This is a genomic window from Paenibacillus ginsengarvi (genome assembly GCF_003626695.1).
In the GTDB taxonomy this organism is placed as follows: domain Bacteria; phylum Bacillota; class Bacilli; order Paenibacillales; family NBRC-103111; genus Paenibacillus_AB; species Paenibacillus_AB ginsengarvi.
Window position 1 is genome coordinate 57,399 of record NZ_RBAH01000023.1, and the last position, 53,672, is coordinate 111,070.

Below are 53,672 nucleotides of genomic sequence, written 5' to 3' on the forward strand. Positions count from 1 at the left end.
ACATCTGAAACACGTCCAGAGCCCATGCCAAAGCATCCACAGCGCACGCAATCTCGCCCGGGTCCAATGGCCGCCATACCGGGAACGCTTCGCATTTTTCGCCCACATTTACAACCCTGCCGGTTTCGGACGAATAGACCACCAAAGCATCGCCGGTATAGTTTGTTTTGAGGTAGATGGTGGCCTCGCTGTTACCATAATTAACATCTGTGTGATCAATCTCGTACTCTGTCCCCACAACAGGCGCCGCCGGCGACCAGGTATATTCGAGCGTTGCGTCCGTAGCGCGCACCGAGTATATTCGGAATACTTTCTCGTAAGTAACAGTCGCCACACCGTTAACAAAAGTCGCTACGCCATCGACAGCGTACTCCCTAGATATAAACGGAGCAGTTACGTTTACCAACCAGTGGGGGACCCAACTCCCATCCGGCTCGCTCGGAATAACCGGGGTTGGATAGTAGTAGTTTAATAAGGCGTCCATTAGAAACCTCGCCTTATTGAGCCATTTTGCCTCTTTGGATGCCATATAGTTTCGTAGCAGCCCTCTAATGACCAGCAGCTGCGCTTCGGATGTCCCGGTAGTTGGTGGGGTATACGATGTTATCGGGCTATCTATAACAAAAGAGCCGCCGACAAGCCCGAGAGTGTTGATGGCCATATTGCCTACATCTTTTGTGTTGTACTCCAAATAGGCGTAGTAATCATCCGCCCATTTTTTAAATGTCGATTTCGCCTTGAACATATAACCAGCTCCTACGAAACATTGACAACGATGTTCGCCACGTTGCCGCGTGTCACTTCGTTGTATGCAATAGCGATATCAATCGTGCCCAGGGGTTGACCATGCCGTGCCGCGGTGACGCCGGTAATCGAAAAAGTCGGCTTATTGGGTACGCTGTTGGCCGACAGAGCTGCCCCCCAAAGACTCGAGAGAGTGAGGCTGTCGCCTATCGTCAGGCTATTAATGAAAGCGACGATTGCGCTTTTGATGTCGGTTGTCGTCTGCGTCGTGTAGCCGGAAAGCTGCTTCAGATTGATCGTTACATCAATATCAACGTAGGCCGGCCGGGAGAAGCGGATCACCGCGGCAACCCCGTACAGGTCCGTGATCTGCACGGGTACATTCCCGTTTGTATAGCAACCCAGTCCTTTTTTGTTGTAAATGGCCTGGGCGATGGCATCGTCGCTCCCGCCCTCAACGACTGCAGATATAGAGTGAGGCGGCAATCCATTTGCATCGGTCACATTCTTGTCGTTTTCGTAGACCACGGACCGCTGAACACCGCTAACGGCTGCAATCGCTCCTTTGACACCCTCCAGCACCGTCTGACTGGACTGCGCGGTAGAAATCGCTTGCCTTGACCGCAGCTGCGCGTCGGTCTCCGCGTATGCCCCCGTTACTGCCGTCCCAGGATTGGTCACCGCCGTCCAGCCAAATGTCGGAGTAGTGATTTTGTTAATCTCGCCAACATTTGCTGTTATCGGCCCCGGCGACTTACACGTAGCGAGCGCCGTCGCTTGCCCGCTGCTGCCGATCGATATTGGGGTCGTCAATGTCCACTCGTAGCCGTTAATATCCGCGACCACGCCGCCCGTAATAATCGTGCCCACCGATCCCGTCAGCGTTACGTAGCATGTCGAGTAGGCGGCGGGCAGGCGCTTAATGCCGTTAATTTTGACAATGATGTCCAAGGCGCTCCCAATGGCGGTAGACGGGCCGCGCGCGTTATAAACGGCCTGACTCGTTAAAAATGAGTCGTATACGATGTTTGCCACGACGGATATCCATTGATAATCCTGGCTGTCGCTCTCGAGATAGATGTCTTGCCCGAAGATCGATCGGGCATCGGAGAGTAACTGATCTCGCACATCGGTATACGATGGGATGTGCAGGCCGCTGGCGTCTATATATGGAGCAAAATACATCAGATAATCACCTCTTGTGGAATCACCTTCTCTTGCAGCGATAAAGCTCCGTAAACCGTGTCGACCTCGCATGCAAACTGATAAGCCCTGTTTTTGTACGAGCTTTGCAAATTTTTAATACGGATCACGCCTGTTGTTTGCAACATAACGTCCTGAACCAACAGGTCAGCTGCCCGCACGCTATCCGGCACTCCTGGCTGTCCGAGAATGCGCTGAAAGAGAGGCAAACCCTTTTCCGTGTCCTCCCACCACTCCCCTTGCAATAACAGCAGATTGGTCCGGATCGCCTGAGCGACGGCGTCGATGTCCGACACAAAATTTTGCTCGCGGCGCCCAAAAGTATAATCGCCATTGGTCAATTTCCGGTACCGCATGCGACGCCATCCTCCTTCATGGATTAATCACTTGCCCATTGATGCGTACAGTCGGAGCGTTGATATCGATCGCCACCGGGCCTAAGCTAATGGATACACTCCCGTCCTCGCTACGCAATTGAGCCGCCGTTGTCGAGTAATTCGCAACGACTCTCGGCTGACTCCATGCTCCCATGATCGCTAATCCGTCGGACAAGTCATGCCGGCGCCGCTCGATCTGGTTTTGCACTCCGCCGCTGGAAAACCATGCGTCAATGCACATATCCGCAAATACGACGAGGCACTCATCACCCGGACGTACCGGCATGGTCAGCACAAATCCGCCGGCGCGCGGCAGAACAACAGGAACATCGAGCAGCAGGGGGATGTCCACCCAATGCTGCTGCAGCTCGCCGTCGATGATGCGCTCACGGATCGCGACCTGAACACTCGCCGTTTGTGATAAAGGATTAAAGTCATGAATAATGCCCGGGACAGCCACGCGCATGCCCGATGCGAAGCTGTTCAGCATCCGCTGGTACATCTCATCCGACGTGCTTGAGTCGGCCAGACGCTGACTAATCGGTATCGCCACTGGCGCCCCTCCTCAATATGGGTTTTGTCCGGCAGAGGTCATCATGCTTGGTATAATGCCGGCTTGTGTCACGGCCTCGCACTCGCAGTACCAGTTGTCGCCGCGCGTATCGCCACTGTACGTTACCTTGATGACTCGGTATATGCCCGATTCGTCCAACGCGCGGAAGGGCTGCCCGGTCTGCACCGCCTGCGCTCGAATCAGGCTGTTGTCGATACGTACGAGAGTGTTAATCTTGATGCGCGGATTGATCAGACATTTAAACGTCAGGCCCTGATCGTTTTGCGCCGGGTTACCGATGAGCCCCGATTCCGGCGACAGTTCCGTGATCTCGCCTTCCGGCAGGTCGGTCATTCGGACGATGTTAACTTTCCCGTCCTCGACGTAAAATGACGCTTCCTGCGACTGCGCGAGCTGCCGAAGGTAATCTTTTGCCAAACCAAATATGACCTTTCCTCGGGACAACTCCTGTGAGGTAAACCCCTCCGAGATGCTGCCGAGTTGGGCCGGTATTTTAGCCTGATTGACGACATTATCGACGATCTGCCGGGCCGATTGGCCTTTAAGGACGGAAAAACCGACAAAACCCTGATTCAAAAAACGGTCCCCGTCCATACTGAACAACGTAAGACGGTAAGTGACGCCATCCTCTTTATCTCGGACCGCGAGGACGACATCGCCGTCAAAGATAAGTCCGTACTGATCGCCCTCATAGCCGGCTTCCACAACGATCCGGTTGCCCTCCTGTATAATCGAGTTTTCGGTGTCGGGCGCCAGATTGTACAGGACGATCTCCGAAAAATTTGGCTGCTGAAGGATTGTCTTCTGGATCTGGAATGTGCAGCGCAGCTGTGATACATCCAGTGCAACCCCGTCAGGCCTGCTGACGATGATCCGATATCGCCGTCCATAGAGGACATCGCCCCTCTGTTGCGAGCCTTCGACAACTCCGTAGTTGGTTGTGGGTATATTTACATTCGCATATTGCGCATTCCATGCAGCGGTTGTCGTGTCTAACCCCGGAGTCGTTACCGTAGGCGGTAAACTTGTTGCCTCTACGGATTTACCCGCATACTTAAGCCAAATGTTATATCGCCTTTGATAATCGCTGTCTGGTATAGCCGGACCGACATACTGGAGCGAAAATTGCCGGAAATCCTGATTCGCGGACCGCCAAACCTTTTTGATGACGAATACGGCGACCGCCATCGAAAATCCGTCATTTCCTAGCACCAGCTGCTGCTTTCCCTCCAGTGTCGCCGGGACATCGACGCGAAACTTTTGCGCAGCGTATGCAAAAGCGTCAGCGTGCCATCTTGGCCATACTTGGCCGTACCCCATTGCGTTGCCGTTGTCGCCCAGAATATTGCGGCCGCTCGTTTCCGCATCGATTGTTGCCATCGCGATCCTGATATCTGCCCCTTGACTACGTGCCTCTGTAGTCGCCAGCGCTTGCCAATTGCTAGACATTACTCCATCACCTCACTGTATCGGTCCAGACGAGGACGAAGTCCGTCCCAAGGTTATCTATCGTCGGGATACCCTCGACAGTGACACTCACGGGCACAACGGCCGCGCTGCCGATGCCAAGATACGTGTACTGTCCGAGGATATCCGCTGCGGGATACTTCCCCGTCACAAGCGGCACAGCATCGATCAGTAGCTGTTTGGATCGGGTATCCGTGACCGATATGAACCAATATTGCCCCTGGCCGTTCCATGTAAAGGTAAATCCCAACGTGATATTTCTGTCATCTACCGGCAGAGTACACATGAAGATTTGATTTTTGCCAGGTATGATTGGAATTATTTTGGTTGCCAATGATGTCGCCCCTCCTAACGTCCAAACATTTCCTTCAGTATGGTTTGATTTGGCGTTGTAGGCTCAGGCGATCCGCGCTGTGATGTGTCCGTAACGATCGGCCGCGCACTTATCTTTACAGTTGTTACTTGAGCAACGATAAGTTCTCGGAAAGTGACAGTGCATTGGAGTCCGTTTAGCGTCTTGTAATCGTCCGGAGCGGTAAGGACCTCCACCAGCATGTTTGGATATAACCCTAGCCTGGTATGCACCTGTATAGGCACCCGTAGGCGCTGCAACTCCTTAAGTACGTTAAAAGCCTGTACTGATCGGGAGTACGTCCCCCCAAACTGTCCAGGCACCATGCTCGTATTCACATTGCTCATCGCCACGTCCATAGAGAGCTCGCGCGGCTGCAAAAAGGCGTGATCAGATACGGCCGCGCCGGTTTGTACCGGGTGCTCCGTAATCGTCAGACGGCTGGTGTGGTCCATCCGGATGTAGGCATCAAAAAACCATCCACCAATATTGGTTTTTGTATAAACCAGTTGGCTGATATCAGGATCATTGAGATCGAGAATCGGGTCCATTTACTGGATCACCCCACTCCTATTCCGACTGTTATACAGTGCGTTGAATTTACTATCTACCGCCTCCGCAGTGGCTTTTGGATCAGTCCCGTAAAAGTGATTGGTCTGATTGAGTTCAACGTTCTGTGTTGTCGTGTTTTGCGTTGTTGGGTTTACGTAAGATGGAGTACCGAACAGCCTTCCTGCGGTGATTTTACCGTAATCTGCGAAAGTTGTATCACCAGTGAAGTACCCCGTAAACATGCTTTTAAATGCAGTGCCTAACTTTCCCCAGACACTCTTTCCCTGGTTCTTTGGCTCAAGCCTTTCCGCCGCATCTTTCCCTTCTGCCTGAAGCTTCTCTCCCAAAGTTCCTCCAAACATGGCCGATATGTGGTCAATGTATCCTGAAATCGCCTCCAGTAAGTCAGATATCACTCGTAAGGAGACGATGATCACATCTTGAAGGAAGGTGCCGATCCCCCCTAAAATAGTTCTTACAGACTCCAGTTCCAATGCGTTCTTAATAAACCCTGTCATATTTTTGTCCAATTCGGAGACCGACGTTATAACGTCGGTTACGCTTTTTCGCAAGCCCTCAATGACGCCTTTGTCTTCCATTTTGTCGTAGAGTTCATTTAGCCAACGTTTCGTACCACTGAACGCCTCTGATAATATGTCGCCAACATTAGACATTGTTTCCTTATAGTTATCAATAGCCCCTTTGTCGACTAAATCCTTATAGAACTGCTTTACGCCCTCTTTTGCTTTATCGATCCCTACCGATAGTCCTTCCATTGCTCCCTTGAAGCGCTCCTTGATCGATTCGGTTATACCTTCACCGTTGAGCATTTGGAAGAAATCAATGAGTTTTTGCCACACTGGGCCGAGTGCGGCATCTTTACCATCGATGTACCCATAAAAATCATCAAGCAACAGCAGCACTCCAATAAGTGCTGCTACGAAAATCCCTATTGGTCCGGTCGAAAGAATGACAGCAAGCCCAGCCACAGCCGCTCCAATGATCTTTACGTTATCCGGTATCGCTTTCCCCAATTGAGCAAATAGCCGGATCACGTCTTTGATTGTGCGAAATGCCGCAACCCCCATCCGACTGAACCAACTCATAACCTGAGCAATGACCTTTGTCCATGATGGCATTTCTTTAAAAATTACGTCGTTCATCTCAGATAAGGTCGCCTTAATGCTTCGGATCGGAGTCTCCATGTACTTGATGAAATAGTATCCGATCCATTGTAGGGCATAAGTGGCGCCGAGTTTCATCCGCGCAAACTCGAACTGGACCGATCGGATGAGCTTCATCTGCTCTCCAAACTCTTCAGGCACTTGCAAGCTTTGAGCCTCCCGGTTGAGCTGCTGGAAGTTGCGCATCAGTTCCGGGCTCAGATACAGATCGTCGAGTGTAGCACCAAGCGCCTTAAGCGAATTATTAAACGCTGCCGCGTTATCCTTCGATGTCCACATTTGCCGAGCAAGCTTTTCGTTTTCCAAATCTGCTTTTGCTAACTCGCCGATAAACTTTGCGATGCCAACATTCGCAGCGACAACAAAACTAGCAATGGCCGCCGCAGCTGAAGCGAAATGTTTAATAGTCCTCCCTGCGAACCCAGCAATAGTTTTCCCTGTATCCCCGATAGCTTTGGTTGCATTCTGGTATGAGGACTTATCCACCGCGAACCCTAGAGATACGAGGTAGCTTTTAATTGTCTCAATCATGCCGAGGGATCTCCCCTTTCAAAACAAAAAAACCACCCGTTTCGGTGGCCCTGAGACGATCTATTCTTTTTGTTTATTATTCATCATACCGTGGTTTTCCGACTTTCGGCGCTTATCTTTTTTCATTACCTCAGCAATAACTGCCCAAATTATAAGGACCACAATCAAGGCTTTTGCTCCGGGGATAAAAGCCAGAGCAAATGTCATCCCGATGACTCCGCCAAGAATTTGTGGAAAAAGAATGATAAGTAATAGGATCGCTCCAGCGCCAGCCAAATACTTCATATCAATCCCCCCCAACAACTTTATACCACATTTTGGGATAGGTTGCATTCAGTTCTTTCTTCGGGAAGCTTCGAACGCTCTCTCTTCATTTTCCCTTCTTACTTGCAGGATCTCGTGTGCATCGAGCAGATCATCAAGATCAAATACGCCTTCGACCAAATCCCGATGCAACCAAAACCCTGCAACAACCGGCGCGTAGACAAAAGCGTTGACGTTGACTAGCTCTGCAGGGATGTACCCTTCAGCCCCCCGAGGAACGATGCCAAGGGGCTTCCTTGAAAAAAACCTTTGAGGTTAAAGATCAGTGTATGGGCAGTCAGTGCAAGGACAGTGATCGTGTCGTCCTCCAGATCCATGACCCCGAACGCACCTTGTTTATTCAGCACCTGCGCCGGTCCGGCCGGAAGCAACTCTTCGCATACCTGCAAACATTTTTCCTGCACATAAGAAAAGTCCTTTTCGGACAACTCGCCGAGCCCTGACAGCATGCTGGATATATTAACGGTTTTAAGGAAGCTGGCAGCGCTGGCTTCATCCGTAAGTTTGGTCAAATCGACTCCGCCAAAAAGCGGAGCCAGCAATCCTGTTACCTTGAATAGCATAAACGATCCAGTCATAGCGTCGAATTTTTTGACTCGGAATTTGCGACCGTTTATTTCGACATCCTGATGTTTAATTTTGGGCTGCATCGCGCAATCCTCCTTCGATTCTTTGATTACACCACATTCTGCTGTATGTCGGCAGCCATGAGGGTCCAAGTGACTTGTTGCCCTTGAGCCTGATACTGCCGATCAGGTAGCTTTTGAAAGCTCACGCCCGTGAGGGCGATGTGATCCTGCATACGGGGTGCCCGGATGAGGATGCTGGTACTGGCCCATTGGCTCGTAGGAGCTGTCTCGAGGTAGTTATACAGCCGGATGAGCCATTGGTTGAGATCGGATGTTTGCTGCGCAGCGATGGATGTGTTCCCGTTTCTTCCCGGGATCTTACTTACCATAACCGAACCATCAGCAGATACATCATGAGCGGTACGATCTGTGGTCATGGCTATTGAAATGCTGCCGATACCCGTACCGCTTGCAACGAACTGCCCTACGGCCGGATTGCTGATGGTCATGGTTACATCTTCGAAGCTGTAAGTTGTGTAACTCAAACTAATCCCTCCTTATCGGTTGACGACCACGCCAATAACAACGTGCTCGATCGCTCCGGCCATTTTGATTGGCACATAAATAGGCGGCGACTTGCGCGCGTCTCGGTCCGTTTGAGATTGCGAGGCAATGGTCTCTGCAAGCACCAGGTACCCGGTTGAGAGAGCATCGCCTGTCCTCAAGTTCAGGATCGGCGGTGCGTTCCAAATCCCTGGAGCAATAACGCCACGGTTACGGGCATTTTCGCAAGGTGCCGTGATCGCGCTGACCAGCAGGCTGACGCCGTCTTCCGTTTGCGGTATTTTTGGTCCTTGACGCAGTGCATTGATGACTGCCGTCTGGATCTCATTTGTCAAGATGTCCAGATTGAGCACCTCGTCGAAGCTAACACCATCCGCCATCGTCCCCTGCACAAGGAGGTTATACGTGGCACCGTATGTGGTGTAGACATTACCGGCGTAACCCAAAATCGTATTGACCTGCGTCGTCGTCAAGTCTTCCGGTTGTACCCCGGACAGCGTTTTGTATGCCATCGTAAACGCCGAATTGGCTAAGCCTGTATTGGCTCCCATCGCGTAGCCCATTGCCGCAGCTGCGGCGTTCGTTGTTGAGCTGAAGATACCGAATGTGCGATGCCGCTTGGCTCCCTGCAGCGTCTGCATAACGTTACCAGCCGTCCCAGCTGTCACGTCCGTATCTTTGGTGTCGTAGAAATATGTCGCCAATGGGGTCGCCGTCTCAATGTACGCTGCGTTTGCCACAATATCGGTTTTTACAGCCCCGCACACATAGGAAGGGAACCAATCTCCGTTTTTGACTCGGCACGCCGCGAGCGCCTGAGCAGACGTTTCGGAGCCCGTTGCATCCCATCGGCCGATCGCCACCCGGCGAGGGCGCGAAGATTGGCTGAAATACATTTGTGCAGCCAGATACTCTGGCTCTGTACCGGCCCATCCGTCGGAAGTCATGTCATCCGTGCTGTTGTACAATTTGAGTCTTACCGTCGGCGTAATGACCGTGGATTTGCCTACGATAAGGCCGATGTTAAACCCGCTATTTGCGACCGACTGCGGTGCCACGGTCACCGTTACATTGACGATATCATTAAGCGATTGCGTCACCTAGTTCACCTACCCTTTGATAATGTTGACATCCGCGCTCTGCAAATAAGGCACGTCCGCCTGGCGCGTAACTTGCTCGTTAAAGCGAGCGTAAAAGGAAGTCCGCTCCCACCATTGTCCACCAAACAGCTCCGGCGATCGCGTCGGCATGCCGAGGTCCGTAATCAACGCCATATTGGCCCCTGCAAGCTGCTCCGTCATCCACGGAGACAACAGGCCGATGCGGATAACGTCGGCATCATCAAAGCTGCTCGGGCCGTAACAAATCCAGTTGACCCGCAGCACCCGGGTATAGCTGACTGACCGGCGGGCATTGTCCGGATCGATTTCGTTATACACGACATTGATCTGCCGCGTATAGAGGTCATCGAGGTACTCGACCATCAAAAACGCGACGTCCTCCTCTCGCTTCCACGCCGGCGCACCTTTCGCTGGCCAGTTGATACGGACCCGCTTTTGATTTTGCGGGGCTGCTGGGTCGAGGTTAAGCAGCCGCAGCGTTGAGTGCTGAAAGAAGTCTTCGATTTGTTTAATAGGTAATACAATATCGGCCACGCTCAATCACCTGCCATTCGTTCGCCAAATGCCTTGTAATAGCCAAAATCTATCCACGGCAGCACGGCCTTAACCCGGTACCGTTCACCACGCCACTCGATTTCGTCTGACACCCCCGGGCTCTCCTCCCCGTCAGCGCGCGTCACATAAATCGGCTGCGGGGAATAGGAGCATATCATACCGGATACTCGATCGCCTTCAGGGATTTGCTCCAGATCGTCGGCATTCGCAACCGTCACCGTGCCCTGGAGCGTCAACTGCTTTTCGGGGTCAAGGACGAATCGACCGTTTGCCCATGCCCCTGTTGTCCGGTAAACCTTAAACCCTTTGGGCTGCGCAAAATTGCGGCTCAGTACGACGCGACCCACGTTAATCATCGGCTACCATCCTTATCTACCACGTATGTTATGGACTTGCGCATCTCGGCCGTGTCGATGAGCGGTTTGTCCGATCCCTTGTTTTCGACTGTCAATGGACTGTTTGGCGCCCACCCGTTGGACGGATCAGTAAACCATCCCCGGGCGATGTTCTGGCCAAGCATGCCGGCTTTTTCGAGCTCCCCGGATGCATCGTGACCGTCGAGCGCGGTCGATACCGCCTTTTGCAGTTGCTTGGCAATCGCATCGCGGTTTTTCTCGATGGCCGGCTCCAGCACCGGCCGCGGCGGCGAATGCCAGAGGGGGGAGCCGTGCGACTGGATGTAGAGTTGATAGGCCTGGCTGTACGTCCGCTCGCCGCTCTCGATTGCCGGATTCATTTCCTCGCGCATTTCCTTCTGCCGGACGCCATGCGTATGGATGTACAACAACTCCGCATTGGTGATGTCGCCGCCTTCGCCGTCCTTCGGCCGTTCGTTGCCGCTGCCGTCAGGTATGCCGACATACACCTGCATTTTGGCGATGTCCCGTAGGCTCCGCTGGATATCCGCCGTTTTATCCACGCCCGCTGTCACCGCGACAAATCCTTTAATCATCCGTCGCACCCCCTAATACACGTACATGCCGCCTTTACCGACAAGCTTGCCTATTGTGGCGAGCTGCTGGCCGTAGATCGTCAGCTTCCACGCCGCCCAGCCTTCGAGGTCTTGAGTGATCGTGTTGTAATCCATGCTGACCGATACGTCGCCGACCGACTCGGACGTATTCAATCCCTTGGCTTGCCCGGCCGCGATCACCGCCGCAGCGCCGCCTTCCGGGTCCGCTACGGATTGCGCATGCAGAGCGCAAAAGTGAGCGATGAATAAGCACATGGCAACTTTCCAGTACGAATGCCATCGAGCTTCCTTGATGCTGGTACTAGCGAAATCGAGGTACATCTGCATTACGATCACCGGTACCGCGTAAACGCCGTTCCCATCCGGACCAAATTGTGGGTACACAGCGTAAAGGTCTGTTAGCACAAACGGAGGGTTTGTCCCGGAACGTATGTTACTAGCGTCGGCGATCAAGCCGGCTGCATCGCTACCGGGATAAGGCCCGTAGCTCACGACTCGCCACCGGCGCCGCCATCACCTTCGGGGTCGCCAGCATTCCCCGGATCCCCTGCGCCACCTTCAGGAGCTTCCGAGTTGTCTTCTTTTGTTTTCCCGTTTTTCTCCGGTTTTTGTTTTCCGCCCGCCTTCTCCGCCTTGGACTCGTCCTTTTTGTTTTCGATCTCCGTCACAGTCCCATCTTTAGACGCGAGAATAAACATACCGGATTTTTTTACCCAATCCGGCACATCCGCAAAGACTCCGACTCTTGCCACTACAGACGGCTCGGCGCCAGTCGGGTGATCAAACTGCAAGGTTGCTTTCGAATAAATACGCATATTGTTTTCTCCCTTCTTTAGTGGCAAAGAGACCGGAAACAGGAGCCGGTCTCTTTGGTTGATCTATTAAATGCCGTCAAGGTAGCGGATACAGGTGTTATAAAGCACCTTGACCTGACCCAATTGAGCCGCAAAAGCCGTCAAATATGCCAACTCCGTCACGGAAGGCTGCGTCATAACGCGGCTCAACGGAACAGGCAGGTCGAAATTGATTCGATTTTCACGGTTCACATAGGCGACCATACGATCAGTCGGGCCGGTCCCGGCCCCCACGCACCAGCGAGACGGAGCGATGACCAAATCGACGCCCTGATTCCGACCAATATTGTTCTTGAGCAAATACTCCAAGATGGAGCTATTGCCGGCCGAGCTGACGACCCGCGTTACCAGGTCGCCATACTGGATAGGGGGAATCAAGATGTGATTCGCCATGCCGGTCAGGTCATACTCCGATGCCGCCCAGGTCGCATTGATGATGGTATTGACATCTTTCAGGATTTCGTCCGGCGTTTTGTCCTTCCAATTCCGGCTCGTGCCGGCGGCATTGTTTGGCGCGAGGGAAGACGTAACATCCGGATTATTCACCAATCCATATACTGCGGCCGATGGAAAGCCCTTGTATACGACGTTGTCGATCGACTTGTTGTAATTCGCACGAATACCGTCGTCCAAGATGTCATCCAAGCTGCGGCCGATATTCTGGAGCTTTTGTTGATCGACAAATGGCACCTTGAGGATGTTCGCAAAGCTGAACACCTTGTACACATCTTTGTTCATGTTCGCCTGCATGATTGGGATATCGTTGGTCGTGCCACCGATAATGCCGCTCTCATTGCCACCAGTCGTGGCATAATCGACGAACATGTTAGACGTAAAATCAACCCAGCCGCCGCCAGTCTTGGCGACGATGTCGCGCTGCCATGTGACCGATTGGAGAGGTTCCAGCAGTCGGGGATCGCGTTTTTCAAGTTCCCCGACCAAGAATGCCATGCCCGAACCGATCGCGGCATCATTCGTGATAGATGCTTGCAAGCCTGGTACAGTAAATACTTTTGTCATCGATGATTACGCCCCTCTCAATTAAGGCTGATTGCGCGTCAGCAGCGTGATTTCGGCTACCTTGTTCGCGTCAATCTTACCTGTTTTCCATTTCGCGTTCGTCAGTTTGATGGTGTTCGTGCTGTCGGCAGCAGCTTCGAAACCGCCGACAACCCCATCCGGAATGGAACCGTTCGCCGTCACACGGACGTAAACGTCCCCGCCAGCCGTCGGCGTGCCGACGGTGCAGACGACCGTTACCGACCCGCGTTCGATCACATCGCAGGGTTCGTTCGGCTTATACGCCGATCCTGTCGCTTGAGACAGATAACTCGTCGATTGCTTGACTTCGCGGGCAGCTACGCCGGCAAACGCCGCGGCAGTACCGCTCGCACCGAATTTCGAATATGTGTTATCGCTGTTGAGGATCACCGGATCGCCGAACGCAATGTCTGCCGAATTCGATTTGACCAGACGATTGACAATAACAGCATCCTGACTGCGGGAAACATTGCCCGCGTAGCCAAGGTTAAAGCTTGTACCAATAGTTGCTCCTGGCATCAAATATCACCCTTTCGTCGGCTTAAGCCTGTTTTTTGTAATGCGGATTGTATTTCTCGGCGATTTGCCGGCCGAGGTCAGAATGATCAACCGCCTGCGTTTTATCCGCCTGCTTGTCGGCCGCCTGAGTCTTCTTGCGGCTCTTGTTCATTTCCGCGTAGGTATTCTTCGCCGGCGGGCGGCCCTTCAAGCTGGCGAGAGCTGCGTCGGCGGCCTTTTTGCGTTCCGCTGGGTCGGCAATAGCGGCGATGATCGGTTTGATCGCGCGAAGCGCTGCAACCTTGTAGGCCGAGTCCAAGCTCGACTTCGGACGCTCATCCGGATCGGATACCGGACCCGGTTCCGAGTCGTCGATCATTTCGTCAGCTGGAATCGTAACCGATGCCTCCGGGTCAACTTCGTCGCCCTCCAGCCTATTAATTTCAGCTTCGATCGAATCGAGCGGGTCGGCTTCCTTCTTCGCGCCAGCGACCATCGCTGTAACCAGTTCGGTGAGTTTGTTCACCTGCTCGGATAGCGCTTGGATCGCCGGATCTGTATCGGCCGCCGGTGTATCCTTCTTCTCAGCCTCCGGCGGAAATTCATCCGCCGCACCCTTCCGTTCTTCCGCAAGGGTTTCGACAGCATCCATAATTTCCTCCGGTTCAGCGTCGGCGGCGAATTGTTTCAATCCAACTGCGGCCAGCATATCCGTAAACCTCGATTTCTTGCGCGGCAATGCAATTTTGGGCATTTTACTTGCTCCCTTCTCCTCTTTGGGTTTTGAATCTTTTATTGCAACGCGATCGCCAGCTCTGCCAGCGGCCACGACAGCAACGTGATTTCCGCGAATATCCTTTTGACAGTACGTCCCATCGCCATTGTCGACATAATTGCACGTATAGCCCGCCGATACTTCGCGTTTGCCGGACTGAACCTCGTCAATTAAACGTTTATCGTAGATCACAAGGTCCGCGACCAGCAGGTCGTTGTCTTCCCCCTTGCCCTGGCGCACGTTTTGAACGGTTCCCTTCGCGATACGCGAAGCATTTTCCGATGTCACGGCATCATAAGGGTGATCATCACTGACCGGCTTGCCCTCAAACGAAGCGATCGCAGCAGGATGGAGGACTTCGTCCGGGCTGCGATACACGCGGACGACATCGTCGCCCCCCGCCCCTATCTCGCTTGCCAAGTAGTCATACCACCCAGTTCGGGCGATCGGTACGTTCAGCGCAATGAGAAAGCCCTCCGGTGTGAATGTGAGATTCTTCGAAAACTGCGACCCGTAGTATTGGCGGGCATCCATGATCATGTTTGGCATTGTTCGTTTCACCCCCCTTCGCGCAAAATAAAAAGCCCAACCATCAGCCTATTTAGGCGATTGGTAGGCTTTTAATGTCGTGCTTCCATGTCCCGTCCATTGCGTTGCCTTCCGGAGTGCATCCATGTCAATTTCTTGACTCGGTCCCTCTGCCACAAGGAAATCAGGGTTTAGAGCTTTTTTAAGAGAAACAATTTCCTCAACGGTACTCCCTTCATAGCTCAACTCGATATCCCCAATTCGCTCAGTAAATTTGAGCACGCTTTTCACATCCTCTCCGGGTATAAAAAAGAAGCCCGCATACACTGTGGCCTCTGCTCGGGGTTATTTTTTACTGTCCTGAACCTGTTGTTCGTTCTCGACCTCATCCTCATTGACGACTTCCGTATACTCGTCAAGCATACTCGACACATTAATCACCTCACGCTATTCTCTCAAACTGCCTCCGCGTCATGCGCCGAAGCGACCCGCCGTGATACACGAGCGCAGGCCATTGGATCAAATCCAAATCGATGACCGGCTCCGGATAGCAGCGGCAATTGAAAATACACCCGGCATGGTAGTTTCCATAGGTTCGATCGGCACCTTCCAGCTTTTCGGGACTTGGAGGCGCAGCCCACTTGATCAGCACGCCGTCCATGAGCTTGTGCGAGTCCCTGACGCGCGAATCTTTGCTCGTACGCCATATATACCAGTCCAGCCCAAGCAACTCGCTGCGGGCTTGCGTAAGGGCCGTCTGCGTCTTGCTCGTTTCAGTCCGAGCGATCAGGCCGGCCTTCGCTTTGGTCACGTCGGGAAAAAATGCTTTGATCTGCTCGGCGATCACGGAAGCTCGCAAGCCGGCCAGAGTCCCCTGGAGGACGTGTGCATTAACCTGCTCCGAGATACTGAGTGGCAAAGTCCGGATGATTTCTGCATTGCTGCGGATTTGCGCCAGGACAATCGAACCCATTGGGCCTTTCATTTGCGTTTGCAGCAGCTCGTACAATTGCCTGCCGCGGCTGTTCTTCCGGGCCGCTTGCCGCCATGTTCGCCCGGCATCGGAAAACAGATGAGTGACCATTCTCTCCGCTGCGGCCTCGGATAGACGAAGGAATGCTTTGCTGCCCGCGTATCGCTTAATCGCCCAAACGATGTCGAAGGGATCGTCTAATCCAACGAGTAAGCCCTTTAAATCCTCCATCGTTCGTATGACGGATCGGCGATAGGCCTGTTCGATCCTGCGGCGCGGCGCCCATAAATCGGCCATAGTTATAAGCATCCTCCTCGTGCGGCATGAGGTCGCCCGGGTTCACGTCGTCGTCGGCTTTCTCGATGTCTTCGTCGGTGATATTGCTATACATGCCGGTCGATTCGCCGAGCTGCTTCAGCTCCTTTAGGGCCGTTTTCCGGCCGATCAACCCAGCATTGTACACCTCGACAATCGAGGTCGTCTTTTTCTCGGAGAGCTCCGCGACTTCCTTATCGCTCGGCGTCCGCACCGGGTTAAACACGTAATCGAAGTCGTCAGGGACACCGCCGAGCTCCGAGACAAACATGATCGGCAGCAACTTGTCCAAAATCGGAGCGAGTTCCGACTCCTGCGCCTGCTGAATGATCTCGTAGTAGTTTTCCATATCCGACTCGCCCGTCGCATTCATGCCCGCCGGAGAGCGCCCAAACAGCTTCGTAACTGGAATTTGGCACGCCCCGGAAACGTCCATCATAAAACTCTCGTAAATCTCGTTGAGCCCTGAGAACGTATATTGATGCGTCTGAAACTCGTCGTCTTTGTTCATCACGTACAGGCCTAAATTTGACATTAGCCAGTTTTGCGCCTGGAGGACGTTGTACAGATCGGATTGTACTTTCTCGTCAGCGATGGCCAGGTCTTCACCGAGGCCGCCCATCTTCAAAACTCGCAAGTTCGCCAGAAAGATCAACGAAGCAATGTTATAGCTGGTATTGTCGCGCTTTTTCAACTCGTCATAGACGATCTCGACTTCGGACGCTCCCCAATGTACCTCCGCGAGCTTTTCCCAGTAAGGGAGTTCGCGGCCGGTGAAACGGATCACCCGTGAATGATGGACCTGCCATACCCCGTCATCTGTCGTGACCTGATACGACTTCGGGAAACCAAAATCAGGATCATTGATATCGTCCACTAGCTCCGCGTTTGGGGAAATGCCACTCCATCGGTCAAATATCAATAACCCCTTGAATGTCCCGGGCATTACCATGTCCAGATCAAGGGGCCGATCGAGTATATCCTCATGGCCTTCGATAATGATGACCCCGCCGGCGCCGCCGTACAGCCTTCCCCACTTCAAGCCTTCCAAGATGCGCGATTTCAGCTTTCGCGTTCGCCATAACCGATCTACCTTACGGATATCGTCGGGCGGCAACTGCGTCTGCAGGTTGATCCAGTTCCGAGTCATGTCCTCCGGGATGGTATCGATGATACGGCGAATGATCCAGTTCGACCGGTACAGCGAATTCATGAGTTGGTACTGCTGCGTCAGCCTGGTCAAAGGATATGACGTGCCCTCAAGCAAATTCGCCGTTCCCGCACCCAAGCGGGCCATGACATTCTGAAATGCATCCATTGTCAAGCCTCGAGGCAATTTGGGGCTTGGTTGGCTTTGGCCCTTTGGCGGCGGCTGCCGCGCATCGGCTGTTTGCCTGTTACGTCCCTTTTTACTCAAGCGGCGTACCTCCTTTCGTTTTCATTAACCTACCAATCGGCGCGGATTGACAATCGTCTTCACAAAGTAGCGCCCCGCATCCATGCAGTGGTCGTCTTTCTTTACCGGCTGCTCTACCCCACGAAGCGCGGCCTTTCCATCCCAGATGTACCCATTGATTTCCTTTTGAAAATTGGGACAGCGGGTCTTGTGTACCCTGAATCTGCGTTTCGCGATCATGGTGGCCGTCATCTGTATGCCGCTTGCAACATCGTTGTCGGCATCTTTGATTCGGAATCCGCGGCGGCGCATAGTGATTTTGAGAGCTGCTGCGGAAGGATCGACTATTACGTACAGAGGCTGCTCATCCTCATCGCTCCCCACAAACTTCACCAGGTCATCGACGTATTCAGAATTTTCCTTCTGCTTGCCTTCCTTGCGTCCGTCATAGTAGTACTCATCCAATACCCATACCGTTACGCCGTCATCCCAGCAATCCAAAAACACCGTGGCGTTCTGCGTACCATAGTCGACGGCAATGTACCGGCGGGCAAGTCGCTTGAAGCCCGGGGGGAGGTCTCCGTCCGTGAACGTATTTTCCTCGGTCCACATATCGTAGATCGCTCCCTGAGCCAGAACCCAAAGACCGAGAATCATCCGTTTGTACCAGAGCCCTGTGTAAGCTGCCTTGATATTGATCTTGTACAGCTCATCTAGCGAAAGATTGTCGTCTAACTCGAAATGCCAAACCTTGTATCCTTTTTCGTCCGCCTTATCGATAAAATTGACCTTGATGTGATGAAACGGCGAATCCGGGTTTGTAGTCCAGATTGCGCGAGCCCCGGAGAGCGACATCCGGTTCAGCGCCTGAGTGACGACTGATTCTGGATAAAGCGTAACCTCGTCAGCATACCACCCTCCGACAGTCATACCGCGAATGCGGCCTTCCGCCCGGTCGTCGTGAGCCCCGACGCAATAGCATATTTTCTGAATAAACTTCCGCTTTGACTTTTTCGGGTAATCCGGATTCGGAAAAGTCAAGTTCAGGCGGGCGCCGCCCTTAGCGCTCTTAACGTACTTGGCCCGTTTCAAACCGAGTATCCGTTCGATATCCTCGATAACGTTCCGGTATAACGTATCGCTCGTGCTACCGGTCATAAGGAATACACGATGCTTGGAATCTTTAACAAAGTTTATCCATGCAATGATCGATGCGATCGTCTTGCCTGACCGGACCGATCCCTCAAGGATATTTATAAAAGCGTTGGCGTTGCAGATGACATCGAGCTGCTTGAAACTGAAGGGGGTGAATTCGAACATTACGAATCCCTCCTCGACTGCAACAGCTTCATGCTATCTTCGATCGCTTTAGTCAGAGAATCAAGGCTGTCTCCTTCCGTCTCGTCGTCCGTATCGTTTCCACGATTCAGGAGTTCGATTTCAGCTCGCAACTTTTCGATTCGTGCAGCCTTTTCTTCGTCCACCAATCGATTCTTCAATTCGATCGCTTTCAGCTTCTGGCCCTGCACTCGCGTCAGCGCATCCTCGATCCGAAGGATATCCTCCAGCACTCGGAAAGTCGTCGTTTCGATCCTTGCGACAACCATCTTTTCGACCTCGGTAACCACTGTTGTTTGTTTGTTCGTCTTGGGATCAGTAACCGGCTTTGCTTCCTTCACGGTTCGAAGCTCGCGGAGAATGTTACGCTGCTTTTCGGTTAATCCCGATTTCAATTGCTGGATGCGCTTGAGCATCCGGCGTTCCCGAAGGGCCAGCAGCGCGATCGTCTCATCCGCCTGTGAAACCGGGTCGGTGTCGATGGCTTCGAGCAACTCCTGCTCGTCCTCGTCCAGCGCATCCAGCCAGATCGTTTCAAACTCTCCGGTGCGAACCGCCTTTTTGTTCCCGGGCGGGCCGCCGTGGCCGCCTTTGTTTCCGACTGCTCGTTTGTTCCCCGGCGGAGCGCCGCCCTTATTGCCGACTGCGTTTTTGTTCCCCTTCGGCGCACCGATCTTTTTCCGTTGTACAACATCCGTTTCGGGTTGTTGTACAACGTTTTCAGCATCCTGTTGTACAACATTCCATTTGTCACGCTGCTTCCAGACGGCGACCTTCTTTTCGTTGACTTCGAGCAGTTCGGCAATACGGCGGTTTGTGATCTTGCCTTGGTGCTCGTGCCATATTTCCTTGGCTTTGTCCCTGTTTGGATCTCGTGCCACTACATGCCACCACCTCCAAAAAAAATAAAATAAACCGATATATTCTTTACACAATATATTTTGAGGAGATGCTACTGTGGACCCTTTATTACTCTTGAAAATTGTGAGTTCTATTTTTTATGCTTGTCCTTTAATCTTTATATTTCTTATTTTTCTTGATTTTTTCGCATTAAACAAACTTAAGAAGAAGTGCTTCTCAGCCTTTCATAGACGGTCGCTAAAGCGTAACGAAAAGAAGCAACTGCAAAAAGACACATATTATCTTTTTGAAGCATTGAACTCCCTCTCCCCCGAGCAGCTAAGACGTTTGAAAATGATAATTCGAAGAGAACCAGAAGACACTTTTTCTCCAACAACATTTAATATCATCATAGCCGTTACTACCATCTTTGCTGCATTCCTTACACTGCTTCTAACACATTACTCACTTTCAAGCGATACTTTCTTTAAAGATTATTTTTTTAACGCTACTATGGATATTTTTTCGCGACTTCCTATAATAACTATTGTCATATTCAGTTATAGCGCTCGCTTAATATTCAGTTCTCTAATTGATACAAGGAAACGACAACTTACAAAACATTTTTTAAGTGCGATAGACGAAAGCGAGTCCTTTCTCCCTCTCAATAATCGTCTTTCTGGAGGTTGATATCCAATTCGATCAGCTTACGCAGATCGTCAACCGTAGTTATTTCGATCCGGTTTTCCTGAAAATCTTTCACCCAGCGGGCAATCGCCGCTTTGATGATCCGGCGATACTGCTCCTTGCTCTCCATAATGCCCTGCATGACTTCGAGTTCGTGCTGCAGTAACAAGTCTTCGCTGTTTTGCTCCGTCATATTGTGGCTCCCTCGGCTTTCCTGTAAAATGGAAAACGAGATAGCGGCTTTCGGAAATCCACGCGCGTGGTCTCCGCTATCTCAGCCGGGGGATACCCTGGGTCAAGGGGAGGACGTTCGAGCGTCCTCTTTTATTAATTTGTGGCAAACCATTGCTGATTGATCTGCTCCGCGATCCGATGCATCATCAGCGGCGGTACGCTCATTCCGCACACATACGAAACGTCTGTATCCATAAAATCGTAATCCGCCGGGAACGTCTGGATGCGGATAGAATCCAAATCGCTTATACGGCACGGTTCATCCGAGCGAAGAAACCAAGACGAGCTGGCCAACGTGTTCGAAACTTTTTGGTCTTTCAGAATAATCGTGTTGAAATCGCTCGCTCTGCCCTTTTCCCGCTCCGTAATATCGCCCATGCTCAGATCGCATGGCCGCTTCCGCATCCATCTCCGATACGTTTCCCTTTCCGGATTAAGCGGCTTGCCTTCGCCGGATCGAACCTCGCCATAACACACTAGCGGCTCGTTAATATCGAGTTTCAGAGGTAAAAACTCTTCATCCGACCGTGCGGCTACAAAGAAAAGACGTTCCCGTTTTTGAGGAACGCCCATCGTGGCCGAATTGAGTAAGAACAGCTGCGGCTTATACCCGATCTCGCGGAGCCGAGATAGGACCATACTGACGAAGCCTCGTGCCTTCCCGATAATCATTCCCTTGACGTTTTCGGCCACTATAACCCGCGGTCGAAGCTTTTCGGCAACATCCAAGAAGTCAAAAAACAGATCGTCAAGCCGCTGTACGGCCTGCCCCTCACGGAAAGCAAACTCCCCACCCCACTTGTCCTCCCGGTCTCCTGCCATCGAGAAAACGCTGCATGGTGGTGAGCCGTCCAGGATATCCAAATTGAACAATTCGTCCGGCAGCTCCGCATCCGGCAACCGTTTGAAATCCTGAATCGGCATGAGGAACGAGAAGCGCGGGTTATGGTTCTGCCGGTAGATTTGCATCATTTGCGGATCGATCTCCACATTTCCGAGAACTTGATACCCAGCCAGCTTGTACCCCATCGTCGAACCTCCGCCGCACGAAAAGCAACTGAAGACGGTTCGGCCATTCTTACGAACAGCAGCCAAGTCGGTAAGCTTCCAATCCCATGACGGTTTCATATGGAATCATCCTTGTTAAATGGAAATCCGCATCGCGGACACTTGCACTCGAAACGCGACTCATCAAAATCCCCTGTGTCCAGCTCACGGTTTTGAAAATCTCCGATTTGATCTGCTGGCGGCTCTGCAAAGTCCTCGAGCAGCCTGTCGATTTCCTCCGAGTTGAATCCGGATAGATCGAGATCCGCGCCGCTATCTTGCAGCTCCTCCAGCAGCTTCGCTAGCGCTTCATCATCCCAACGGCCGTCCACCTTATTCAGCGCCAGATTAAGCAGCCGCTCCTGCTGGTCGTCCAGATCGACGACCGAAACCTCGAGCTCCGTTCGCCCAAGCTCGTGAACCAATATCTTGTAGCGCTGATGGCCGCCGACCATGTTCCCAGTGCGCTCGTTCCACACGATCGGCTGGACATAGCCGAAGCTTTCGATGCTCCGGCGCAGCTTTTCGTATTCTGGATCATCCGACTGAAGGTCAACTCGAGGGTTATACGCCGCTGCGTTTATCCGATCGATCGGCAAGGTTTTTATGATCATGGGGCAGTCCTCCTTATGCTGAGTCGGTTTTTGGACAAAAGAAAAAGCACCGGTTAGGGTGCTCATCAGTCTCGATATATAGTCCTTGTGCCATCTTTCCCAATTATATTTTCAATTCCGGTACATTCCACAAAACTATCCTTGTTATCATCTGGTACCAGACGATCGGATAAAAACTCAATAAATTCCCTTGGATTATGTGTTCTTTTCCCCCTACTTGCCTCATAATCTTTTTCATATTTTTTTAAAGATCTCAAAAATTTGATCGTAAATTTAATACGGTCAAACATAAATTTGTGCTCTAGCACTCGAATCGCACCATCTACTCCTAATACTTTTACAAGCATATGCCAAATAGAGAAATAAATCATATGCATTTCTAGTTCAATTTTATCCCGTTTGTCTAGTATCTTTATTTTCTTGTTGATAGAATAGAAGTCCTCGAGAAATGTATAGAATAAAATTAACTCTGAACGATACTCTAGTGATCCCTCACCGTCGAATGTATATTTTGCCCGAAATACTTTAGTATAAGCTTGCCGTAAACCTGGTGAAGCAAATTTTAAATTTTCACTGATGTGCTTTAAAAATTTATTCTTGTACTCTTTCTCACTGAACCCTTCATTCAGGTCATGGGCCTTTCGAAACATAGTAGACATATCGAAGTATGCATATACATCGATAATAATTGGAGCAATTAGCTGAAAATAAGTGTCGCGATAATTTTTAATAGCTTCGCGACGAATTGTTAATCGATGTGAAAAATACTGAGCTACACAAGCCCCTATAAAAGCGCCTACTAATGTTGCAAATGACGTAATAAATGCGGGCCGAACAGAATCGGGCAACGAATCCAAAAATCCCATGTCTTCACCTCGATTTCAGATTTCGACATCCTGCAGGGATTTCCTCCCATATGCAGAATACTTCTTTTGGAGGTGCCCCATGATCGAAAAATATTCGCTCGCCAATGAGCCCGGGAAGACAATGTTCGTTTTCCCGGCGCTGGCCGGCAAGGTGTATGGCCATATCGTTAAAAACCGGACAGCGAAAGATCCTGCTAAGCTCGTGTTTGAAACGCCCAAGTACGATAACGTTGAAGCGTTGAAAGCCGACTACCCGGAGGCGGAGGAATAATGCTCGCTTCCGGTTTTGTCTTAAGCTCCGACCATCATTTTCGAGTTGCCATGCATAACGGCCTGCCTGTTGAGGTATGGCTGCACGGCGAGCTGCTTGACTACGGCGGACCGATCGAGGCGATCAATGAGCATTTTGCCACGATCCAGGGCTCCAAATACCCGCGTTCGTCCTGCGTGTTCAAAATCCGATAAACAAAAAAGTTCCCGTTTTGGGAACCTCTCTCTTTATATGTACTTAGTTACAAAGGCGGTGTTTTAAAACCTCGCCGCTGCTGTTTTAATGATTGATGATTAGAATATCGCTTTCGCTCATTCTCTTTAAAAGCCTAGCACTTAGTTACTAGATACGTAATAAGGGCATTATACTGATTTGGCCGATTTGAGGTCAATCGCCCCAAAGCCTCATTTTAATAATACCGCCCCCGGGGAGGCGGCTGAAGATGTGGGGCATGTATTTCTTACTTGGCACAATACAAGAATACCATGCCCCGGTGCAAATGCTCTGCGTTTTTTCTTCGATTTTTCCGCGATTTTCCTTTAATTTCTCTTCACGTTTTCCGGGCTTTATTCTTGGCCGGGGGCGTACACCTCGAGCCGCAGCGCGAATGCGAGCTTATAAACGGCGCTGGATTTGATCTTGTAATACCTGCCTTCACGGATGTCCATGTCCATCATGACCTGATAGTCGAATACCTCATCCTCCAGGTACCGCCGCTCAATAATCTCGCGTTCGATTCGACCGAGGCGGGACACGGCCCGAATCACCTGTTCATACCGCTGATGCTCTGACTCTTCCATGTCTACGTTATGGACCGCGGTATCCTCGGTCGCCTTACTGATCGCATTCGTATTTCCATGAAAGCGAGGAGTCCACGAAGTTGTCGTTTGGATCTCTCGCCGGATAAACCCGACCTGCTTGTATATACGTGCTGACTCCAATCGTTCCTCAACGGCCGTCCGGGTCGCCTCTCTGTCTATTTCAAACGGAAATTGCATCTGTGCCATGCTGCCCCACACCTCCGGATGTGATATACTTGGTGATGTGATGTGGAACGAAGTGTTCGACACCCCCGCGGCCCGGCCAGGTGCGGGGGTTATTTTTATTTTACAGCCTATTTTGCAGGTTGTTTCTGCGAATTTTCATTCGGCAAGCTTTCCGACCATGATTCCGGCGATGTCTCGGCTACCCGAACGATAATGCCATGTACATTCCGCGCAACCCAAAGCATTTCCTGCTTCCAGACGGCCTCATTCATTGGCTTCACGTTCCTTTCCACGATCGAGCAGATTTACTGCTGCACCCTGCGGTTTATTGATTAATGTTAAAGGCGACAGCAGTTTGACGGTCATCTCGAATACTTGCCGCTGCTCCTCCGTGAGTGCCGCGGGGTAGAATACCGTCTTTGCAATAAAACAGCACTGGTTGATCTTTCATGGCTGCTCTCCTCATCAGATGAACTTTCTACTTTCCAGATCAATTTCACCCGTATCCTGATTCCAGTCAGCGACGGGCTTCGGCCTATTCCGTTACTTTGCACGCTCGTACTTCACATCATGGAAAAACTCGCTCAAGAGATAGGCGCATCCGGCTTCCTTGTGCTCGTGTTTCGGCTCCCATGATCCCATAATTGCTTTTACATGACGGAGAGCCTTTTGGGTTTCCACACCTTCCTTCGGATTCCATTCGGCGTTTTTGAGCCCATAGTAAAACCAATCTGATACGACTTTATTCCATTTGCTTCTTTCACTACGGAACTCTTGGGGTATCTCGTTGTAAGGGGGTAGCAGTTTTTTCATATCTCCCCCGAATGCCAAGTTTAGGTCTGTTACTTCCTGAACAGCGATTTTCATATGATTTGGCTCCTTTCTTTGATTTGATTTTGCAGCGATGCTGCCATCGATCCGACCGAACCACCCAGGCCGATAAGGGGGTTATAGGGCTGTTACTCTTTTACCCCTGTATCTGTTCCATGAGGATTCTCCTTTACCACAATATACCTGTATACCTCACCTTTGACGTTCGCTAGAATCAATCAGGAGGTGCTTATCTTGCACGGAATCATGGTTCATCAATACTTAGATTATTGCAAACGTCACCCCGAGGAGCGGAACAAATCCGGCGATATTTACGATCGCTTTTACTTGTTTTTGACTGATCTTCTTGGGATGGACGCACGGGAGGCTCAGGAAGAAACAGCATACTGGATGAATCAGGTTTGCGATTTAATGGATTAGGGGGCAAATCCTCTTCTCCTTTAGCCCCTATTGGGCCTTAATGGTGGCAACTGCAAACCGCGATTGCGTTTCGTTGATCGTGCCAAAACTCGAAGCGTATACGCGCCTGACGCTGTTCTTCGGATGTTTTCGTTTCATCACGGACTATCCTCACCTGCTCCAGCATTTTGTCGTGCATTTCATGCCATTTGCATTGTGGCCTATCCTTCATGGGGTCTGCTCCAATCCGGCGAGACGCTTCATGATCAACCATTCATCAAGTGGAGGTGTAAACGGATTTTCTGTTTCTGCACGATGAGTAAAAGCAGGATGGCAGCTTGCCTTATATCGAATCGACAATTTGTAATCCATAACCATGCGTACTACTTCTTCCGGCGTCTCTTTAACGTACAAGGGGGGATAACTGTATTCATCGTTTACCCTGGAGATGGCCGTTCCTTCCATATCATCAAAAGCTCCAAATCCAACGCCCGTTACATGTTCCACAATCAGCCAATGCGGCTTTCCCGTCTTGAGCAAGGTCAATTTGATCATTTCGTTTGCTCCTCCCTCACCCAATTCCAAAGACCCTGCTGACCCTTCGCTGGAATCGGATCCGGCAGCTGTTTCACGTCGTTCAGTTCCCAAACAAAACGGCCAGAAGTGTAATCTCCAAAAATGAACTCTTTATCCGTTGTTTCAAAATGCGTTCGCCGCCTCTCGGCTTCAAGAAGAACAAGCCCGCCTAATGTATCGTGCTTTATCATGAAGCACTCTGAAAGATTCGCGGTAGCCACGACAACCCCGGTCGGCAGGTTGCCCGCCGTATAGCCATGTGCGGCCAGCGTCGACCTGATTGGCTCCCGCTCGCACGCTTCCCGGTCCACCTTTTTGCCGGCGTGGATCGCGATCGGCCCGCGGTATTTCGTCGGCCAGCTGCGCGTTTCGAACTGCTTGTCCCCTATGGCAATCAGCGTTGCCCACGGCTGGATTATCGTTATAGCTTTCATGATTACCACCCGTCCCCTTCATGTTTCGGTTGATCGTACGCTTGGAAGCCGTCGTAATCTCCCTTGAATTAATAAACACTGCAACATTCAGTCCGTTTTATCGTATTAATCTATAAACTTGAGGAAGGTGATCAAAATGGCCATAATATTTACTGGTGTACTATTCATCTCGTTACTCCTTCTGGTCCTTCACATCCTAGTTTGCGTTTGGGCATACCGAGACTGCATCAGTAGGGGTAGAAGTAGCGAGTACGCTATCGTCGTGCTAGTTGCTCTTTTGTTTTTCCCAGTTGCCGGGTTAATTGTTTATTTATTAATTCGCAATAATTAGGGGGAAGCATTCCCCCCATCCACGCACCTCTTTCGCGGCTAAGTTCTTTTCAGCTTATTTCACCCCCGGAAACTCGTCCCATATCCGCCCATCCAATAAGCGGCCGGCAGCTTTCTTGCCAATCCGGCGAACCGTCGCGCCGTCAGCGAATTGATGGTGGGGCCCGTCCCCTTCAACTTCGCTGACTGAAACAAATTCTCCCCACTGTTTAAATAGGAACGGCACACCTGCAGCCTGACACTGATCCCGGAGGCTGCGCGCCCAATCAGGATGCATCGGGCGGGCGCCCGATCCGCTCTCGCCGCCGACTACACACCACTGGATGTGCTCGTTTGTCGGTTCCGCATTCGGGTACCCGTGGATGTTGTCCGGATCATAGTAGCTCGGGCTCCATCCGGGAGTGAGCAACCATTCCCCGAGGTTTACCGGTCCCAGCAGTGGCTCACATGAGAGGAACCGGACCGCCGCCGGCGTCTGGAGCAGCAGCGGGATGCGCCTGTCCGCCTCTTGTTGGTTTTCGACCGTTGTCCCAATCCAGACATTTTTCCAGCCGCTCCATAACGGACTCGTCATCCGGCTTATGTTTTGTGGCCGCTTGGTGAGCAGTAGCCAGTCGAGATTTGGCGTGCTTGCGATTAAACCAAAGAGATCATGACGCCATTTATCAGGCACCTGATTGTCGAACACGTCCGCAAGGCTCGCGCAGAAGACGCGCTGCCGCCGGGCGTTCTCCTCGTAAAATCGATCATGCTTGGCATTCCATTTAATCGGCTGCCGCCACGTACCGCAGGATATCGTCGATGATCGCCGCATGCTGCGGGTTGTAGCCCCGGAAATTCGGCGATATGTCTTTGAACATGCCCGTCACCTCATAGCTGCAATTTCGGCTGCACCGTAGCCGTTCGGCGTTCGGCCAACTCGACATAGTCTGGATTCATCTCGATCACTGTGCATTCACGCCCGTTTTCGAGCGCGACCTTTAACGGTGTTCCGCTCCCGCCGAATGGATCAAGAACGTGCCAGCCTACAGGATGCTATATCCTATATTGGATGTATCTGTATTTACAATTAATTATAGGATTTTTTAATAGATATCGACTTTATTCGAGATTATTTAGTTAAATTATACCATGTTATAAAATGGTATTGTTGTATAATGATCCCTAGTGGAGTCGTTGGCCAACAGATATCTACGTAATCAATATCAAGGAGGAACATAAAGTGAGATTTCCGAATAAACGGTCTCTAATGGTTTCCTTAATGATGCTAGTTCTCCTATTCAGTTTCAGCACTTCTGCATTTGCTGATGGTTACGTTACAAAGTTCGTGGTACCATCGAGCCACCTTACTACTACTCCAAGTAACCCTTATTGGCTAGAGGATAGCTACGAAGAAGTCTTCAGTTGGATGCAACCCTCCTCTACATCACTTTTCGTGCTCAGAATTTATCATCCAAATGGTGTATTTGATACTGGATTAATTGCATCTAATACAGCACCAGGGTCATATTCTGGGTGGTATCACTTCCAAAATTCGATTTGGGGGTCTTTACCTAGGGATACAACTATGTGGGCTACTATAGGTACATATGAATGGGTACCAGGAACTGGTTTTGTACTTAATGGTACCGATTCTGTCTACTTCGCTATTGCGAGTCCTCCTGAATCTTAATCTTTATAGCTTCGGCGTGTATGCCGCCGAAGCTTTTTACCCCTTCTATCATTGGTTACTCTCCTCCTATCGAACCACCGCTTAACTGTTCCAGCCAGTCCATTACCTCAAAGCTGCAATTTCGGCTGCACCGTAGCCGTCCGTCGTTCGGCCAGCTCGCAGCTCGCTATTAGCTAATCGACCGAGCGGAATCATTGTGCCCGTATGCACCCCGACATAAGCGTCAAAGTTCGTGCATTTGTAGCAGCGCCCGTTGCCGTATTCCCGCCCGTAATGGCCGCATTGCTCGTATAAATAACCCGACTGCTGCAGAAAGGGCATTTTGTCGGGACAGGGTATTCACTTGTCATCCCCTCGTTAATGCACTAGCGTTGGCTGCTCCTCGGCTCCCGGAGCAACCCACACGGCCTGATAGCCCATCCTGAACGTGACTCCCTGCCGGCTGCAAAGGATCGCCGCGCCGATCTCCTCGATCCATCGTTTTGCCGACGGCGGCGGGACGAGATTGCCGATATACTCCCGCGCCTTCTTGTCCGACTTGACGCCGACCAACTCGAACGGCCGCCGATCCGGCATATACCGTGGCATGCCCTGGAGCATGGCAAGCTCGAAGGTTGTGAGCGCCCGGTGACGGGTACCGTCCAGCGAAATAATGATCCAGACACCGCGTTCGTAATCGTCCGGAATGCGCGGATCAGCGACGGCGGACGTTCCGGAATGGACATCACCGCCGGTCACCGTTGGTGCTGACGCATCCCATTCCATGACCCCATACGTCCCGTTACGCGGTGAGCAGTTGACGCGCGGATCAGCGATGCTGCAAGCCGACTGCATAACCCGCTCCGTCGCCCGGACGGTCTTCGCGGGATCATCCCAACTCTGTACCCCGTAGCAGTCCGGATAAAGCTCCGTTTTCACCCGCGGATCGTTGATGGAAAGCGCGCCGGTCTGGATGTCCGTCTGACCGATGATCGTGCTCGCCGGTGTTTCCCAGTCGCTGACCTTGTAAGTTCCCGGGTACTTTCCGGCCCACTTATTCACGCGCGGGTCGTTGATCGCAACGCCGCCGCTGCCCAGCCGGGCGCCAGTGATCGTCGGCGCAGGCTCGTCGAAGCGGGAAATGCGATACGCGTTCCCCTGCTTGTTTTCGTTGTGCTGAATGCGCGGGTCCGATATAAGCGTCGCCCCATTGCTCGGGTGAGCCCCGCTCGTCACGCAAGGCGCTGGCTCGTCGTGCCGGTAGATGCGGTAAATGTTGTTGTATCTCGCATCAGAGTATCCCGCGCGCGGGTCGGATATGGCCGTAGCGCTGTTGCTGCGCCCCGGTCCGGCCGCCCCGGTGATCGCCCGGCTGGGCTTTTCCCAATCCTCTACGCCATATGCGCCGTTCCGCGGCTCGTGCTGTACCCGCAGGTTTTGCCAATCAAGTTCCTCCAATGCCCGCCAATCCTTCCCGGCCGGGATCGTCGCCAGCCGGAGGGCAACCAGCCACGAAAGCATCGGTTCGCGGTGATGCCGCCCGCCAGCGGCCGTGTCGCCGGGCATCGGCAGCGGGCTGATCACGTCGCCGATCGTCTTTAAGGGTAGCTTTGCCGGCTCAAAGATTTCCGCCGGGCATTTATCGGGATGTCTGGCGATGAGGATGTATCGCTTCCGCCGCGCGCCGAGCCCGCCGATCTCTCCCGCGCAAAAGACCGCTTCCCGAATCAGATAACCCGCATCGATCATCATCTTTTTAAGCTTTTCGAGTACATCCTTGCCGCGTGTCTGGATTCCCGGTACGTTTTCCATGAGCATGACCGGAATCGGATCGTGCTCGAAAGCCTTCAGCGTCAACTCTGTTTCCCGGAGCGCGAGCTGATTCAACGCCTGGTACTTCTTCGATTTCGACTTTTTCCCGCCGAGCAGTCCCGTAAAGCCCTTGCACGGAGCGCTGCGGAAGCTGATATCCGGCGTTTTGTAGTCACATGCCCGCCAGATGTCATCCGGCTCCAGCTCGCGCCAATCGTCCGGCGGCTCATGGCCGTGCCAGTCAATAAACTGCTGCCGGGAAAAGAAATCGAATTGATAGCACGGCGAGCCGGTGAAAGCCTCGAAATTTCGGCAGGCGTCCGGATCGACATCCATGCCGCAGACAACCTCGACCTCACCGACGACCCCGAAAGCTTCGGGGCGGGCCGCCTTAGCTCCGATGGCGCCGCCCCCAATCCCGCAGAACGGGAAGATTGCTGTTAATTTTTTGTTCATCCCGCCTGCTCCCGTCCTGCCAACGTTGCAAGATGTCGTGCATTGTGATGTGCGAAGTAGCGTTTGACGAATCCGAACACGTCATCTTGCTCGGGATGCAGGTCCTCCATTTCGGAATGAATGAAGCCGACGAAAATTTGTACGAGTTGGAACAACTCAGACGCTGCTCGCTCCCTGTTCATTGCGGACAATTCAATTTCGGTTGCAAACCGGTCGATTCCCGCGTTAAGGTCGATGCGCTGCCGGATTGGGTGATCTCCCGGGAGGATCGGGAGCCGGAGGAAAACAAATCCGCGGTTCCGCTCTCGTTCGTCCTCAAGTACCCGTACTCGACTGCGCAGGTTTTCGGCCACATCGTTTGCAATCCTTGCCTCCGTCTGGAGCCGCTTATTCTCGGCCTCCAGGAGCATAATTTGCGTGGCAGCCTGCTCGGCATCATAATGCATTGCCTCGGACTCGCGACGATCTTCGTAATCCTTCTGGAGCGAGCGATTCGCCACTTCCAGTTCAGTGCCGAGCGTTTCACAGGTTTCTGTCAGCTCCGTGACGATCCCTTTCAAGTGGGCGATCTCCGTGTCCATCTGCCGGTTCCGACCGACTACGGTATCGATGTAACTCTCGGCAACCTCGTTATCCTGCGCACGTCCACCCTTTTCCTGTTCGGCAACCTCTTGCCAATGAGCTGCGGCAGCTTTAAAGTTCGTGAGCTCCTGTTCATCAATCTTGATTTTTTCCCGGAGCCTTCCGATCTCTGCGTCCTTCTCCGCAATCAAGCCCAGTTCCGCCTCAGTTATTATTTGGGCCGTCGCTTCTTCGCTCGCGTGTCCCTCCTGCTGCAACTCTGCAGGGCTCGCGTCAGCAGCTGGGGCTGGCTTCAACGCCGCTAGCGCTTCATCCTCCGCTGCCTTTTCTTTCAGGCCCCATTCCGTGAGCTTCGCGTAAAAGGGGTTGGTATTGACTCCAAGCAATTTCATGATTTTGGTCCGCGTCTCGCCAGCAGCTCGGCGGGTAAGGTACTCCTCGCGGGTAAGGGCGTCCAGTTTCATTTGCGACATCGCCTCTTCCTCCTTGTTGCGATCGATGAGCCCCCACTCCCGGAGCTGCTTGACCAGCTTGTTCTCTTCGTTGTTAAAATGCGACAGCGTAATGTCCTTGCGGTTTTTGCCTGTGATCCGCAGCTGCAGGTAAGAGTCCCTGTTCAGGGTCGGCTCCCACGGCTTTACCTGCGGGCCAGCCTTTTGAGCAAGGCGCTGTTCCAACTCCACCAGTTCTTCCGGGCTCATTCGCCCTGGTACCACTGGCCCGTTTGCTTTATTCCGAGCCTCGACCTCTTTATCCACCATCGGGACCCGCCCGCCGCTAACGCTCAGGATTTCAATTCCCATGTGTTCCCCTCCTGATGTTAACGCCCCTGCCGTTGACTCGGCGGGGGCGCTGTCATGTCTTATCTATGCAGTTAATGGTTTTTATGCGTCCGTCCAATCGGGCGCCTTATAAGGCGATTATGAAGGTCGTTAAATAGTGCCGTTTCCGATCATATTTTGAACAAGCGATTTGTACTTGTTCCATGTCGTAGAGAGCTGACTGGACGTGATGCCAAGCGAAGAAGCGATTTCCTTCCACGTTTCACCAGCCTTCTTACGAGCGAACAAAGCGGCGTAATCATGGTCCAGCCCATCGAACTGCGGCCTGTGTGTCAGGATATAATCTTCGACGTCCACCGGTGTAGCGCCCGCAGGCTGCTCCCCAGCAGATCCGGCATCGCCTTCCGTGCCGCCATCGGTTCCAGTCGTAGAGGTGCCATCTGTTTCGCCCAAAACATCGCGTCCCCAGTCACTCAGTTCGTCATTGTCGTCATCTGCATCCCCGTCCGAATGCGGGTCCCAATCCAATTCGCCCTCATCAGAGGGGGGTGCTCCGTCTTGAATGCCCTGGAGGACGCCGCCGGCGTTAATCAAATCCTCGATCGCATAGCAGCCTTCTGAATGTTCCAGACCGAGCTCGTTTTTCACGTCGTCGCCGAGGACGACCCCGGCGTCTTCGCCGTTGATATATTTTTTCGGCGTCCGCCCGGTCCCGCTGACGATCGGGAAGACATATTCGACCGTATCGCCGTCACCTTCTCCGTCACCGCCGCCCAAATTACTCCTTGCTATAACGATCTCCTTGCCGGCATACTCGTCCGCGGGCTCGGCTGTCTCAGGAGCCACAGGCGTCGCTCCAGCCTGCTCCGCCGGGCTGGTAGCAGGTGCCTGATCATTCGCCGGTTTAGCGTCGCCGAAGTCCAACTGCCTGCCAACGGATTCGACCACCCCGAATTGATCGGTCGTAATCTTCCGGCGCTCGGGACGCTCGTCTTCGTCGTCAAGGTCCATTTGCGATTGCGGATCATCGAACGATACGATCAGCTCTTTGTCCAGCGACTGCAGGTATCGTTGGTTGAAGACCATCGCGTCCTTATTGCTCATCGAAAGCTTAATCGTCGTCTTGGTCTTGTTGCTCGTAACGCCTTCGAGGGTAGTCGTAAATAGTTTTTTCATGAGGGTTCAGCTCCTTGATGTCGTTTTTTGATGATAAGCCCAGCAGAGCGCGATCGCGTCCGCAGGGTCATAAAGTCTTGTTTTGACTTCTCCGGCTTTGCCTTTCTTACCGTCCACTTTGTACAGGACAGGAATAGCGATCTGATCGAACTCCAGACCGAAACGCATCGCCATATCCAGCGCGACCGTCTCTTTGTCCGCATTTCCCCTGCCGGTCTGCATTTTAAGCTCCGACGGCCGGATCGTCTCAATCCTAATTCCCAGGTGCAGCGCAGCCAGTGTAACTACGGAGTAGGCACCGACTAAGGCAAGTACAGTTGTGGCATTTTCGAAATGCACCGGTCGCTCCAAAACAAGGATATCCGGTCGGTGCGACCGTATAAGGTTGCAAGCATCCCGGTATATCGTGTCGAGCACTTCTGGCATTTTGATTTTTGTAAAATCTCTGGACGCAAATTCAAGTAGCCTACCGTTCCGCATTGTTGCCCAGCCTGCGTAATTGGTGCCGTGATCGATACCGAGTAGCTTCAAGCTTTCCGCCTCCTTGGCCGGATCGGTACCGGCCACGGCCGCCGCAGCGTGTACACCTCGCCGACCACTTGGCCGCGGTGCTTAATCACGAGCTGGTTCCGTATCTGAAAAATCGGATCAAGCCGCTTTTTTATGCCCATTGCTTGCGGTTCCTCTCTTTCGCGGACCCGGATTTCGCCTTCGGCTGCTGTTGCTGCTCGTGGTGCGACCTGTCCAGATTCGCGAATTTATTGAAATTTTTAAGGAACGCCAGCTCGATTGTACCGACCGGACCGTTCCTCTGCTTGGCAATGATGATTTCGATGATGTTCTTCTTCTCCGACTCTTTGTCGTAGTAGTCGTCCCGGTACAGAAACGCAACGATATCCGCGTCCTGCTCGATCGAGCCGGATTCCCGAAGGTCGGACATCATCGGCCGTTTATCCTGCCGCTGCTCGACACCACGACTGAGCTGCGAAAGTGCAATGACGGGAACGTCCAGTTCTCGGGCGATCTGCTTGAGCGTCCGGGAGATATGCGAAACCTCCTCTTGCCTGTTTGACCCCCGCCCCTTTATAAGCTGCAAGTAGTCGATCACGATCAGGCCCAAACCCCGCTCCTTTTTGAGCTGTCTGCACTTGGCGCGAATGTCGTTTACAGTGATAACCGCCGAATCGTCGATGTAGATCGGCGCACCTGTGATCGTGCCGATCGCCATCGTGACCTTTTCCCAATCCTCCGGCAGCAGGTTGCCGGTCCGCATCCGGGAAGCGTCAATGTTTCCTTCAGCTGCGACCATACGACCAAATAGCTGCACAGCGCCCATTTCTAGGCTGAAGACTGCGACGCTTTCGCCGACCTTGACCCCGACGTTTTGCGCGACATTCAGCGCGAACGCCGTCTTCCCGACTGACGGCCGGGCCGCCACTATAATCAGGTCGGACCTTTGCAGTCCAGATGTTGCCTTGTCGAAGTCTTCAAAGCCGGACCGGAGCCCCGTAATGCCGCCGGCATCTTTTGTCATCGATGCCTTTTCCAAGTTTTCGAAGAATTCATGCGCAACGTCATTGAGAACGCGGAACGGCTTTTTCGTCGACTTCGCCTGCTCGGAAAGCTTGTCGGCCTTGTTTTGCATGGATGCTATGAGTTTGCCAGGATCATCCGTCCGCCATGCCTCAGCCTCAAGCCTTTGCAGCTCCTTAATCGCCTGTCTGTGCGAATCCTTTTCTTTTACGATGGCAGCATAATAGCTGATATTGGCCGCCGTCGGAACAGAGTTGGCTACTTGGCTTAAGAAACTGACCCCGCCTACCCCTTCAAGTTGTTGGCGCTCTTGCAGCTGCTCCGTCAGTGTGACCAGATCGATCGGGTCGCCTGCGTCGTAAAGCTCAAGCATGGCCGCAAAAATGTGCCGATGCTTGGCGACATAAAACTCATCGCCTCGGAGCAAATCGGCCGCAGTGTCCATAGCGACCGGATCAAGTAGCACCGCACCCAAAACGGCCCATTCGGCTTCGATATTGTGCGGAGGTATTCGTTCTTCTGGCGGTGCCGGCAGCGGCGGCATGTCATCCTCCATTGCCCAGCAACCTCGCTTTCATCTCCAAAAACTTGGGCGTAGGCGGAACTGGCGTCACCGCATACATTTCCTCAAGCATGGCCCTCGTCTCTTCTACGTTCGGGATGTACGGGCCTTCCGCAGCTTGCACCGGGCGTTCAGCCAGCACGCCGGGATGCGGCGGGAACCGGTTCTCCGGGTTGCGAATGTGCTGGTACAAGTTCCCTTCAGCCAGATCAAACGGAACGTCTTCCAGCGTCTGACGCCAGAACTCGACTTTAAAGTCGTCGTAAACGAAATTGCTATAAGCGTTCTGGATCAGCATAAAAATTTTCCTGATCTCGCTCTCTTTCACGCTCTTCGGCCTCCCTGATTTTCTGAGCTGCAAGTTCGTTTTGAAGTTGCTGCCGATTAGGCTTTCCGTCTGCATTCCCATTTCCAGCAGGAACGATAGCTTTGATCTCGCGTTGGGTCCCGCCACGACTTTTGTACCCTTGCAGGATGCCGTTGATATAGGCGAGCGACCGTTTGTTTTGCCTTACCGCTTCACGCATCGCATCGAGCAACCACTCACCGCCAAAAGTGTCAAATTGGTCATTTAAGTCCTCGACCTCCAAATCGGTGATCTTACCGTCCCTCGCAAGATGCTGTTCATAGATTCGATAGATTCGCGAAAATGAAAAATCCGTTTTGGTTGTGGATGATGAATGCTCTGTATCTTGATTAGTATTAAGTACCTCAGTATCTTCTTTATTGTTTTTAATAATGTCTTTAATAATGTCTTTAGGCGCCCCGGAAGCCGCGCCAGACAAGGGCTCATCGGGTGTCGTGTTTCCCTTTTCGGGAAACTCTTGTTTCCCTTTTTGGGAAGTTTCTGTTTCCCTTTTCGGGAAACTCCCCTCTTCGTCACTTCCCGTTTCGGGAAGATTTTCTTCCCTTTTCGGGAAGTTTTCTTTCCCGTTTTGGGAAACTTTTCGACTGAGATTTAAGGCGAGAAGCTCGTTAAATTCACCTTCATCCCACGCTTTGACCAGGCTGACATACCAGCTTTCGTAATCCTTGTTGATCTCGAAAGTCTTACTTTCACGGTCCCAAATTAAGACTCGAGAGCGCTCCAGATATTCAAGTTCAGTCTTTACTTTCGTTTCTGAAACCCCACAAAGTTGAAATTGTCTCATCCGTGGGATGTATGCATAGCGCTTCTGGCAGCCGTAGGAGAGGCGCCATACGAGAAACAAAATATCCTTTTGCCGTTTGGAAAAGTCCCGGCGGATGACTTCGTCCCATATCTCGTTGGCTATGCGTACAAACCCGTGCTCTAGTTGTGGATTCGCCATCCGCCGAGTCCCCCTATCTGACTGGAATGACCTTGACCGTGCTGGAAACCCGATGCGTCAGATGCAGCGATTGCGGCAGCCGCTTTGTTACGAGCCAGTTATGCGTTCTCAGTCCGGCTGCAGCTATCATCGTTTTTTCGCGCCTTGTGGGGCGCTTCCCATGCTTCATATCGCACGCTCCCGCTTCGTTTTTTCCTGCCACTCTTTCAGAAACCCGCAACTGCGAGCCGGAACCTCATAATGCCGGCGGCCGTGGACGAATGAAACGAATCGATCGGTCGCCTGCTCGTAATACATGCCGTTGAGCGGGGGCGGTAACGGCGCCGGCTTCCGCGAAGGAACGTCCGGCTCGATGCTGGCGAATAGATCAAGCTGTTCCACCTTCATTTTTTGCCCGCCTTCCTTGTATCCTCACATAGCACGAACGGCCGCTCTGTCCGGATTGGTTTATAGTGCGGGTATGATTTTTCAAGGTACTGAACGATGCCCTCCTTGCGCTCACCTGGCGAAGGAAGGTCCCAAATCGCTCTCGCGATCAGGACCTTCTGAGGGATTGTATCGATCATCGATCTGCCACCCGAACGACCGCCCCAGTGACCTCTTGGATCTCGCGGCGGAAGCGCTCGGCATCGCTGTTACCGTCCGATAGATGGAGCAGCCAAACCTCCCGGAGCGAACGCATGTCATTCGCCTGTAGGAACTGTTTGACGTGCTCCAAACTGAAATGGGAGGTCAGCAAGCGTCGCTTCTGCGAAGGGTGCAGTTCGCCCGCCTCCACCCGCCTGTTTACGATATCTAGCGCGTAATTACACTCGACCATCAGGTGTGTGATACCGCCGAACCGGTATCTGCAATAATACGTATCCGTCAAAAATACCAGCTTGTCGCCCGTCGGAATCGTAAGGAGGAACCCCAGCGGCTCCTCCACATCGTGCTCAACATCGAAGGGCAAAATCGTCCATGTGCCCACGGTAAACTGCCTGCGAGACTCGATTGTCCGCAGCCGGTGACCGGCAAGCCCGATTGCGGCCGCCGTCCCGGCACTGGTGTAAACCGGGACGCCCACGTGCATGATGTCTTTGGCCGCTTTGCTATGATCGCCGTGTTCGTGGCTGATCAAGCAGCCGGCCAGCTGCGTTACCTTAAAATCAAGCGCCCGCTGAATTTCTCGGTAAGGTAGGCCCGCCTCGATCAATAGCGTCGTAAATCCGTCCGATACCCGGTAAGCGTTGCCGGCGCTGCTGCTGGCGATTGGATGGATCTCGATCATTAGAAATTGAGCTCCATCTCGTCAATGCTTGGCTTTTCGGTGTCCTCGCGGGCTTTATCTGGCGCTTGGTTGCCCTGTTTAGTACCCACCTTTGTTTCTTGTGTTCCCGAGGTATCCTGCGAAACATGCTCCGCCGCCGGTGTTACATCGATCCTTTCACGATTCGCATTTTCAGCGATTTCCTCTTCCAGCTCAGCCTCAGCGATAACATCATCCTGATGGTGGAAATGCTTCAAAATCAGGCTTCCGTCGTCTGACGTGTTCATGTAAGCTTTACAGGTCCGATTAATGACCGTCCGTTTCGCCATTTCCCCAGGAAACTCTTGGTGCGTACTGCCCTCTTTATCTGGGTTTTGCTTCGATTTCTTCCAACTCGCTTGAATTTCATCCCACGTCATGATTTCGGTGAACATCCGGCCGTCTGCCCATGAAATGGTACAGTATGCACCAATAATGCTTTTGTTATTGATGTTGCTGAATTTAGTTTTATGAGTCAGATTTTCCACACGACCATTCCGGATCTCGTAGTCCACATCATCCCCTTCAAAGATCAATCGGGGATCGATATCCTGCGCACCAGTAACTCGCTTGGTAACTGCCATTGTGCCGAAATAGGAGCGCATGAACGTGAGCGTTTTGCCGTAAACGATGAAATAGCCTTGCTTTTTAACAGGGTTGAGCCCTTGAACGGCCATGTCCAAAAGTGCATTAGCGACGCTATCCTTCGTACAGACTTCCAAGGCTGGCTTTTGATTCCGATCCATGACAGTCTGGATGGTCAGCCATGCGCTTTTCAAGGCATTTTCAGGGCTGTAGTTCGCCGGAAAGTGAATCTCGCCGCGTTCCTGGAACGCATGAATCTTACTGGCCACCAGATCAACGATGCTTTTCTTCGGCGCTGCTGCTACAACTGCATTTTGGGTCATTCTTCTTCCTCCTTGTCTTCGTAAACAAAGCGAACCTTCTTGCCGCGGTGTTCTTTCAGAAAAGATTCCAACAGACTGGCGAAATCAGAAGGTCCCAGTAAATCGCGTTCCAAAATCGCATCTTCCGGACATTCACACAGCGGACCGGCGGACATCCATTCTTGCCCATCGATGAACAGCGTCTCTGTTCGGGCGCCCGCATAACGGTCTTGGCCGGTCACAACCTTGACTTCGACAATGCCGCTATCCCCGTTCATGCGATCACCTCGTTATCCACGACGAGCAGATCGTCTTCACCTGTACCGGCAGCCTCAACGCGCAATTGCTTATTCTGTTTGGTCCAGTGCTTCTTTGCCTCTTGAATTCCGCCGTGCATGGCAATGAGGCTTTCCTGTGCTTCTTGTGGCAGGTTGTCAAATGCCGGAGGAACGATCAGACGAATGACCTGGGCATCCGTCTCGGCCAGCTGCGTCACAGCTTCGGCGTTATCCACGAAAATCGGAGCCGAAACGCCGTAGTGCTGGCTAAGCGTATTGATAATGTCGATCCCGATGTTTATCCGAGCCGCGTTATTAAGGCCCTTGTCGTACGGGACGCCGTTGTATAGCGTCTCGCAGCAATCTTTCAAGCCGCCATTGATCTGGTCCTCGAACAGCCGGAACCGAGCGAACCTGAATTTGCTGTCAATCCGTGTTTGAAGCAGATTGACTTTGGTCCGGACAAACTCCTCGGTCAAAAAGAGTTCATGCTGCAGCTGCTCGTACTCGGCGGAAAGCTTGGATTCCTGCTGCTCCAGCTCCGTTATCCGCCCCTGCTGCTTGCGGACTTGGTTGAACTTGGCCTTGTCCGCCTCGAGCGTGCTGATCTCTCGCTGAAGCTCCAATATTGCCTGCTCAACCCCTGCTGTCGCCTGTTGGCTGCTGGCGCGCAGATCGGCGATCTCGGCCCGAACGCGCTCCGCTTCTTTCTGGAGACGAACGTAGTCCGGATCGATGGCGGGGTCTTGGATGCCGGCGCGCAGCCGCTCCAGTTCAGCGTCGGCAGCGGTCACCTGCGTTTCCAACGGCAACAGATCGGCCTTGGCTGCTTCGATAAGCATGCGATGACGGTCATTCTCTGCCGCCAACTGTATGGCTTCCGCTTTCTTCGCCTGTCCGTTACGCTGGATCGCCTCCAATTGCTCCGCTTTAGACCGATTGAACGCGGCGAGAGCCTTGTCGTGGGCCTCTTTACGGCGATCTTCCGGAAGCAGTTGACCACATGCGGGGCAATTGTCGACTGCATCGTGGGCATGGAAATACTCCATAGCTTTGATCTGCGTAAACTCTTCCCGGAGTCGCGCCATACTCTTTTCCAGCTCCTCAATGGTCTGGAAGTTGTATCGAATACGGTTATCGCTGTCATCGATCGTACGGCGCAGCCGATCAATGTCCTGATGAAGTTGAGCGGTTATCCCTCGCTGCTGGGCGACGGCATCCAAAGCAGCCGTTTGCAAGCGGTTCTTGATCGCCAGGACCTCGGCCTCAATCTCCCGCAGCCGCAGCTCTTTTGCTGCAACCTCGCCGCCGTCCTTGATCCGAGCCAAAGCCGAGTTTTTTTCAGCGATCCGCCCTCGGAGGGCTTCGATATCCTCCTGTAGCAGTTCTTCGCTCAGCTCTGCGACGTCCGGCATGCCCCGCTGAGCTTCGCTGACGCGGACCGGAATGTCCTTGATCTCCTGATTGATTCGCTTCATTTTCTCGGCAAGCGAAGCTTTATGCTTGTCGATATCCCGTTCCCGCAGGGCAGTTTCCAGTGGAGCTAACTCCGGTTTGCTATGGATAACCTCCGCGTCCGTCACTCCACCGCAGACCTCCAGCAGCAGCTTACGGCGGGCCTTCCAGTCGAAATGCTTCTCGTCGTTGAAATAGCCCGGATTAGTCAGGAGTTTGAAAAGCTCCTCCGGGATGAGTGCGGCGACTTCAGCGTCATATTCCCGTTTGCCAACCGGAACGTCATCTACGAAATAAGCTGTTTCGTGCCCCTCGAACGTTTCCCGCAGCGCGCCGCGCTTCTTGGTCCATTTCTCTGAGAAGACCCGTCGGAAGATCCGGCGCCGGCCGTCGACGATCAGCACGCCTTCGACCTCGTGCTCCAACCTGTGCTTCCGGACCCGGCCGGCTAAGTCAAGTTCTTTAATTTCGAAATTGGCGTTGTTCGCGCTGTCCTTGCCGAACAGCTTCCACGTAAACCCGTCAAACAAAGTCGTCTTACAAGTGGCGTTATCGCCATAAATATCGAGGCTTCCGCCGTTCGCTGCAAGGACGAACTCGCGGAGCCCCTTGAAATTGCGGAACGTCAGGCGCTCCAAAACGATTTTTTTCATACGGCCACCCTGAGCAGATCGGCTACCGCGCGATAAGCTTTAAGCTGAACATGAAGTCGTTCCAGCCGGGAAGCGGCGTTTTTCAAGTTCATCTCGGCATCGGCAAACTCGTCACGCTCGTTTTTAGTGAATGAGCGCACTTGTGCCGCTCGAGTTTCAGCGTTTTTCCCATCAATAAAGCCGATTTTATCGAGTAGAAGTGAATCCTCCTTCCATTGCAGCAGTTCCTTTGCTGTCACCAGCCGGGCATGTGCCTGCAGAACGTTATCCTCGGCCGCCCCGATTTCGGTCGGCAGCGCGATTAATCTTTCGACAAGCTGTGCTTTGGTAAGTGTGGTCATAGGTGCCTCCTTGTCGCCCCCATGAATCCGTGCTATCATGGGGGCATCCATATGTTTTGAAGTGACCCGCTGGCAGGCGGGTTATTTCCGTTTATCAGACCGTAAGCCGGTTACATCGCGGCCGCCTCCCCTAATTCGATTGATGCGTCAGCCGCATCGTCCGGAGCCCGAGAGCCATGCGCGCATGCTTGGAGTCGTCAAGGACTCTCTCTCGTCTGGCCCCCGACGACAGGGCTGATGCCTGTCGTTATGTTCAGCCCGAAGGCCGATTGTCAAAGAGCAGTGCGGTAACCCGCGAGCAGTATCATCACGACACGGCTTTCGTCCGCTCCCGCTGCGGACTCATCAGGCGGTTATATGATGCCGGCTGCCTGGGCGATCGCCCTTGCTGCTTCTCGGCTGACGAGCTTACCGTTGAAATAAATCAGGTCTTCCGTGCTCCCTGTGAAAATGCATGCCGGTTGGTACTTCTTGAGCATGATGCGCTCGCCGTCTACATAGATTTCCAGAGCATCCTTCTCGACGATCCCGAGCGTCCTCCGCAACTCCATCGGAATAACTACCCGTCCCAGCTCGTCGACCTTACGCACGATTCCAGTGGCCTTCATATCCACATATCCCCCTTGCCCAAAGTTCGCCATTGCGATATACTGGGCCTAATTAGATTGCCTTGCTTTTCGAGCAGCCGCCCCGCCAGGCGGCTTCTTTCATTTTCCGTTTCTTCGAAAACCAGCAATTCAGCCTCAAGTTGCATGATCTCGCCATCCAGCCAATCCATTGCCGCAGGCAGTACTGCCGCATTAAACCAACCCGGCCGGTAAGTCATCGCTGCCCGTATCGACTCCAACTCGCTCAATCTTCGCGCGGCCTCGCACACCTCAGATAATTCTTGCAACATCATGGTAACCGCCTCCCTATAAAACTAAATGGCCATGCTCCGTTAGGATGAAGACTTCCATCAGAAGCCCCAGTTCCTTGCGGGTTTTGTACCGGTACTCCCATTCCCGCCGAACCAACCGTAGCCCCTCGACCGTGAGCGAGAGCCCGCCGTCGTCGAGAACAAGCAGCCCTTTTTCGATCAAGTCGCGTTTGCGGCGCTGAATTTCGGCTTCGTAATCATATTCCAGCTGCAGCGCGGCATCCCCCAAGATCATCACCGCCTTCCACGAAAGTTCCGTTCGCTACCGCCTCCACCGCTTTTAGCGCGGATGCGAGCTGGTCCGGATGCCTGTCGACTTCCCAAAATTTCTGGACTGCGGTGATTGCCCCCGCTTCACTGATCCGCTTGCAGATCGACACATCCACACCGCAGCCGCTTTGCGCCCAAACGCTGACTATGTAGGGCGCTTTACGATCAATGGCTGTTGTGAGATTCAACAACTTTGCTATTCCGTTCATGACCTTCTCCCTTCCATCAGCGCCTCGATCCGGGCGCAAATTTCGTACTGCCATCCCGTATCGCCAACGTATGATGCTTGGAGCGACAGTTCGTACAAATCTTCCAGCCGCTCCACCAACCGGGCATTCGCCCTCATACAATGCTGCAAGTCCTGCTGATCCCGCTCCGGCAGCTGCCCGTAGCCGCCGAGTTTGTTTGCTGAGACGTGTATTTCGTACAATCTTCGATGTATGGGGTGGATTTTCATTTGGACCATCCCCTCTGTCTTATTGAGCCGCTTTACTAACATTATCCTGACTATCAGCCTTCCTTTGGGCGGCACGTATTTGCAGAGCAATACTTTCCAATAATTCATAACTTAGTTGACTTGATCTCAGAATTGCCTTCATCACCTCCCTCCTTTCCGACTTACGCATTACGTAAGTTCGGACTAAAAAAAATTTCCCCTGCATGTTCAGGCGGTATTTCCAGTACTGAAACCAGCTTTCGCATCGCTTCGGCAGATGGCTGAATCTCCCCTCGTAGCACCTGTGATAGTGTATTCCTGTTGACCCCAGTAAGGGAAGAAAGCTGAATGGTAGTGGAGATTCCTTTTTCGACCATCATCTTCTTGAGCGCCTTAGTATCTGTTCTGTAAATGATCTGCATCGTTTCCCCTCCTTCAACTTACGTATTGCGTAAGTCGATATTAGCATCACGAATGCCAGTTCGTCAATACACATTGCGTAAGTTTTTTTATTGGATGCACAAATTTTATTGCATATTGCGTAAGTCGGTGTTATTATAGCCTCATAGAAAGGTGGTTAAATAATGTCAACATTAAACGATCGAATTAAACAACGGAGAATGGCAATGAATTTAACCTTATTAGACGTCGCTACGCATCTTGGAGTCAAAGAAGCAACGGCTCAACGATATGAAAGCGGTGATATAAAAAATATAAAGCATGAAACGATAGTAAGTTTATCAGAACTATTCAAATGCTCACCAGCATACCTTATGGGCTGGACAGATGATGTGGAAGCTCCTTCAACTAAACCACAAGTTCAAACAGTTCTCTCGGATGATATTTTGAAATTGATTAAGAAGTTCAACGCTCTCGATGAAAAGGGGAAGCATACTGTAAAAACCGTTTTGGAAATGGAATATTTCCGAGTATCTAAACCAAATCCACCGCTTGAGGTCATTGCAGCTCATAATGATGATCATTCGAAAGAGCAGCTTGAACTTATGAAACAAGATTTGGAGGACCTCTAAGACGGGAGATGGCGCGATGGCACCTTACGATTTATTGATTGAACAAGCGTTAGGTTACGGACTGGTTGTTAAAGAAAAGACTTTCTTGTCCAACGCAAAAGGACTGATAAAAGGGAGTAAAATTGGTATCAGTAAAGAAATGAGCACAGTCGAGAAAGCATGTACTCTTGCTGAAGAAATAGCCCATTATCTTCTTTCTGTTGGGAATATCCTAGATCAGACAGACATACGAAACAGAAAACAGGAGCTAATTGCGAGACAATGGGCCTACCAGTGTATGATTCCACTGGATCGAATTGTACAAGCTTATAAAAAACGAATTACAGGAAGATATGATTTAGCTGAATTTTTAGGAGTAACGGAAGAGTTTTTGCAAAATGCTATCGATCGGTACACTAGCAAGTATGGTATTTATGTAAATGTGGACGAGCAGTATACGATTCGATTCGACCCGCTTGGCGTAGTAGAAATGTTTCCATAAAATCCATGAAATCTTGCGCTTCCCAGCCGCAAGGCTGTTTATCATACCCTAAAATGCGAACATATATTCTTGTTGAGGTGATGATCAGAATGAAAGTGGCTATCTACATCAGAGTTGCAACCATTGAACAGACTGCCGAAGGCCAGAGAAATTTACTTATGGAACATGCAAGAACACTCGGATGGGAAGTTAAAAAAGTTTACGAAGATATCGCTTCCGCCCGCGATATGTTTTCTCGCCGAGCTTTGCAAAACTTGATCTTGGATACTGAATCAGCTTCCAGAGACTTCGATGCTGTGTTAGTCCACGGTGTTGATCGACTTACACGTGATTCAAGAGACCTCTTTTCGCTATTGGAAACATTCAGGAACAGTGCTATGAAATTAATAACGCCAAGGGGTGAAATCAAATGCGAGCTGCCATTTATACTCGGGTAAGCACTGCCATGCAGGCGGAAGAAGGCTTTAGTTTGGAAGCGCAAGAGGAAATACTCTTACAAACCATTGAGCGTAAAGGTCTTCAGTTATATCGTGTTTATACCGACCCTGGGGTGAGCGGTAAAACATTTAAACGTAAGGGCGTACAGGAAATGATTAAAGACATGAAAGCGAAGCGATTCGAAGCATTACTCATTCATAAACTTGATCGGTTGAGTAGGAACATGGGGGACATTATCGCCTTTATCGATATGGTTAATAAACTCGATATCCGCTTAATCATTGCTGCACAAGGGCAAGATGAGATAGATACCAAGTCTCCAATGGGAAAAGCTTTCCTTCAAATAAACGGCATTTTCGCAGAATTATATATTAACAATTTACGGGAAGAAACGTTAAAGGGGTTAGAAAAGAAAGCCAAGAACGGGGGCAGACATATGTCACGGCCACCTCTCGGCTATATGTTTGAAGAGGTGGGTACAAAATGACAGATGAACTGCTGGTCGACGAAACTCGAAAGCTAATTATTGTCGACGAAGAAGCTCAGCTAGTTCGTGAGGTTTTCGACCTATACACCGAATCGTTTTGGGGTGTCACGAAAATCGCGAAGCATATGAATACGAAGTCAACAACAAAGGAAGGCGGGAAATGGGACAACAAATCAGTAAGAAATGTTCTGACAAACCCAACTTATGCCGGTTATAATCACTTTAAGCCTGCAGACTGGCCAGAGGAACAACGAATTATTAAACCAGGGAAGCATCAAGCCATAATAAGTAAAGAGCAGTTTGAAAAGGCCAAATCTTTTAGAAAACGTCGGGCCGAAGGTCACATGTCCCGCCGGTCATTCGATTACCCATACAGCGGAGTAATAAAGTGTGGGCTTTGCGGAGCAACATATACAGGGAATACCGCAGTCCACAGCGGGAAGAAGTATCAGAGTTACCGCTGTCTGAATCAATATGCTAAAGGTACCTGCACAAGCCCGAGTATCTCTGAAAGTATACTTACCGCCTTGATATGGCAACATATCGAAGTAGTTGAAGATGGGTTCCAAAAGCCAAAGCCCAAAACAACACGGCTTAAAATAAATCTGGAAAAGGAATTGGCCATCAGCCAAAAACGCCGCCGAAACTGGATGATGGCGTTAGGGGACGGTAAACTTTCCGGAGACGATTATGCCTCATTGATGGATGAAGAAGATGCTCGCATCAATAAGCTGCGGAAGGAAGCAGAACCAGAACCTGAACAGCAGATTCCATTTGAAGAAGTACGAAAAGCATTTAATGGCTTAAAAGAAAATTGGAATGATCTCGACTCCGAAACACAAAAGCAAGTTATTCAATCCCTCTTCCGGAAAATCACTATAAAAAAATCAGACGATTGGCATATCGTCGATATGCTGACCGTCTGATTCTTTCCTTAAACTTTCTGTACTTAAGTGGAGGCGAGGGGATTTGAACCCCTGTCCGAAGATAACGCCACATCAGCTTCTACGGGTGTAGTGACAGCTTTGATGTCACCCTAGAGACTCCCCGTCACCGGATTCCCTTTGGGTCAGCCTGATTATCTTCTTCAGCTAGCCGCAGGCGGAGACTAGACAGCGTATCCCACTAAGGTTGAGCCCCTATCCCGGCACATGGGCGATGCAGGGTAGAAGCCGCGTCACAGGTTATTAAGCTGCGAAAGCGAGTTTTGGTTGTTGTTTGCCAGTTAAATTGGCGTTCGCGTTGTTGAAGTGGACGCAGCCCCACTACCCGCTACTCATGCTCGAACTATCCCCGTCGAATCCAAGAACGCCCCCGTGATCGGAAGTGCCCTCAAGTGAGGAACTTCGCTAAAACGGCTTTGCGGAGCCGAAACCGACGGCGGTTGTTGTATCGCCGTATTCCTAGTATACCACATTCTCGAGCTATCGCGATCGCTTGTTGATGGAAGCTTTAACGTTCCTTGGCACTGCTGCCTTGGATGACGCTTCCGCATCCGCTAACAGCTTAGCGCGCAACTTTCTGCTTCTCGCGCAGAGCACGCTGAATGTCCCGCTGGGCGTCCCGCTTCGCATCGCTTTCGCGCTTGTCGTACTGTTTCTTGCCTCGCGCTAACCCGATCAGCAGCTTCGCGTACCCGTTGCGAATGTACACTTTAAGTGGTGCAATCGTGTACCCCTGCTGCTTCGTCTGTCCAAGCAGCTTGTGAATCTGCTCTTTCTTCAGCAGCAGCTTTCTAGCTCGGGTCGGATCGCCCGGATTGCTCCGGTTTCCCTGCTCGAACGGACTGATGTGCATGTTGTTGACGAATGCCTCACCATTGCGAATCGTGCAGAACGCGTCAGAGATGTTAGCCCGGCCGCCGCGCAGCGATTTGATTTCGGTTCCGGTCAAGACAAGTCCCGCTTCAAACGTATCCTCGATAAAATAATCATGGGACGCTTTTTTATTTTGCGCCAGCAGTTTGCCGTCGCTTTTTTTACTCATGACCGGTTCCCTCCTCTTCGCCTACAACTTAGGCCGAACGAACCGTACGATTTGCGCTCCGACATCCTTTTAGAACAAGATGCCGGGCGCATCGTACGTCCGCCGTTCTTTACATCGCTAGGAGATCATTGTATCAACTTCCCCGAGCAAAATCAATTGGGGCTATCCCGCTATAGTCATTTTTTCCCGCGCTTCTTCGCTCCCGCCAACGCGCCGCCCTTCACGCCGCCACGGCTCTTGCGCGGAGCGCCGCCGCCGAAGCCGCTGCCTCCCGGACCGGGCGGCGTCCGCTTGCCGCCCTTCGGGCCGGCGCCGCTGCGCCCTTTCCCGCCTCGGCCGCCGGCCGCTGCGCGCCCCGGGCGCACGTTCGTCCACTCGCCGTCATCGGCTCGCGGACGTCCGCCTTCTGCCTCGCTCGCTCCGCCGCCACTTCGGTCGCTCCCGGCAGCCGGCGCTTTACCGCCTCGTTCGCCGCGCTTACCGCCGCCGCTGCCGCCGCGGCTAAAGCCCCACATGTCGACGCCGCCACGGCCGCGACCGCGTTCGCCGCCTCCGGCTCCGCCTTCGTCGTCACGCTTCCCGCCGCGTCTGCCACGATTGCCGTCGACTAAATTCACCTTCTGCTCGCGCCGCTGCGAACCCACCATTTCAAAGTCGATATTGTGCTCGTCTAGGTTGACCCGGGCCACGCGCACCTTCACATCGTCGCCGATGCGGTAAATGTTCGACGTCCGCTCGCCGATGAGCGCATGCTGCATCTCGTGGTAGTGGTAGTAGTCGTCATGCAGGTCGCTAAGCCTGATCAGCCCTTCGACCGTATTTTGCAGCTCGACGAAAATGCCGAAGTTGGTCACACTGCTGATGATACCCTCGAATTCCTCGCCGACTTTATCCAGCATATATTCAGCCTTCTTCAGCGCTTCGGTATCGCGTTCCGCGTCGACGGCAAGCCGTTCCCGCTCCGACGACTGCTTGGCGATATCTTCCATCCGGCTGCTCAAATATTCGTGCCGCTGCTCCGACAACGTGCCGTTTTCCAGCACCTCGCGGATAATCCGGTGAATGATGAGGTCCGGGTAACGCCGGATCGGCGACGTAAAGTGCGAATAAAACTCCGCGGCAAGCCCGAAGTGCCCGAGGCTGTTTGCATCGTAGCGTGCCTGCTTCATCGAACGGAGCATGACCGTGCTGATAATCGTCTCTTCCTTCGTGCCGCGGATTTCCTCGAGCAGCGTTTGCAGCGCGCGGGGATGAATCGTATTGCCCTTGCCCCGCACCACATAACCGAAATTCGTAATGAACTCCATAAAATGCTGCAGCTTGTCGCCGTCCGGATTTTCGTGAATCCGGTACAGAAACGGCACTTTCATCCAGTGAAAATGTTCCGCGACCGTCTCGTTCGCAGCCAGCATGAACTCCTCGATAATTTGCTCCGCAACCGAGCGCTCCCGCTTGACGATATCGGTCGGTTTCCCGTTTTCGTCGACCAATATTTTCGATTCTTGAAAATCGAAGTCGATTGCGCCGCGTTTCATCCGCTTGTTACGCAGCTTCATCGCCAGCTCTTCCATCAGCTTGAAGAAGCCGACAAGCTCCTTGTACCGCTCGGTTACTTCTTCGTCTTCGCCCTGCAAAATTTTGCGGACGTTCGTATATGTCATCCGCTCCGTCGTGCGAATGACGCTCGTGAACACATCATGGCGTACGACGTTGCAATTGCCGTCAAACTCCATCTCGCAAGACATCGTCAGCCGGTCTACGCGCGGATTTAAGCTGCATATCCCATTGGACAAACGATGCGGCAGCATCGGAATAACCCGGTCTACCAGATAGACGCTGTTTCCGCGGTTATACGCTTCCCGGTCGAGCGCCGAATTTTCACGCACATAGTAGCTGACGTCCGCGATATGGACACCTAGCAAATAATTGCCGTTCGGCAGCAGCTCCACATTAACCGCATCGTCCAAATCTTTGGCGTCTTCTCCGTCGATTGTAACGATCAGCTTATCGCGCAAATCCCGGCGTCCCTGCAGCTCCCGTTCGTCAATCGTATCCGGTACCTGCTCCGCTTCGGCCGTCACCTCGTCCGGAAACGCCTCAGGCAGCTGGTACTTGCGGATGATCGAGACGATATCCACGCCCGGGTCATCCTTATGGCCCAGAATCTCCACGACGCGGCCTTGGGCCGCAGCCCGCCCTTGTGGGTACTGTACGATGTCGACAACGACCTTCTGACCGGTCACGGCGCCGAGAAACGATTCCTTCGGTACAAAAATGTCTTTCGTAATTCGTTTGTCGTCGGGCAGCACGAACGCATACGTCTCGAAGCTTTGGAACGTGCCGACGATTTGCGTAATCGCCCGGGTTACGACCCGAACGACTTCGCCCTCAAGCCGGCCTCCCGCCGCTCCCTTCGCCGTCACACGAGCCAGCACGATATCTCCGTTCATCGCCCCGTTCATGTCGTTCGCGTGGATATACACATCCGGGTGATCCTTGTCGTCAGGCAGCAGGAAGCCGAAGCCCTTTGCATGAGCTTGCAGTTTACCTTTCAGCAAATTCATCCGCTCCGGAACGCCGTAACGCTCCGTGCGTGTGCGTATCACTTCCCCCGCTTCCTCGAGCTGATTCAGCATTTTCAGAAACTGCTTGAACGATTCGGCATCTCCAATGTCAAAATGCTTCTCCAGCTCCTGGTACGTCATCGGCTTATACGCCTTCTCGCGCATAAACTCGAGCAGTCCATCTTTCGTTATCATACAACATCCCCTTGTTTCATCGATTAATAAATTCCCGCTGCTATGTAGTATTGACGTTTTTGGCACGCTCCAAGCCTCAAAAAACGTCGGTACAAAGAAAAGCTTCCGATCGAAGCATTTCGATAAAGTGTACTCGTGTTACAGCCGAAGCGTTACAAGGTATTTAACCGACTTCGTTTCGCTTGACGCTTCAGTACTTTAAACTTCTCTTTATCAACTAAAAAAGCAGCAGGAGCTTTAGCACCTGCTGCATCGGTTCGATCATTACGCTTTAACTACGTATGCTGCGATTAGGGATAACAAGAAAAACGCAACCGCGAAACCAACCGTTACCCGCGAAAGAAGCAACTCTAGACCGCGTGCCTTCGTCTTGCCGAACAGGTGTTCCGCACCCCCGGAGATCGCGCCGGACAACCCCGCGCTTTTCCCTTTTTGCAGCAGCACCACTGCAATAAGTCCGATCGATGCTATGACCAGCAAAATTTTCAAGAAGATTTCCATCTGATCCACCTCCTATTCATATTCCCTATGTATCTACGTGTACGATCGTTGATCCACATATCCAGTAGGAATCATGCAAAGCAAAATTTATTGTACCATATAGGACGTCCAATTACAAGGTTGCGTCCAATTGGCAGCAGGGAAATCGCATAAGGAGCAGTGTAAGCATGGACACGGCCACTGCGGGAACATTCGATCTTCCACTCGCTCTTACAATCGGATTCCTTGATGGAAATTTTAGAAGTTGGAATCCGATTATAAAGGCGACCGCTTTGCTGCTCCAGATGCGAATGTTCCACTCCGCTCCTCCAATCTCCTGCATTCGGCATAATAATTAGGAGTACCAATCTTTAGTTCCGTTAGCAGTAAATACCGTAAACTACAAAAAAAGCCGCCCCTAGAAGGGCGACTTCGCTCCCATATTCAAGCCTGGCTTTCCCAGCGGGACGAGCCCGCGTTTCTCGATCTCCTGTTGCCGATGAACGCATAGATCGCTTTACGCGCGCAGAACAGCGCGACGAGCAAAAATACGATCGACCACACGATAGCCGGTATGCCCGTCGAACGGCTCAAACCGGTTGCATCGCCCGCTTGCCCCGGTGTCATAACCGACATCATAAGCAGATTGATCGGGCCCCATACCGATTCCTCGAGACAGATAAAAGCGACGAGCAAATAATAAAATTTGCGAATCGAAGGATACGGTAGAAACATCGCGATCCCGTTCACGATAATAAAGCCGATCAGCCACAAAACGCCGAACGAGTTGTTGACGAAAAAAGCGAGGGATACAACCGCCAGCAGCGACATGGCGACGAAGCCGACGCGCAGCTTGCCTTTGGCATACATGACGAACAGAAAAGCCGCGAACAGCGAAGCAGTGATGTAGCCGGACAAGCCGAGCGGAATCGTCTTCCAGCCGCTTTCGATGTAGGAGTACGTTACGCCGCTGTGGTTTGAGTACAGCTGAATATACAGCACTTTGCCGGACAGCAGCATCGTCACGACGGCATGACCAAGCTCGTGCACCATCGTGTCGACATTGCGGAAAAAAGAAGAGAAGGGAAGCCAGTTCGTCAAAATGGCACACCCGACTACAAATAAAATCGTAACGATCCATCGACTCACCGGAATCCGCTCCTCTTCCGTGATTATCTGAAGTTTTTCAAGTTGTAGAACGATTGACGGCCTAAATATTTAGCAGTCGAGCCGAGCTGGTCTTCGATGCGAAGCAATTGGTTGTACTTCGCAACGCGGTCCGTACGCGACGGAGCGCCCGTCTTGATTTGACCGGCATTCGTAGCAACGGCGATATCGGCGATCGTGCTGTCTTCGCTTTCGCCCGAACGGTGCGAAATAACGGCCGTGTAGCCTGCGCGCTGAGCCATTTCGATTGCGTCGAACGTTTCCGTCAAGGAACCGATTTGGTTCACCTTTACAAGGATCGAATTACCGATGTTTTGCTCAATACCTTGGGACAAACGAGTCGTGTTCGTCACGAACAAGTCGTCGCCGACGAGCTGAACTTTGCCGCCGAGCTTCTCGGTGAGCAGCTTCCAGCCGGCCCAGTCGTCTTCCGCACAGCCGTCTTCGATCGTGATGATCGGATATTTGTCCACCCAGGAAGCGAGGAAGTTTACGAACTCTTCCGACGTGTACGACTTGCCTTCGCCTTCCAGGTGATACTTGCCGTCTTTGTAAAACTCGGTCGAAGCGACGTCCATACCGAGGAACACGTCTACGCCCGGCTTGTAGCCTGCGCGCTCGATCGCGGAGATGATCGTTTGGATCGCCTCTTCGTTGGAGCTAAGGTTCGGCGCGAAGCCGCCTTCGTCGCCTACTGCGGTGTTAAGGCCTTTGTCTTTCAATACGGCTTTGAGGTTATGGAAAATTTCCGTACCCCAGCGGAGTGCTTCTTTGAACGAAGACGCGCCAACCGGAAGCACCATGAATTCTTGCACGTCGACGTTGTTGTCCGCATGAGCGCCGCCGTTGATGATGTTCATCATCGGAACCGGAAGCTGCTTGGCGTTAAAGCCGCCGAGGTATACGTACAAAGGCACGTTCAGAGCGTCGGCCGCTGCGCGCGCTACTGCCATCGAAACGGCGAGAATCGCGTTGGCTCCGAGCTTCGCTTTGTTCGGCGTACCGTCCAGAGCGATCATTTTATTGTCGATGGCGACTTGATCCAAAGCATCAAGGCCGATAATTTCCGGTGCGATAATCGAATTGACGTTCTCAACCGCTTTGATAACGCCTTTGCCAAGGTAGCGGCCTTTGTCGCCATCGCGAAGCTCTACAGCTTCGTAAGCGCCGGTCGAAGCGCCGGATGGAACGATTGCATGGCCTTTAGCGCCGGACTCGAGGAATACTTCAACCTCTACGGTTGGATTGCCGCGGGAATCGAGCACTTCGCGTGCATAAACGTCGGAAATGATAGTCATCGTTCGTGAACACTCCTTCATCGTTATAGATAAAATATGTGCTGTGCAAGCGGGGCAGAAGCAGTTGAAACCGTCCCGGTTGCGGAAATTCCGCGACCGGGAACCGGTTCACTTCCGGGAAGCGAGCAGCGTCGTCCCTGTCATCTCGCCCGGCTTCGCCAGCTGCAGCAAATCAAGAATCGTAGGCGCGATATCCGCCAAAATGCCATCGTTTCTTAGTGTAACAGATTT

The 53,672-nt window shown here is 52.2% G+C and carries 74 protein-coding genes, 1 other RNA gene and 1 pseudogene (2 of these 76 cut by a window edge); 9 read left to right on the forward strand and 67 right to left on the reverse strand.

Translation table 11 applies throughout. From position 1 onward, the window contains the following. The 30 genes from D7M11_RS25990 to D7M11_RS26135 all read right to left on the reverse strand — a co-directional run. Positions 1–745 carry the start of a baseplate wedge 1 family protein gene (locus D7M11_RS25990; RefSeq protein WP_120750189.1) on the reverse strand. It extends 2,336 nt beyond the left edge of the window, so the window shows 745 of its 3,081 coding nt (coding positions 1–745); the start codon lies at positions 743–745; its stop codon lies off the left edge, out of view. Positions 746–756: 11 nt separating this feature from the next. Next, a complete protein-coding gene (locus D7M11_RS25995) occupies positions 757–1,872 on the reverse strand; it encodes a baseplate J/gp47 family protein (protein WP_205127111.1) in 1,116 nt (371 codons plus the stop codon). A 56-nt stretch (positions 1,873–1,928) separates the two neighbouring features. Continuing rightward, positions 1,929–2,303, reverse strand: coding sequence for a contractile injection system sheath initiator (locus tag D7M11_RS26000; protein WP_120750190.1), 375 nt, complete (start codon positions 2,301–2,303; stop codon positions 1,929–1,931). A 16-nt stretch (positions 2,304–2,319) separates the two neighbouring features. After that, on the reverse strand, positions 2,320–2,877 hold the full coding sequence (locus D7M11_RS26005) for a Gp138 family membrane-puncturing spike protein (protein WP_205127112.1): 558 nt from the start codon (positions 2,875–2,877) through the stop codon (positions 2,320–2,322). 12 nt (positions 2,878–2,889) lie between these two features. After that, positions 2,890–4,347, reverse strand: coding sequence for a phage protein (locus D7M11_RS26010; protein ID WP_147433501.1), 1,458 nt, complete (start codon positions 4,345–4,347; stop codon positions 2,890–2,892). Between the two features lie 7 nt (positions 4,348–4,354). Beyond that, entirely contained in the window at positions 4,355–4,699 is a 345-nt protein-coding gene (locus D7M11_RS26015; protein ID WP_120750192.1) for a phage baseplate plug family protein, read from the reverse strand. 14 nt (positions 4,700–4,713) lie between these two features. Next, positions 4,714–5,268, reverse strand: a complete 555-nt coding sequence (locus D7M11_RS26020) for a phage baseplate protein (protein WP_120750193.1) — start codon at positions 5,266–5,268, stop codon at positions 4,714–4,716. Further along, entirely contained in the window at positions 5,269–6,984 is a 1,716-nt protein-coding gene (locus tag D7M11_RS26025; RefSeq protein WP_120750194.1) for a hypothetical protein, read from the reverse strand. It abuts the gene before it with no gap. 60 nt (positions 6,985–7,044) lie between these two features. Beyond that, positions 7,045–7,269 (reverse strand): hypothetical protein, encoded by a 225-nt coding sequence (locus D7M11_RS26030; protein WP_147433502.1) that lies wholly within the window; start codon positions 7,267–7,269, stop codon positions 7,045–7,047. Between the two features lie 48 nt (positions 7,270–7,317). Next, positions 7,318–7,440 carry a DUF6889 family protein gene (locus D7M11_RS38155; protein ID WP_420818441.1) on the reverse strand — a complete coding sequence of 41 codons (123 nt, stop codon included), beginning with the start codon at positions 7,438–7,440 and terminating at the stop codon, positions 7,318–7,320. 47 nt (positions 7,441–7,487) lie between these two features. Next, a complete protein-coding gene (locus tag D7M11_RS26035) occupies positions 7,488–7,958 on the reverse strand; it encodes a phage tail assembly chaperone (protein WP_120750196.1) in 471 nt (156 codons plus the stop codon). Between the two features lie 26 nt (positions 7,959–7,984). Next, entirely contained in the window at positions 7,985–8,422 is a 438-nt protein-coding gene (locus D7M11_RS26040) for a tail tube family protein (RefSeq protein WP_205127113.1), read from the reverse strand. Between the two features lie 12 nt (positions 8,423–8,434). Continuing rightward, on the reverse strand, positions 8,435–9,541 hold the full coding sequence (locus D7M11_RS26045) for a DUF3383 family protein (RefSeq protein ID WP_120750198.1): 1,107 nt from the start codon (positions 9,539–9,541) through the stop codon (positions 8,435–8,437). Positions 9,542–9,550: 9 nt separating this feature from the next. Next, complete coding sequence (locus D7M11_RS26050) at positions 9,551–10,096, reverse strand: phage neck terminator protein (protein ID WP_120750199.1); 546 nt, start codon at positions 10,094–10,096, stop codon at positions 9,551–9,553. 2 nt (positions 10,097–10,098) lie between these two features. Further along, entirely contained in the window at positions 10,099–10,473 is a 375-nt protein-coding gene (locus tag D7M11_RS26055; protein ID WP_120750200.1) for a hypothetical protein, read from the reverse strand. Beyond that, entirely contained in the window at positions 10,470–11,069 is a 600-nt protein-coding gene (locus D7M11_RS26060) for a phage virion morphogenesis protein (protein WP_120750201.1), read from the reverse strand. Before D7M11_RS26060 ends, D7M11_RS26055 begins: the two co-directional genes overlap by 4 nt. Before the next feature lie 12 nt (positions 11,070–11,081). After that, positions 11,082–11,474 (reverse strand): DUF4054 domain-containing protein, encoded by a 393-nt coding sequence (locus D7M11_RS26065; RefSeq protein WP_205127114.1) that lies wholly within the window; start codon positions 11,472–11,474, stop codon positions 11,082–11,084. A gap of 104 nt (positions 11,475–11,578) precedes the next feature. After that, on the reverse strand, positions 11,579–11,905 hold the full coding sequence (locus D7M11_RS26070) for a hypothetical protein (protein ID WP_120750203.1): 327 nt from the start codon (positions 11,903–11,905) through the stop codon (positions 11,579–11,581). Between the two features lie 66 nt (positions 11,906–11,971). After that, entirely contained in the window at positions 11,972–12,964 is a 993-nt protein-coding gene (locus tag D7M11_RS26075) for a DUF2184 domain-containing protein (protein ID WP_120750204.1), read from the reverse strand. Positions 12,965–12,985: 21 nt separating this feature from the next. Beyond that, positions 12,986–13,504, reverse strand: a complete 519-nt coding sequence (locus D7M11_RS26080; RefSeq protein WP_120750205.1) for a structural cement protein Gp24 — start codon at positions 13,502–13,504, stop codon at positions 12,986–12,988. 22 nt (positions 13,505–13,526) lie between these two features. Continuing rightward, the gene (locus D7M11_RS26085; RefSeq protein ID WP_120750206.1) at positions 13,527–14,807 is read right to left on the reverse strand and encodes a DUF2213 domain-containing protein; all 1,281 of its coding nucleotides are present in this window, start codon (positions 14,805–14,807) and stop codon (positions 13,527–13,529) included. A gap of 48 nt (positions 14,808–14,855) precedes the next feature. Next, the gene (locus D7M11_RS26090) at positions 14,856–15,068 is read right to left on the reverse strand and encodes a hypothetical protein (RefSeq protein WP_147433504.1); all 213 of its coding nucleotides are present in this window, start codon (positions 15,066–15,068) and stop codon (positions 14,856–14,858) included. Between the two features lie 160 nt (positions 15,069–15,228). Continuing rightward, positions 15,229–15,990 carry a phage head morphogenesis protein gene (locus D7M11_RS26095; RefSeq protein ID WP_240041308.1) on the reverse strand — a complete coding sequence of 254 codons (762 nt, stop codon included), beginning with the start codon at positions 15,988–15,990 and terminating at the stop codon, positions 15,229–15,231. Further along, complete coding sequence (locus D7M11_RS26100; protein ID WP_205127116.1) at positions 15,926–17,392, reverse strand: phage portal protein; 1,467 nt, start codon at positions 17,390–17,392, stop codon at positions 15,926–15,928. Before D7M11_RS26100 ends, D7M11_RS26095 begins: the two co-directional genes overlap by 65 nt. A 123-nt stretch (positions 17,393–17,515) precedes the next feature. Continuing rightward, a complete protein-coding gene (locus D7M11_RS26105) occupies positions 17,516–18,790 on the reverse strand; it encodes a PBSX family phage terminase large subunit (protein ID WP_120750209.1) in 1,275 nt (424 codons plus the stop codon). Then, a complete protein-coding gene (terS, locus tag D7M11_RS26110; protein ID WP_120750210.1) occupies positions 18,790–19,689 on the reverse strand; it encodes a phage terminase small subunit in 900 nt (299 codons plus the stop codon). Before terS ends, D7M11_RS26105 begins: the two co-directional genes overlap by 1 nt. 623 nt (positions 19,690–20,312) lie before the next feature. Then, the gene (locus tag D7M11_RS26120; protein WP_120750212.1) at positions 20,313–20,528 is read right to left on the reverse strand and encodes a hypothetical protein; all 216 of its coding nucleotides are present in this window, start codon (positions 20,526–20,528) and stop codon (positions 20,313–20,315) included. Between the two features lie 134 nt (positions 20,529–20,662). Beyond that, positions 20,663–21,697, reverse strand: coding sequence for a DNA cytosine methyltransferase (locus D7M11_RS26125; RefSeq protein WP_120750213.1), 1,035 nt, complete (start codon positions 21,695–21,697; stop codon positions 20,663–20,665). Next, positions 21,694–22,230, reverse strand: coding sequence for a ParB N-terminal domain-containing protein (locus tag D7M11_RS26130; RefSeq protein ID WP_120750214.1), 537 nt, complete (start codon positions 22,228–22,230; stop codon positions 21,694–21,696). Before D7M11_RS26130 ends, D7M11_RS26125 begins: the two co-directional genes overlap by 4 nt. A gap of 65 nt (positions 22,231–22,295) precedes the next feature. Next, positions 22,296–23,096 (reverse strand): hypothetical protein, encoded by an 801-nt coding sequence (locus D7M11_RS26135; protein ID WP_120750215.1) that lies wholly within the window; start codon positions 23,094–23,096, stop codon positions 22,296–22,298. 79 nt (positions 23,097–23,175) lie between these two features. Between D7M11_RS26135 and D7M11_RS26140 the strand changes: the two genes are divergently transcribed. Together D7M11_RS26140 and D7M11_RS26145 are read left to right on the forward strand one after the other, a co-directional pair. Next, positions 23,176–23,367: a hypothetical protein gene (locus D7M11_RS26140; RefSeq protein WP_120750216.1), complete on the forward strand. Its 192-nt coding sequence runs from the start codon at positions 23,176–23,178 to the stop codon at positions 23,365–23,367. Continuing rightward, positions 23,367–23,561 (forward strand): hypothetical protein, encoded by a 195-nt coding sequence (locus D7M11_RS26145; RefSeq protein WP_120750217.1) that lies wholly within the window; start codon positions 23,367–23,369, stop codon positions 23,559–23,561. The genes D7M11_RS26140 and D7M11_RS26145 overlap by 1 nt, the downstream gene beginning before the upstream one ends. 372 nt (positions 23,562–23,933) lie before the next feature. Here the strand turns inward: D7M11_RS26145 and D7M11_RS26150 are convergent, their stop codons facing one another. From D7M11_RS26150 to D7M11_RS26160, 3 genes are all read right to left on the reverse strand, one after another. After that, complete coding sequence (locus tag D7M11_RS26150; RefSeq protein WP_120750218.1) at positions 23,934–24,374, reverse strand: ArpU family phage packaging/lysis transcriptional regulator; 441 nt, start codon at positions 24,372–24,374, stop codon at positions 23,934–23,936. Between the two features lie 304 nt (positions 24,375–24,678). Beyond that, entirely contained in the window at positions 24,679–24,804 is a 126-nt protein-coding gene (locus D7M11_RS37800) for a hypothetical protein (protein WP_275671735.1), read from the reverse strand. Positions 24,805–24,896: 92 nt separating this feature from the next. Beyond that, on the reverse strand, positions 24,897–25,220 hold the full coding sequence (locus D7M11_RS26160; RefSeq protein ID WP_120750219.1) for a hypothetical protein: 324 nt from the start codon (positions 25,218–25,220) through the stop codon (positions 24,897–24,899). 198 nt (positions 25,221–25,418) lie between these two features. Between D7M11_RS26160 and D7M11_RS26165 the strand changes: the two genes are divergently transcribed. After that, on the forward strand, positions 25,419–25,604 hold the full coding sequence (locus tag D7M11_RS26165) for a hypothetical protein (protein ID WP_120750220.1): 186 nt from the start codon (positions 25,419–25,421) through the stop codon (positions 25,602–25,604). 207 nt (positions 25,605–25,811) lie between these two features. Here D7M11_RS26165 and D7M11_RS26170 read toward each other — a convergent pair whose 3' ends face one another. Both D7M11_RS26170 and D7M11_RS26175 read right to left on the reverse strand, forming a co-directional pair. Then, entirely contained in the window at positions 25,812–26,138 is a 327-nt protein-coding gene (locus tag D7M11_RS26170; protein WP_120750221.1) for a hypothetical protein, read from the reverse strand. Beyond that, positions 26,135–26,593, reverse strand: coding sequence for an ASCH domain-containing protein (locus D7M11_RS26175; protein ID WP_120750222.1), 459 nt, complete (start codon positions 26,591–26,593; stop codon positions 26,135–26,137). The genes D7M11_RS26170 and D7M11_RS26175 overlap by 4 nt, the downstream gene beginning before the upstream one ends. A gap of 136 nt (positions 26,594–26,729) precedes the next feature. Between D7M11_RS26175 and D7M11_RS26180 the strand changes: the two genes are divergently transcribed. Further along, positions 26,730–26,924: a PLDc N-terminal domain-containing protein gene (locus tag D7M11_RS26180; protein WP_120750223.1), complete on the forward strand. Its 195-nt coding sequence runs from the start codon at positions 26,730–26,732 to the stop codon at positions 26,922–26,924. Between the two features lie 54 nt (positions 26,925–26,978). Here D7M11_RS26180 and D7M11_RS26185 read toward each other — a convergent pair whose 3' ends face one another. The 25 genes and pseudogenes from D7M11_RS26185 to D7M11_RS26295 all read right to left on the reverse strand — a co-directional run bounded on the left by D7M11_RS26185 (position 26,979) and on the right by D7M11_RS26295 (position 43,736). Then, the gene (locus D7M11_RS26185) at positions 26,979–27,719 is read right to left on the reverse strand and encodes a phage Gp37/Gp68 family protein (RefSeq protein ID WP_240041312.1); all 741 of its coding nucleotides are present in this window, start codon (positions 27,717–27,719) and stop codon (positions 26,979–26,981) included. Next, positions 27,688–27,849, reverse strand: coding sequence for a hypothetical protein (locus tag D7M11_RS37805; RefSeq protein ID WP_158606837.1), 162 nt, complete (start codon positions 27,847–27,849; stop codon positions 27,688–27,690). The genes D7M11_RS26185 and D7M11_RS37805 overlap by 32 nt, the downstream gene beginning before the upstream one ends. Next, positions 27,794–27,928: pseudogene (locus tag D7M11_RS26190) on the reverse strand (DNA-methyltransferase); the annotation flags it as partial. The gene D7M11_RS37805 and the pseudogene D7M11_RS26190, both read right to left, overlap by 56 nt. 769 nt (positions 27,929–28,697) lie before the next feature. Next, positions 28,698–28,916: a zinc-finger-containing protein gene (locus D7M11_RS26195; RefSeq protein ID WP_120750225.1), complete on the reverse strand. Its 219-nt coding sequence runs from the start codon at positions 28,914–28,916 to the stop codon at positions 28,698–28,700. Positions 28,917–28,952: 36 nt separating this feature from the next. After that, a complete protein-coding gene (locus tag D7M11_RS26200; RefSeq protein ID WP_120750226.1) occupies positions 28,953–30,842 on the reverse strand; it encodes a DNA cytosine methyltransferase in 1,890 nt (629 codons plus the stop codon). Then, the gene (locus D7M11_RS26205) at positions 30,839–32,227 is read right to left on the reverse strand and encodes a hypothetical protein (RefSeq protein WP_120750227.1); all 1,389 of its coding nucleotides are present in this window, start codon (positions 32,225–32,227) and stop codon (positions 30,839–30,841) included. The genes D7M11_RS26200 and D7M11_RS26205 overlap by 4 nt, the downstream gene beginning before the upstream one ends. 129 nt (positions 32,228–32,356) lie before the next feature. Further along, on the reverse strand, positions 32,357–33,382 hold the full coding sequence (locus D7M11_RS26210) for a hypothetical protein (RefSeq protein WP_120750228.1): 1,026 nt from the start codon (positions 33,380–33,382) through the stop codon (positions 32,357–32,359). 6 nt (positions 33,383–33,388) lie between these two features. Further along, positions 33,389–33,913, reverse strand: a complete 525-nt coding sequence (locus D7M11_RS26215) for a crossover junction endodeoxyribonuclease RuvC (RefSeq protein ID WP_120750229.1) — start codon at positions 33,911–33,913, stop codon at positions 33,389–33,391. Positions 33,914–34,043: 130 nt separating this feature from the next. Next, on the reverse strand, positions 34,044–35,471 hold the full coding sequence (dnaB, locus tag D7M11_RS26220; RefSeq protein WP_240041309.1) for a replicative DNA helicase: 1,428 nt from the start codon (positions 35,469–35,471) through the stop codon (positions 34,044–34,046). After that, positions 35,461–35,805, reverse strand: coding sequence for a hypothetical protein (locus D7M11_RS26225; protein ID WP_158606838.1), 345 nt, complete (start codon positions 35,803–35,805; stop codon positions 35,461–35,463). Before D7M11_RS26225 ends, dnaB begins: the two co-directional genes overlap by 11 nt. Beyond that, positions 35,753–36,787 (reverse strand): replication protein, encoded by a 1,035-nt coding sequence (locus tag D7M11_RS26230; protein WP_120750232.1) that lies wholly within the window; start codon positions 36,785–36,787, stop codon positions 35,753–35,755. Before D7M11_RS26230 ends, D7M11_RS26225 begins: the two co-directional genes overlap by 53 nt. A gap of 13 nt (positions 36,788–36,800) precedes the next feature. Then, positions 36,801–36,956 (reverse strand): DUF6906 family protein, encoded by a 156-nt coding sequence (locus tag D7M11_RS36790; protein WP_168928326.1) that lies wholly within the window; start codon positions 36,954–36,956, stop codon positions 36,801–36,803. After that, positions 36,953–37,174, reverse strand: a complete 222-nt coding sequence (locus tag D7M11_RS26235; protein WP_240041310.1) for a hypothetical protein — start codon at positions 37,172–37,174, stop codon at positions 36,953–36,955. The genes D7M11_RS36790 and D7M11_RS26235 overlap by 4 nt, the downstream gene beginning before the upstream one ends. 175 nt (positions 37,175–37,349) lie before the next feature. Then, positions 37,350–38,057, reverse strand: coding sequence for an MBL fold metallo-hydrolase (locus tag D7M11_RS26245; protein ID WP_120750234.1), 708 nt, complete (start codon positions 38,055–38,057; stop codon positions 37,350–37,352). After that, positions 38,057–38,983 carry a recombinase RecT gene (locus D7M11_RS26250; protein ID WP_120750235.1) on the reverse strand — a complete coding sequence of 309 codons (927 nt, stop codon included), beginning with the start codon at positions 38,981–38,983 and terminating at the stop codon, positions 38,057–38,059. Before D7M11_RS26250 ends, D7M11_RS26245 begins: the two co-directional genes overlap by 1 nt. Next, positions 38,980–39,240, reverse strand: a complete 261-nt coding sequence (locus tag D7M11_RS26255; protein ID WP_168928327.1) for a hypothetical protein — start codon at positions 39,238–39,240, stop codon at positions 38,980–38,982. The genes D7M11_RS26250 and D7M11_RS26255 overlap by 4 nt, the downstream gene beginning before the upstream one ends. Further along, positions 39,237–41,348: an ATP-binding protein gene (locus tag D7M11_RS26260; protein WP_120750236.1), complete on the reverse strand. Its 2,112-nt coding sequence runs from the start codon at positions 41,346–41,348 to the stop codon at positions 39,237–39,239. The genes D7M11_RS26255 and D7M11_RS26260 overlap by 4 nt, the downstream gene beginning before the upstream one ends. Further along, positions 41,345–41,689 carry a hypothetical protein gene (locus tag D7M11_RS26265; RefSeq protein ID WP_120750237.1) on the reverse strand — a complete coding sequence of 115 codons (345 nt, stop codon included), beginning with the start codon at positions 41,687–41,689 and terminating at the stop codon, positions 41,345–41,347. The genes D7M11_RS26260 and D7M11_RS26265 overlap by 4 nt, the downstream gene beginning before the upstream one ends. Before the next feature lie 353 nt (positions 41,690–42,042). Further along, positions 42,043–42,297 (reverse strand): AbrB/MazE/SpoVT family DNA-binding domain-containing protein, encoded by a 255-nt coding sequence (locus D7M11_RS26270; RefSeq protein WP_120750238.1) that lies wholly within the window; start codon positions 42,295–42,297, stop codon positions 42,043–42,045. Further along, complete coding sequence (locus D7M11_RS26275; RefSeq protein ID WP_120750239.1) at positions 42,294–42,590, reverse strand: hypothetical protein; 297 nt, start codon at positions 42,588–42,590, stop codon at positions 42,294–42,296. Before D7M11_RS26275 ends, D7M11_RS26270 begins: the two co-directional genes overlap by 4 nt. 13 nt (positions 42,591–42,603) lie before the next feature. Continuing rightward, complete coding sequence (locus D7M11_RS26280) at positions 42,604–42,843, reverse strand: hypothetical protein (RefSeq protein ID WP_193556285.1); 240 nt, start codon at positions 42,841–42,843, stop codon at positions 42,604–42,606. Beyond that, complete coding sequence (locus D7M11_RS26285; RefSeq protein WP_120750241.1) at positions 42,806–43,087, reverse strand: hypothetical protein; 282 nt, start codon at positions 43,085–43,087, stop codon at positions 42,806–42,808. Before D7M11_RS26285 ends, D7M11_RS26280 begins: the two co-directional genes overlap by 38 nt. Next, on the reverse strand, positions 43,084–43,335 hold the full coding sequence (locus D7M11_RS26290; RefSeq protein ID WP_120750242.1) for a DUF7667 family protein: 252 nt from the start codon (positions 43,333–43,335) through the stop codon (positions 43,084–43,086). The genes D7M11_RS26285 and D7M11_RS26290 overlap by 4 nt, the downstream gene beginning before the upstream one ends. A gap of 19 nt (positions 43,336–43,354) precedes the next feature. Beyond that, the gene (locus tag D7M11_RS37810) at positions 43,355–43,477 is read right to left on the reverse strand and encodes a hypothetical protein (RefSeq protein ID WP_275671736.1); all 123 of its coding nucleotides are present in this window, start codon (positions 43,475–43,477) and stop codon (positions 43,355–43,357) included. A 19-nt stretch (positions 43,478–43,496) separates the two neighbouring features. Further along, positions 43,497–43,736, reverse strand: a complete 240-nt coding sequence (locus tag D7M11_RS26295; protein ID WP_205127117.1) for a helix-turn-helix domain-containing protein — start codon at positions 43,734–43,736, stop codon at positions 43,497–43,499. 162 nt (positions 43,737–43,898) lie between these two features. Here D7M11_RS26295 and D7M11_RS26300 point away from each other — a divergent pair, with 162 nt between their 5' ends. The 5 genes from D7M11_RS26300 to D7M11_RS26320 all read left to right on the forward strand — a co-directional run bounded on the left by D7M11_RS26300 (position 43,899) and on the right by D7M11_RS26320 (position 46,677). Next, entirely contained in the window at positions 43,899–44,345 is a 447-nt protein-coding gene (locus D7M11_RS26300) for a helix-turn-helix domain-containing protein (RefSeq protein WP_120750243.1), read from the forward strand. Positions 44,346–44,361: 16 nt separating this feature from the next. Next, entirely contained in the window at positions 44,362–44,826 is a 465-nt protein-coding gene (locus tag D7M11_RS26305) for an ImmA/IrrE family metallo-endopeptidase (protein WP_120750244.1), read from the forward strand. A gap of 89 nt (positions 44,827–44,915) precedes the next feature. After that, on the forward strand, positions 44,916–45,263 hold the full coding sequence (locus D7M11_RS26310) for a recombinase family protein (RefSeq protein WP_158606839.1): 348 nt from the start codon (positions 44,916–44,918) through the stop codon (positions 45,261–45,263). Next, a complete protein-coding gene (locus D7M11_RS26315; protein WP_120750246.1) occupies positions 45,236–45,751 on the forward strand; it encodes a recombinase family protein in 516 nt (171 codons plus the stop codon). The genes D7M11_RS26310 and D7M11_RS26315 overlap by 28 nt, the downstream gene beginning before the upstream one ends. Next, positions 45,748–46,677, forward strand: a complete 930-nt coding sequence (locus D7M11_RS26320; RefSeq protein ID WP_120750247.1) for a recombinase family protein — start codon at positions 45,748–45,750, stop codon at positions 46,675–46,677. The genes D7M11_RS26315 and D7M11_RS26320 overlap by 4 nt, the downstream gene beginning before the upstream one ends. A gap of 25 nt (positions 46,678–46,702) precedes the next feature. Here D7M11_RS26320 and ssrA read toward each other — a convergent pair. From ssrA to gpmI, 7 genes are all read right to left on the reverse strand, one after another. After that, positions 46,703–47,067: a transfer-messenger RNA gene (gene ssrA, locus D7M11_RS26325) on the reverse strand. A 190-nt stretch (positions 47,068–47,257) separates the two neighbouring features. After that, positions 47,258–47,737 carry an SsrA-binding protein SmpB gene (gene smpB / locus D7M11_RS26330; RefSeq protein WP_120750248.1) on the reverse strand — a complete coding sequence of 160 codons (480 nt, stop codon included), beginning with the start codon at positions 47,735–47,737 and terminating at the stop codon, positions 47,258–47,260. Positions 47,738–47,913: 176 nt separating this feature from the next. After that, the gene (rnr, locus tag D7M11_RS26335) at positions 47,914–50,496 is read right to left on the reverse strand and encodes a ribonuclease R (protein ID WP_120750249.1); all 2,583 of its coding nucleotides are present in this window, start codon (positions 50,494–50,496) and stop codon (positions 47,914–47,916) included. A gap of 264 nt (positions 50,497–50,760) precedes the next feature. Further along, entirely contained in the window at positions 50,761–50,997 is a 237-nt protein-coding gene (gene secG, locus D7M11_RS26340) for a preprotein translocase subunit SecG (protein WP_120750250.1), read from the reverse strand. Between the two features lie 423 nt (positions 50,998–51,420). Beyond that, on the reverse strand, positions 51,421–52,125 hold the full coding sequence (locus D7M11_RS26345) for a M50 family metallopeptidase (RefSeq protein ID WP_120750251.1): 705 nt from the start codon (positions 52,123–52,125) through the stop codon (positions 51,421–51,423). Between the two features lie 23 nt (positions 52,126–52,148). Next, entirely contained in the window at positions 52,149–53,441 is a 1,293-nt protein-coding gene (gene eno / locus D7M11_RS26350) for a phosphopyruvate hydratase (protein WP_120750252.1), read from the reverse strand. Between the two features lie 108 nt (positions 53,442–53,549). Continuing rightward, positions 53,550–53,672 carry the end of a 2,3-bisphosphoglycerate-independent phosphoglycerate mutase gene (gene gpmI, locus D7M11_RS26355; protein WP_120750253.1) on the reverse strand. It continues 1,422 nt past the right edge of the window, so the window shows 123 of its 1,545 coding nt (coding positions 1,423–1,545); its start codon lies beyond the right edge, outside the window — the gene reads right to left on this strand; the stop codon is at positions 53,550–53,552.

Excerpts from the sequence above, each read along its gene's own strand:
- D7M11_RS26000 (WP_120750190.1), bottom strand. The coding sequence starts at position 2,303 with ATGCGGTACCGGAAATTGACCAATGGCGATTATACTTTTGGGCGCCGC.
- D7M11_RS26010 (WP_147433501.1), bottom strand. The coding sequence starts at position 4,347 with ATGTCTAGCAATTGGCAAGCGCTGGCGACTACAGAGGCACGTAGTCAA.
- D7M11_RS26020 (WP_120750193.1), bottom strand. The coding sequence starts at position 5,268 with ATGGACCCGATTCTCGATCTCAATGATCCTGATATCAGCCAACTGGTT.
- D7M11_RS26025 (WP_120750194.1), bottom strand. The coding sequence starts at position 6,984 with ATGATTGAGACAATTAAAAGCTACCTCGTATCTCTAGGGTTCGCGGTG.
- D7M11_RS26030 (WP_147433502.1), bottom strand. The coding sequence starts at position 7,269 with ATGAAGTATTTGGCTGGCGCTGGAGCGATCCTATTACTTATCATTCTT.
- D7M11_RS26035 (WP_120750196.1), bottom strand. The coding sequence starts at position 7,958 with ATGCAGCCCAAAATTAAACATCAGGATGTCGAAATAAACGGTCGCAAA.
- D7M11_RS26055 (WP_120750200.1), bottom strand. The coding sequence starts at position 10,473 with ATGATTAACGTGGGTCGCGTCGTACTGAGCCGCAATTTTGCGCAGCCC.
- D7M11_RS26060 (WP_120750201.1), bottom strand. The coding sequence starts at position 11,069 with ATGATTAAAGGATTTGTCGCGGTGACAGCGGGCGTGGATAAAACGGCG.
- D7M11_RS26070 (WP_120750203.1), bottom strand. The coding sequence starts at position 11,905 with ATGCGTATTTATTCGAAAGCAACCTTGCAGTTTGATCACCCGACTGGC.
- D7M11_RS26075 (WP_120750204.1), bottom strand. The coding sequence starts at position 12,964 with ATGACAAAAGTATTTACTGTACCAGGCTTGCAAGCATCTATCACGAAT.
- D7M11_RS26080 (WP_120750205.1), bottom strand. The coding sequence starts at position 13,504 with ATGCCAGGAGCAACTATTGGTACAAGCTTTAACCTTGGCTACGCGGGC.
- D7M11_RS26085 (WP_120750206.1), bottom strand. The coding sequence starts at position 14,807 with ATGCCAAACATGATCATGGATGCCCGCCAATACTACGGGTCGCAGTTT.
- D7M11_RS26095 (WP_240041308.1), bottom strand. The coding sequence starts at position 15,990 with ATGGAGGATTTAAAGGGCTTACTCGTTGGATTAGACGATCCCTTCGAC.
- D7M11_RS26100 (WP_205127116.1), bottom strand. The coding sequence starts at position 17,392 with ATGGATGCATTTCAGAATGTCATGGCCCGCTTGGGTGCGGGAACGGCG.
- D7M11_RS26105 (WP_120750209.1), bottom strand. The coding sequence starts at position 18,790 with ATGTTCGAATTCACCCCCTTCAGTTTCAAGCAGCTCGATGTCATCTGC.
- D7M11_RS26120 (WP_120750212.1), bottom strand. The coding sequence starts at position 20,528 with ATGACGGAGCAAAACAGCGAAGACTTGTTACTGCAGCACGAACTCGAA.
- D7M11_RS26125 (WP_120750213.1), bottom strand. The coding sequence starts at position 21,697 with ATGAAACCGTCATGGGATTGGAAGCTTACCGACTTGGCTGCTGTTCGT.
- D7M11_RS26130 (WP_120750214.1), bottom strand. The coding sequence starts at position 22,230 with ATGATCATAAAAACCTTGCCGATCGATCGGATAAACGCAGCGGCGTAT.
- D7M11_RS26135 (WP_120750215.1), bottom strand. The coding sequence starts at position 23,096 with ATGGGATTTTTGGATTCGTTGCCCGATTCTGTTCGGCCCGCATTTATT.
- D7M11_RS26140 (WP_120750216.1), top strand. The coding sequence starts at position 23,176 with ATGATCGAAAAATATTCGCTCGCCAATGAGCCCGGGAAGACAATGTTC.
- D7M11_RS26145 (WP_120750217.1), top strand. The coding sequence starts at position 23,367 with ATGCTCGCTTCCGGTTTTGTCTTAAGCTCCGACCATCATTTTCGAGTT.
- D7M11_RS26150 (WP_120750218.1), bottom strand. The coding sequence starts at position 24,374 with ATGGCACAGATGCAATTTCCGTTTGAAATAGACAGAGAGGCGACCCGG.
- D7M11_RS37800 (WP_275671735.1), bottom strand. The coding sequence starts at position 24,804 with ATGAAAGATCAACCAGTGCTGTTTTATTGCAAAGACGGTATTCTACCC.
- D7M11_RS26160 (WP_120750219.1), bottom strand. The coding sequence starts at position 25,220 with ATGAAAATCGCTGTTCAGGAAGTAACAGACCTAAACTTGGCATTCGGG.
- D7M11_RS26170 (WP_120750221.1), bottom strand. The coding sequence starts at position 26,138 with ATGATCAAATTGACCTTGCTCAAGACGGGAAAGCCGCATTGGCTGATT.
- D7M11_RS26175 (WP_120750222.1), bottom strand. The coding sequence starts at position 26,593 with ATGAAAGCTATAACGATAATCCAGCCGTGGGCAACGCTGATTGCCATA.
- D7M11_RS26180 (WP_120750223.1), top strand. The coding sequence starts at position 26,730 with ATGGCCATAATATTTACTGGTGTACTATTCATCTCGTTACTCCTTCTG.
- D7M11_RS37805 (WP_158606837.1), bottom strand. The coding sequence starts at position 27,849 with ATGTCGAGTTGGCCGAACGCCGAACGGCTACGGTGCAGCCGAAATTGC.
- D7M11_RS26195 (WP_120750225.1), bottom strand. The coding sequence starts at position 28,916 with ATGCCCTTTCTGCAGCAGTCGGGTTATTTATACGAGCAATGCGGCCAT.
- D7M11_RS26200 (WP_120750226.1), bottom strand. The coding sequence starts at position 30,842 with ATGAACAAAAAATTAACAGCAATCTTCCCGTTCTGCGGGATTGGGGGC.
- D7M11_RS26205 (WP_120750227.1), bottom strand. The coding sequence starts at position 32,227 with ATGGGAATTGAAATCCTGAGCGTTAGCGGCGGGCGGGTCCCGATGGTG.
- D7M11_RS26210 (WP_120750228.1), bottom strand. The coding sequence starts at position 33,382 with ATGAAAAAACTATTTACGACTACCCTCGAAGGCGTTACGAGCAACAAG.
- dnaB (WP_240041309.1), bottom strand. The coding sequence starts at position 35,471 with ATGGAGGATGACATGCCGCCGCTGCCGGCACCGCCAGAAGAACGAATA.
- D7M11_RS26230 (WP_120750232.1), bottom strand. The coding sequence starts at position 36,787 with ATGGCGAATCCACAACTAGAGCACGGGTTTGTACGCATAGCCAACGAG.
- D7M11_RS36790 (WP_168928326.1), bottom strand. The coding sequence starts at position 36,956 with ATGAAGCATGGGAAGCGCCCCACAAGGCGCGAAAAAACGATGATAGCT.
- D7M11_RS26235 (WP_240041310.1), bottom strand. The coding sequence starts at position 37,174 with ATGAAGGTGGAACAGCTTGATCTATTCGCCAGCATCGAGCCGGACGTT.
- D7M11_RS26245 (WP_120750234.1), bottom strand. The coding sequence starts at position 38,057 with ATGATCGAGATCCATCCAATCGCCAGCAGCAGCGCCGGCAACGCTTAC.
- D7M11_RS26250 (WP_120750235.1), bottom strand. The coding sequence starts at position 38,983 with ATGACCCAAAATGCAGTTGTAGCAGCAGCGCCGAAGAAAAGCATCGTT.
- D7M11_RS26255 (WP_168928327.1), bottom strand. The coding sequence starts at position 39,240 with ATGAACGGGGATAGCGGCATTGTCGAAGTCAAGGTTGTGACCGGCCAA.
- D7M11_RS26260 (WP_120750236.1), bottom strand. The coding sequence starts at position 41,348 with ATGAAAAAAATCGTTTTGGAGCGCCTGACGTTCCGCAATTTCAAGGGG.
- D7M11_RS26265 (WP_120750237.1), bottom strand. The coding sequence starts at position 41,689 with ATGACCACACTTACCAAAGCACAGCTTGTCGAAAGATTAATCGCGCTG.
- D7M11_RS26270 (WP_120750238.1), bottom strand. The coding sequence starts at position 42,297 with ATGAAGGCCACTGGAATCGTGCGTAAGGTCGACGAGCTGGGACGGGTA.
- D7M11_RS26275 (WP_120750239.1), bottom strand. The coding sequence starts at position 42,590 with ATGATGTTGCAAGAATTATCTGAGGTGTGCGAGGCCGCGCGAAGATTG.
- D7M11_RS26280 (WP_193556285.1), bottom strand. The coding sequence starts at position 42,843 with ATGATCTTGGGGGATGCCGCGCTGCAGCTGGAATATGATTACGAAGCC.
- D7M11_RS26285 (WP_120750241.1), bottom strand. The coding sequence starts at position 43,087 with ATGAACGGAATAGCAAAGTTGTTGAATCTCACAACAGCCATTGATCGT.
- D7M11_RS26290 (WP_120750242.1), bottom strand. The coding sequence starts at position 43,335 with ATGAAAATCCACCCCATACATCGAAGATTGTACGAAATACACGTCTCA.
- D7M11_RS37810 (WP_275671736.1), bottom strand. The coding sequence starts at position 43,477 with ATGAAGGCAATTCTGAGATCAAGTCAACTAAGTTATGAATTATTGGAA.
- D7M11_RS26295 (WP_205127117.1), bottom strand. The coding sequence starts at position 43,736 with ATGCAGATCATTTACAGAACAGATACTAAGGCGCTCAAGAAGATGATG.
- D7M11_RS26300 (WP_120750243.1), top strand. The coding sequence starts at position 43,899 with ATGTCAACATTAAACGATCGAATTAAACAACGGAGAATGGCAATGAAT.
- D7M11_RS26305 (WP_120750244.1), top strand. The coding sequence starts at position 44,362 with ATGGCACCTTACGATTTATTGATTGAACAAGCGTTAGGTTACGGACTG.
- D7M11_RS26310 (WP_158606839.1), top strand. The coding sequence starts at position 44,916 with ATGAAAGTGGCTATCTACATCAGAGTTGCAACCATTGAACAGACTGCC.
- D7M11_RS26315 (WP_120750246.1), top strand. The coding sequence starts at position 45,236 with ATGCGAGCTGCCATTTATACTCGGGTAAGCACTGCCATGCAGGCGGAA.
- D7M11_RS26320 (WP_120750247.1), top strand. The coding sequence starts at position 45,748 with ATGACAGATGAACTGCTGGTCGACGAAACTCGAAAGCTAATTATTGTC.
- smpB (WP_120750248.1), bottom strand. The coding sequence starts at position 47,737 with ATGAGTAAAAAAAGCGACGGCAAACTGCTGGCGCAAAATAAAAAAGCG.
- rnr (WP_120750249.1), bottom strand. The coding sequence starts at position 50,496 with ATGATAACGAAAGATGGACTGCTCGAGTTTATGCGCGAGAAGGCGTAT.
- secG (WP_120750250.1), bottom strand. The coding sequence starts at position 50,997 with ATGGAAATCTTCTTGAAAATTTTGCTGGTCATAGCATCGATCGGACTT.
- eno (WP_120750252.1), bottom strand. The coding sequence starts at position 53,441 with ATGACTATCATTTCCGACGTTTATGCACGCGAAGTGCTCGATTCCCGC.